The sequence below is a fragment of the Pseudomonas sp. S3_E10 genome (assembly GCF_054667615.1).
Genome location: NZ_CP162743.1, coordinates 576,715 through 633,401, shown reverse-complemented (window position 1 = coordinate 633,401; position 56,687 = coordinate 576,715). Strand labels below are relative to the sequence as shown.

The window sequence follows — 56,687 nt, the reverse complement described above, 5'->3', positions numbered from 1 at the left end:
GCGAATCGCCGTCCGAAACACGCCGGGCACAGTACTGACACGACAAAGCGCGCTTCTACATGTTTGATCGCCATGTATCAGCTGGATCGGTAACTACGATGCGAAGCGAGCCGCTCTTGATCTTGCTTTAGATTTTGATCTCAGGCGCCCCGTCAAACACGCTGGCCGAAGGCAGGCTTGAGTCCGTGGGTAACCCGGCAGGACGCCGGGTTAGCCGCCCCGCGCCATGGATGGTGCGTGGCGGCGACCCACGGATTCAAGCCTGCGTTCGGGCACACCGAGCCTAAGCGAGGTGCCGAGTGTTGGGGCAAGAGCCCTTTTGGTTACTTTTGGGGCTCCTTTCCAAAAGTGACCCGCCGTAAGGGCGGAACCCTAAGCAGCCGTTACCGCAGCAACGGATATTTACTCGATCCAACATCCTGGTCGCCGGTCAGGCCGCCATCGGGGGCAAGCCCCCTCCCACATTTGGCGGCGTTACGGACGGCATGGGGCACCTGTGGAGTGCGTCGAACGGTGATAGATGTCACGGGTGACGTCGAGCAGATAACGCGCTTCGTCAGTCATCAACAACAGGTCGATCTGGACTTCCTCGATAATGATTTCCAGCGTGATCAACAGGCCAATAGCCGGGGCAATGACCAGCCAGTGGTAATACGACAGCGTGACTAATGAAACGCACACGCCGATCAACCACAGCGCCAATACACATTGCGGCGCGTACTGCTGCAGGGGGATCCACACGCGTTGCAACTTTCTCAACTTAAACGCATAGAGCGTCAATGACGTTTCCAGTTGTTTAAGGTCGATAGAGTGCCGAGCTGAATGCTGTGTAGGCATAACAGTTATCCAAGTAACAACGTTAAACATCGGAGCCGGGCCATCGACGATGTGGCTATTGTTGGCCCGGGTGCCCACGGCCTGGCAGCGTTTGGCCGAGCCAGGCGACATTGACTGCGTTGACTTCCACCCATTCACCCCTGGCGGGAATCCCTTGGCAACTCATAAAAGCAATACAACGTCCGTGTGTGTCCAGTAAGGCAAAGTGGCGGTATTTTTTGACTCTTTTGAACAGGCCAATAGAGCAATGCATGCCATCACCTTGGTGCGATTTAGTACGGATAAGTTGTCAGGGTTGAGTCTTAAACAGCGCGGCGCCAGGCCAGCTGAGTTCAAATAACGTGCCGCTGTTGAGCGCGGTTCGACAGGTCACTGCGCCGCCATGGGCGATGGCAATCGCGCGTACTACGGTCAGGCCCAGGCCGCTGCCGCCCTGGGCGCGCGAGCGTGAACGTTCGCCGCGCTGGAACGCCTCGAAAATGTGCTCGGCGAACGCCGCGTCGACCCCCGGGCCCTCATCCGCGACCCTCAGGAAATGGCCGCGCTCGTCACTGCCCAGTTCGATGCTGACGATGCCCGGCGTGGCATGCCGACGAATATTGTCCAGCAGCGCCAGCAAGGCCTGGCGGATGCGATCGGCGTCGCAGTGCACGGGGCCCTTGCGCAGGTTTAATTGCAAGGCAAAACCGGCACCGTTCAGGCTGGGTTCGAACAAGCGAGCTTCAGCCTCCAGTGCGTCGGCCAGTTCCACCTCCTGAAGTGCCAGCTCCAAATGGCCGTTGTCGCTCATGCCCACCACGCGAAGGTCTTCGACCAGTCGGGTCAAGCCCTCGACCTGGCCCAGGAGGCTGTAGAACTGCGCGGTATCCGGCGCGAAAACGCCCTCGGCCAGCCCCTGCAGACGGCCGCGCAGGATAGTCAGCGGGGTGCGCAGTTCGTGGGCAATGGCAGCGTTCCAGAAGGCTTGTTCCTCGGCCATGCGTTTGAGTCGGTTGGCCATGCTGTTGAAGTCATTGACCAACAGGGCGGCTTCACCCAGGGAAAGATCGGGCGCCACGGCGCGGGCATCCAGGTCACCGTCAGCCAGGCTGCGCAGGCTCGCCGCCACCGAATTGAGCGGCGCCAGAATGCGTTTGGACAACTTGACGGCCACCGCCGCGCCGACCCCCAGGCTGACGCAGGTGATCAGGCCCATCCACACCCATTCCACGCCTGTGGGCAGCCATTCGTTCGCTTCCATTTCCAACTCCGTGGGTGGCGCGATTGTCCAGAGCACTGCGTAGAACACATAGGAACCCACCACCGCGAGCGCAATCACGCACAGGACCACGGCCGACATCGACACGATGATCTGCCGGCTCAGACTGTTGGCCACGTTCATGCCTGGCTCCCGAACCGGTAGCCGACGCCACGGATGCTGGCGGGCACGCCCTGCAGGCCGAGGTCTTCGATCTTGCGGCGCAGCTTGCTGATATGGCTGTCGACGGTACGCTCCAGGCTGTCGCTTTCCGGCGAGCAGAGCACCAGCAGTTCGGCACGGCTGAACACTCGGCGCGGCGCCTTGGCCAACTGGGCGAGCAACTTGAACTCGGTGACCGTCAGGTGCAACGGCTGTTTTTGCGTGCCGATGTGGACGTTCACCTCATGGCTGTCGATGTCGATTTCAAAGGCGTCGACGCGCAGTACACGGCGGTCGGCGCCATGGCCCTGTTCGCCGCAGCGGCGCAGCACGGCCTGGGTTCTGGCGATGACTTCCGCCGGGTTGAAAGGTTTGACGACGTAGTCGTCCGCGCCGATGCGCAGGCCCATGAGCTTGTCCATATCCTGGTCGTGCGCGGTCAGCATGATCACCGCCGTGTTGCCGCGATGGCGCAGCTCTGCCAGCACCTTCCAGCCGTCCAGCTTGGGCATCATCACATCGAGCAGCACCAGGTCCGGTTTGAGCTGCTGATGCAGTTCGAGCGCGCGACGCCCATCCGGCGCATGCGCCGTACGAAAACCCGCGCGCTTGAGGTAGGCCGTGAGGATGTCGGCGATTTCCGGTTCGTCTTCGGCGATCAGCACCAGCGCCTGGTGGGCGGGTGATGCAGGGAGTGATTCAGTCATGGTCTGCTCGTTCGGTGCACGGTTTTTCAGCAACGGGTTGGATGATGCACCGCAAGCATGCACGTTCAGCGAAGGTTTTATGGAGAAATGATGGAGAGGCGAATAAATATTCGTCGAGCTGGGAGGAGGGGCCGCTCAGGCGAAACGGATGCGCTCGTTGCAGGCGCTCTGCAGCATTTTGCGTTGGTAGTCGCAGGGGGTCGTGCTGACCAGCTTCTTGAAGTCGCGCAAAAAGTGCGACTGATCGGAAAAACCCAGGTCCAGGGCCAGGTCCGAAAACGATACGTCGTTGCGGGTGTTCAGGGTTTCCAGCGCCGCCTGGCAGCGAATGATCCGGCAGAACGTCTTGGGCGACACGCCGGTGTCCTGGCTGAACTGGCGATGAATCGTGCGGCTGGTGTAGCCACTCAGGTCTTCCAGTTGCTGAATGCGCAGGTCGCCCCGATGGGCCAGCGCTTGTTGAATGACCATGGCCGTGAGTTTTGAGGTCCTGCCCATCAGGCGCGGGGCCAGGTAGTCACTGAATAATTTCATCTGCTCGTGCAGCTGTGGGGCCTGCACGATGCTCTCGAAAATGCGCTGGGCAAAGGCCGACACTTCCAGCAGGTCCCATTCCTGTTCGGTCAGGTCTTCGGCCACCACATTGATGAAGCCTGGAATCACCCCCGGCGCGAAGCGCACGCCGAAGTAGTGGTGATCCTGCAGCAGCTCGACCCGTTGCGCTTGCAGCGGTGTGCCACAGATCCTCACGCTGGGGCGCGTGGCGTCGCAGTCGAACACGATGTCCACGCAGCCGTCCGGCACCGCCAGCAGGTCCGCCGAGTGGGCCACATCGAAGGCGTAGAAATGCGAGATCGCCGGGTGTTGGGAAGGCATGACCGAATAGCGCGATGAGTTGAGCACGAACCAGGGTTGTTCGTACGCGGTGTGGTGCCGCAGCGTTGGCGTACTCGGGTTGATCATGAGCGGACTCGGGTTGGCTAAAAGCGGGAATATTCACGCATTTTTCGCGCCAACTCAGACGAGCGGGCCGGGCCTTGATGTCCGAAATTTACAATACCGGCGCAAAACGCGCCGTGATACTCGACCTCGATAGCGTGGGAGCAGCGCCTACCGCAGCGATATCACCTTCAGCCCGAGAATAACTATGTCCACTACTACAAAAATAGACTTCATCTACCTGTCCGAGCAGGACATGATCCGCGCTGGCGTAACCGATATGCTCGCCTGTGTGAATACCATGGAAGAGATGTTCGGCCTGCTCTATAGCGGCGACTATCGCATGGCCGGGCCGAACAATGATTCCCATGGCGCGATGGTGGTATTCCCCAAGGATTCGCCGTTCCCGAACATGCCCAAGCCCACCGCCGACCGCCGCATGATGGCGATGCCGGCCTACCTGGGCGGCAGCTTCTGCACCGCGGGCGTCAAATGGTACGGCTCCAATATCGCCAACCGCGAAAAAGGCCTGCCCCGCTCGATCCTGATGTTCACCCTCAACGACCCCGACACCGGCGCACCGCTGGCGCATATGTCCGCCAACCTGCTGTCGGCCTACCGCACCGGCGCCATCCCCGGCGTGGGCGCGCGGCACCTGGCGCGCAAGGATTCGAAGGTAGTCGGCCTGCTCGGCCCCGGGGTGATGGGCAAGACCACGCTCGCCGCATTCATCGCCGTTTGCCCGCACATCGACACCTTGAAGATCAAAGGCCGTGGCGAGAAAAGCCTGAACGATTTTATTGCCTGGGTGAAAAACACTTACCCGCAGGTGACCACGATCAAGGTGGTCGACAGTCTCGAAGAGGTGGTGCGTGGTTCCGACCTTGTTACTTATTGTAGCTCCGGCGAGACAGGCGACCCCTCGATCTACCCAATTGTGAAGCGCGAGTGGGTCAAGCCGGGGTGCTTCATGGCGATGCCGGCATCGTGCTCGCTGGATGAAGGCATGGAGCGCGCCGACGTGCGCAAGGTACTCGACAACACCGGCCTCTACGAAGCCTGGTTCGAAGAGCTGCCCAAGCCTGCGCACCACTGCGTGCCGGTGATTGGTGTGCGGTTCATGGACATGATCGCCGAAGGCAAGATGCAGCACGCAGAGCTTGAAGACATCGGCAAGATCGTCGCCGGTGATGCCCAGGGCCGTCGCAACGATGAAGAGATCATCATCATGTCGGTGGGCGGCATGCCGGTGGAAGACGTCGCCTGGGGCACCGTGGTGTACCGCAATGCCGTGGAAAAAGGCATCGGCGTGAAGCTCAACCTGTGGGAAACCCCCGTCCTGCGCTAAGCCAACCTTTACCCCACTGACGAGACCTGTGACATGACTAAAATCATCAAGCTCAAAACCGGTTCCCCCTTTGAAGACCAGGCCAGCTATTCGCGCCTGGTGGTGGTGGATAACTGGATCTATGTGTCCAATACCGCCGGGCGCAACCCGCAGACCAAACTGATCCCTGAAGACATCCTCGAGCAGACGCACCAAGTGTTCGCCAACATCGAAACCGCGCTGGCCGCCGTCGATGCAAGCCTGGCCGATGTGGTGTGCTCGCGGGTATTTATCCAGGACCCCAAGGACGTGCCGGCGGTGATGGGCCTGATCGGCGAGAAATTCCGCGGTGTCGATCCGGCGAGCACCGTGACCTGCCCGCCGTTGGGTTCGACGGTGTACAAGGTGGAGCTGGAAGTGACGGCGTATCGCAACGCCTCCAAGGCCCAGGTCGAAGTGATTCGCCTGGCGCAATAACCCGTCCCGCGGCCGCGCCCTCGCGCGGCCGACCTCAATTGTTTTGCGAGTCCTGATCATGGCCCCGACTATTGCGCCCGTGAATACGTCCACCGAGTTTCCCACCGCCACCGCCGTTGTCATTATCGGCGGCGGCATTATCGGCTTGAGCGCTGCACTGACACTGGCCGAACGCAATATCCCGGTGGTGGTTTTGGAAAAAGGCCGTATCGCCGGCGAGCAGTCCTCGCGCAACCTGGGCTGGGTGCGCAAGACCAGCCGCCACGCGCACGATATTCCACTGGCCCTGGCCGCTGACCGCTTGTGGGCGCAAATGCCCGAGCGGGTCGGTGCGGACGTGGGCTACCGCCAGGAAGGCATCATGTTTGTCGCCCATAACGAGGCGCAAATGGCAATGCATGAAGGCTGGCTTAAATCGGTCGAGCAGTTGTCGCTTGACTCGCGGTTGCTGAGCAAGCGCGAGATCGAAGCGCTGGTGCCGGGCGGCGAGGGGGCCTGGGCCGGCGGGATCTACACGCCGTCCGATGCGCGTGCCGAACCGACCCTGGCCAGCAGCGCGATCGCCAAGGCCGCCATGGCGCTGGGCGTGGTGATCATCGAACAGTGCGCGGTGCGTACGCTGCAGATGTCGGCCGGCAAGGTCAGTGGCGTGGTCACCGAAAAAGGCGAGATTCGTTGCGACCAGGTGTTACTCGCCGGCGGCATGTGGTCGCGGCGCTTCCTGGGTAACCTGGGGGTGTCGTTGCCGACCCTGGCCTTGACCTGTTCGGTGTTGCGCACCCATCCGATGCAGGGCCCCACCGAAATTGCCGTGGGCGCGCCGGACTTTTCCTTTCGCAAGCACAAGGATGGCGGCTTCATCATTACCCAGCGCGGCAAGCTGGACGCGTTCCTGACCCTCGATCACCTGTTGCTGGCCAAGCAATACATGCCGCAATTTCGCGCGCAGCGCAGTGTGTTGAACGTGTCGCTGGGCAAATATTTCTTTAACGACCTGGCACTTGCGCGGCGCTGGTCGGCTGACAGTGTCAGCCCGTTCGAACGCGTGCGCGTACAGGACCCGGCGGCCAACCCCCGGCTCAATAACGATGCGATGAACAACCTCAAGGCCGCCTGGCCGGTGTTCGAGCAAGCGCGGATAGCCGAGGCCTGGGCGGGCACGATCGATGTGACGCCGGACTCCAACCCGGTGATCGGGCCGGTTGCGCAAATCCCCGGCCTGACCGTGGCCACCGGTTTCTCCGGGCACGGCTTCGGCACCTCGCCGGCGGCAGGCCATTTGGCCGCCGATATCGTCAGCGGGCATACCCCGATCATCGACCCGAGCCCCTATCGGTTTGAGCGTTTCTAACGAGGTCCACCCCCCACGCCCCTCGCTTTTACCCGGATTAGCGGAGCCACCCTATGCACCCGGACAGCCGTTTTTTCACCAATCGTTCAGGCCTGAACCTGCATGTGCTGCGCTGGGGCAACCCGAGCGGCGTGCCTTTGGTCTTGCTGCACGGCTTGCGCGCGTACGCCCAGACCTGGGAGTCACTGGTCGATGCACTGGGCGATGGCTATTGCATCTATGCCCTGGACCAGCGCGGTCGCGGGCTGAGTGACTGGGCGCCGGCCGCCAGCTACCACACCCAATCCTATGTGCACGACCTGGAGGACTTCGTCGCCCATGTCGGCTTGCAGCGCTTCGTGTTGTTGGGGCACTCGCTGGGGGGCGCCAACGCGCTGGAGTATGCACGCCAGCATCCGGGGCGCTTGATTGGCCTGATCATCGAAGACATCGGGCCCGGTTCCTCAAGCCAGGGCGACGGTGCGGCGCGCATTCGTCGCGAGATGGCCCAGACCCCGTTGCGTTTCGACACTTGGGACGCCGCCCGCGCCTTCTGGCAGGCGTCGCGGCCCGGCTTGTCGGCAGCGGGCCTGACGTCGCGGCTGGCGCATTCGATGAAGGAAAGCGCGGGCGCGATTACCTGGCGCCACGACCAACAAGGTATCGCCGAGGCGCGCCTGAGCATTGAGCCGACCGACCTGTGGCCGGCGGTACGCGCCCTGGATTGCCCGACCTTGTTCATTCGAGGTATGCGCTCGGACTTTCTGCCGGCGGCGACGCTGCAAGCCCTGCGTGACAGCAATGCGTGGGTGCGCACGGCGCAGGTGGCGGATGCCAGTCACTATGTGCATGACGACCAGGGCGAAATCTTCAACCGGCTGGTCATCGAGTTCCTGGATAGCCTTGCGATTGCGGGTCAATGAAGACGCAAGCACGCCTGATCGCACTATTGTCATCGCTGACGGCCTTCGGGCCCTTTTCGATTGATACTTACCTGCCCAGCTTCCCGCAGATCGCCGAGGACCTGTCGACCAGCACCGCGCAGGTGCAACACACCATCAGCGCCTTTCTCGCCGGGTTGTGCCTGGGCATGTTGTGCTACGGCCCGTTGTCGGACCGTTATGGCCGTCGTCCGCTGTTGCTGGGCAGCCTGGCGTTGTATGTCGTGGCGACCCTGGGTTGCCTGTTTGCCGGCAGCGTCGAGCAGTTGATTGCCTGGCGCTTTGTCCAGGCGTTGGGCGGGGCGGGTGCGTTGGTGCTGGCCCGCACGGTCGCCAGGGACCTGGTGGGCCTGGTGCAGGCGGCCAAAGTGCTGTCGTGGATGCACGTGCTGACCATGATGGCGACACTGGTCGCGCCGATGATCGGCACCTGGCTGGTATTGATCCAGGGCTGGCGCACGATCTTCGCGGCCTTGTTCATCCTGTCCAGCCTGTGCCTGTTGCTGGTTGCGGTGACCTTGAAAGAAAGCCTGCCGCCGCAGGAGCGGGGGGCGTCGGTGCAGGCGGCGTTCGCGGCTTACCTGGCCATTGCCCGGCAACCCAGGGCGGTGGCGCTGATCTTGTGCATGTCATTGGCGTTCGGCGGCATGTTCGCCTTTATCACCGCCTCGCCGTTTGTGTATGTCGTGTACTTCGGGGTGTCGCCACGCATGTTCAGCGCGCTGTTCGCCCTGAATATCCTCGGCATCATCCTGGTGACCTTTATCAACGCACGCTGGGTGGGCCGTTATGGGCCGCAACGCATGCTCGGGGTGGGCGCCATGCTGGCGTGCGGGGCAGGGCTGGCGCTGCTGATCGTGGGGTTTACCGGCTGGGGCGGGCTGGCGAGCATCGTGGGTTGCATGGTGCTCTATATGGGTGTGACCGGCTTGCTCGGCGCCAATTGCACGGCCAGCCTGATGGCGCTGTTCCCGCGCCAGGCCGGTGCAAGCGTGGCCTTGGGGATTTCGGTGCAATTCGCTATTGGAGCGCTGGCCAGCCTGTGGGTCAGCCACTTGGCTGATGGCAGCGCCTGGCCGATGTGCCTGGTGGTGGGATGTTGTGGGCTGGGTTGCCTTGTTGCCTATGCAGTCAGCCTGCGTATGCCTGCCCGCGCGGTCGCGGTGCAGGATGTTGTCGAGCAAACGTGAGCCGCTGTTAAAAAAACCAGGATATTGGAATGAAAACTACAAAAATAAATCCGATCGATAAAACCTCCGTCTATGTGTGTGCAGGGCTGGTCTCGGGCGCAGGTGCGCTGTTGTTGAACGTGCTGCCCTTGCTGTTTGGCGCGTTTGCCGAGCGTTTTGGGCTTGGCGAGCACCAACTGGGCAACCTGGCGATGGCCATGAACCTGGGGTTTGGCGCGTTCGGGCTGGCGTCTTTGCTGTGGATTCACCGGCTCAGTTGGCGGGTCATTTCGGCGTTGTCGTCGGCGCTGGTGGTGGGGGCGATCCTGTTTGTGCTGCGCAACCCGTCCTATCAAGCGCTGCTGGTGATCATGACCCTGGCGGGCGCCGGCACAGGTGCCTTGTATGCCCTGGCGATGACGATTTTCGGTGACAGCTCGCAGCCCGAACGTGCGTTTGGTTTCAAGCTGGGTATCGAGACCGTGCCGGGCGCCTTGCTGCTCATCGTGCTGCCGGTGGCGGTGGCCCCGGTGTGGGGGTTTGAAGGTATGTTGATCACCATCGCGATTGCCATGGTGGTGATGGGGATCCTGCCGCTGCCCTGGGTGCCGCGTCGCAGCGAGCGGCAACGGGATGCGGCCGGTGCCCAGGTGCGGATTGCCAGCGCCGAGAGTCGCACCATCGTGTGGTTGAGCCTGGTGGCCAGCCTGGTGTTCCTGACCGGCATTATGTCGGTATGGGCGTTCCTCGAGCTCATGGGCAAAAAGACCGGCCTGGCTTCCGACACCATCGGCATGGTGCTGGCGCTGGGGTTTTTGATCAATGCGGGCGGTGGCTTCATCGCGTCGGCGATCGGCCTGAACGTGGGGCGCTTCATGCCGGTGGCCGTGGTTATCCTCGCAGAGTTGCTGGGCCTGGTGGCACTGGCGCAGTTCGCTTCCCTGACGAGCTACGTGATAGGCGTGATCTGTTTTCTGTTTTCGATCGGCTTCGTGCTGGCCTATACCTTTGGCGTCATGGCCGAGTTTGACCTCTCGGGCAAGCTCGTCGCGCTGGGCGCGCTCTGCCTGTCCCTCGGCGCGGCGTTCGGGCCGGCCATCGGTGGGTTTCTGATCGAGGCATTCGGCTACTCGGCGGTGTTGGTGTTCTCGGGTGCCTGTTCGGTGGCGGTGCTGGCCATCTATGGTGCGGCGGTGTTGAGAGCCCAACTGGCATTCCAGCGTACCCAGGCTGCGGGCAGCGCCGTTATGTCCGGGGTGTGAGCGAGTAACAAGGGGAATACCCATGCGCGGTCAAGCGTTGTCGGCGTGGAACGAGCGTGTGCACGCGGCCTGTGGCCGTTTCGATACGCGCTATGACCATTGCCAGAGCCTGTTCATCGGCGACATGCAACAGACGCTGGTGGGCACCACGGCGGTCGCCCATATTCGCAGCAATGCCAGTGTGATTGCCAAGGCCGCCGGCTCAAGCGGGCGCGACTCATCGGCGCGGTGTTTTCTGGTGTTGCAGCAGCAGGGCTCGATGAGTATCGAGCTGGGCGACAAGGTGCTTGACCTGCGCGCGGGTGACCTGGCTTTGCTGGACTTTTGCGGCGCGGTGAAAATGACCCCCATGGGGTTGTTCGCCCATGTGTCGATTCCGCTGCCGAGCGAGTTGCTCAAGGGCCTGGACCGCAACCGCTTCGGCAAGCTGTCGACCACCGGGGTGTGCGGCCAACTGCTGGGCACGCTGGTCCGTCAGCTCGCTGCGGGCGAGCTGGCGCAGTGGTCTTGCGCGCAGGATGGCGAGGGTGTGCCAAGGGCGCTGGTGGCCTTGCTGGCCTCGGTGCTGGAGTACCGTGCGAGCGACCACTCGCCGGGATGGCAGTTGCATGAGGTGCAATCGCTCATTCAGCAACGGCTTGAATCACCCCGGCTGTCTCCGGCGTTGCTGGCCGAAGAGCTGGGCATCTCCAGCCGTCAGCTCTACAGGTTGTTTGAGGCCAGTGGCGACAGTGTCTGCCGCTACATCCTGCGGGAGCGGTTGTCGAAGGCCGCGCAAGACCTGCGCGACCCCGTTTGCGCGCATCGTTCGATCACTGATATTGGCAGCTACTGGGGGTTTGCCGATTCGGCGCATTTTTCCAAGGCGTTCAAGAGGCAGACGGGGCTGACACCGAGCAGTTATAGACATCGTGGGTACTGAGGCTGGGTTGCTGGGGGCTTCGGGGTGAACGCTTTTTTTGGGGTTTAGTGTGTGCATATCCGTTGCTGCGGTCACGGCGGCTATGGGTTCCGCCCTTACGGCGGGTCACTTTTGGAAAGAGCCCAAAAGTAACCAAAAGGCTCTTGCCCCACCACTCGGCACCTCGCCTAGGCTCGGTGTGCCCGTAATCCGACAGCGTGGTTAACGGGGCGCTCCAGATCAAAAACAAAGCGAGGCGGCCTTAGAGCCGACCTGACCGTTGAGGCGTACGCGGTGCCGCTTCTACTTCCTCAGCCGCTGACGAAGTCAGCAATCTTTTGATCTGGCTTTTGCTTTTGCTTTTGATCTTAGGCGCCCCGTTAAACACGCTGGCCGAACGCAGGCTTGAATCCGTGGGTAACCCGGCAGGACGCCGGGTTAGCCGCCCCGCGCCATGGATGGCGCGTGGCGGCGGCCCACGTATTCAAGCCGGAGTGAGGGCACACCGAGCCTAAGCGAGGTGCCGAGTGTTGGGGCAAGAGCCCTTTTGGTTACTTTTGGGGCTCTTTTCCAAAAGTGACCCGCCGTAAGGGCGGAACCCATAGCCGCCGTGACCGCGGCAACGGATATGTACTCACACCCAACGAACCTGGTCGGCCCTAAGGCCGCCACGCAAACAAGCACCCCCACCCATCTCAGTAACGAATAATCACCGATTTCAGCTCAGTGTAATCATCGATAAACGCACTGCCGAATTCACGACCAATGCCCGAAGCCTTCACGCCGCCAAACGGCACACTGGGGTCGACAAACGTATGCATGTTGACCCACACCGTGCCCGCTTCGATTTGCGGGATCAGGCGCAGGGCCTTGGACAAGTCGTTGGTCCAGATACTCGCCGTAAGGCCGAACGGGCTGTCGTTCATCAGTTCGACCAGTTCCTCTTCGTCGTCGAACGCAAGCACACACACCACCGGGCCGAAGGTTTCCTCGTGCAGCAGCGGGTCGTCCCTGCCGGTGGCCACGATCAGCGTCGGCTCCACGTAGTAGCCGGCGCGGTCCACGGCACGCGCGCCGTATACCACCTGGTTGCCTTGCAGGGCTCGGTCGAAAAAGCCGAGGATCTTGTCCAGGTGCGCCTTGTTCGACAGCGGGCCGAACTGGGCATGTTCATCCAGGGGCGAACCGATGACCAGCTGCGACAACGTCGCGACCATTTTCTGGGTGACGTGCCCGATGAGAGAGCGGTGCACGAACAAACGCTCGGGCGATGCACACACCTGGCCCTGATGCACATAGGCTGACTGCACGAAGCGCGCCACGGCGTCATCCACATTGGCGTCGGCCAGCAGCGCGGCGGCGTTCTTGCCGCCCAGTTCCAGGGTGACACGGGTCAGGTCGGCGGCCATGGCGGCCTTGCCCACGGCGATACCGGTGGGTACCGAGCCGGTGAACGACACCTTGCGCACGCCAGGGTGTTCGATCAACTGTTGGCCGACCTGGCCACGGCCATTGACCACATTGATCACGCCCGCCGGAATCCCGGCCTCGATTGCCAGTTCCGCCAGGCGCAACAGGGACAGCGGGGTGTACTCGCTGGGTTTGAGCACCACGGTACAGCCGGTGGTCAGCGCGGCGCCGAGTTTCCACACGCCGATCATCAGCGAGAAATTCCACGGCACGATGGCCGCTACCACGCCTACCGGTTCGCGCAGGGTATAGGCGCTGTACTGCTCGCCGTCCAGGCTGGGAAACGAGGGGCTCATGGTCTGGCCGCCGATCTTGGTCGCCCAGCCGGCGAAATAACGCAGGAACACCGCGCTCTGGCCCACTTCGATATGGCGCGACAGGTTGATCGACTTGCCGGAACTCAGGGTTTCCAACTGCGCCAGTTCTTCGCCATGGGCCTCGATCAGGTCGGCCAGGCGGTTGAGCAGGACACCGCGCTGGTAGGGCGTGACCTGCGCCCAGGCGCCCTTGAAGGCTGCGTTCGCATTGTTGACGGCCAGGTTTACGTCTTCGGCCTGGGCGTCGCGCAGATGGGCGATTGTTTCGCCGGTGCCGGGGTCGACCACGCCGATGCGCTGGGTGGACGCGCTGGTGTGCGCGGCGCCGTCGATGAAGTTGGAGTGGTCGCGGCCCAGGAAGGCAACGACTGAAGGCAGTAAGGCAATGTGCATGGCGGCGCTCCAATGAAAGGTTCGTCGCGCCCGAAGCGCGCTCGAAAGACCTTTGCATTAAAAACGGATGCGCGTTTGCCGGCTTGTGCGAGCCCGCCTGGAACTTGGTTATGCCTGACAGGCAGTGCCGCGCCGGCCTAGGGTTCGCCGAGGTTATCGAACACCGTTTCGAGCATGCGGTTCAGGCGCTGGATCTGCGCTTCGGTCATGCCGGTGAAACTGCGCTTGAACACGTCACCGGTGGCCGCCTGGATGCGTTCAATCGCCTCGCGCCCCTGCGCGGTGATGCGCACCTGGGTGACCCGGCCGTCGTCCTCGCACGGCGCGGTATCCACCAGGCCGTCTTCCTTCATGCGGTAAACCGTCTTGGTGATGGTCGACAGCTTGGCGATAGCATGCGTGGAAATTTCCGAAATACTCGACTGGCCGTTCTCCTTGAGGATGAACAGCACCCGCCAGCGCGGGATGTCCAGGCCGATTTTTTTCAGGGCCTTTTCCATGTACTGGCTGTAGCGGCCATGCACCATGGCGAGCCAGTAGAACGGGAAATCTTCCTTGTGAAAGTCTTCACTGCCGGGGTCGTAGCGGCCTGCGTGTTTCTTGGGTGGGCTCATGGTCTGCTCATGTCGAAGGAGGCGAGTAATCATAGACTTTTCTCGTGAATCCGACACGGGTTTTGACCGCCCTACAGACGCCATTGTGCGCGGAAATATAATTGACAATTCACGTAATATTCGGTGAGTGTGAAAAAAGCAAAGGGCGCATCGGGCGCCCTGATTGCGCATTTTGCACTGAAGGTGACGTGACATGACCCTGGTGATTGAACAGCTTTCCCTTGGCGGCGATGGGCCGACCGTCATGGTCAAGGACACCATCGATATCGCCGGCTCGCCGACCCGCGCATCCAGCCAGGCCCTGGCGGATGCCGCACCGGCAGCCGCCCACGCCGATGTGGTACAGGCGCTGCTGGACCAAGGCTGCCGCATAGTGGCGAAGACCAGCCTGCATGAACTGGCGTTCGGCACCACGGGCATCAATCACTGGACCGGCACCGCGCCGAACCCGCGTTTCCCTGGGCGTATTCCGGGTGGTTCCTCCAGTGGTTCGGCGGCGGCCGTGGCGGCCGGGTTGGCGGATTTTTCCCTGGGGACCGACACAGGCGGTTCGGTGCGCATCCCGGCGTGTTGCTGTGGCGTGTTCGGTTTTAAACCAACGTTCGGGCGGGTCAGCCGGCGCGGGGTGATGCCGGCGCACAGCAGCCTCGATTGCGTTGGCCCGTTTGCCCCGAGCCTGCCGATGCTGGTTACCGCCATGCAAGCCATCGACGTCACCTTCAAACCTGTCTCGGCGCCGGCTTCGCCGCGCCTGGGCATCGTGGCCGTGCAGGCGAGTGCAGCCGTACAGCGCGTGATCGACGCGGCCATCGCCGGCAGCCGGTTGCCGGGCCAAACCCTTGCACTGCCCAGCCTCCAGGCGGCTTATGAGGCCGGCATGGTGGTGATCAACCGCGAGACCTTCGATGCCTGCGGGCACTTGCTGGCAACCGGCAAAGTGGGCGCCGATATCGCCGCGCGCCTGGCCGCCGCCGGCCACACCACGGCTGCGGCACTGGCGCAGGCCGAGCAGGTGCGCGTGCAGTTCAGTGCCGAAGTCGACGCCGCCTTGCAGTTGGTCGACGTGCTGGTGCTGCCGACTATGCCGGACTTACCCCTGACCCTGGCCGAGGCGGGCGACACCCAGGCGGTGCTGGGCATGACCGCCTTCGTGCGCCCGTTCAACCTGTCGGGGCACCCGGCGCTGAGCATTCCGCTGGCCAGTGCCGAGGGCCTGCCGGTCGGCTTGCAACTGGTCGGGGCCAAGGGCGCCGATGAACAACTGCTGGCCATCGCCGGGCGCTTGCTTGAACGCCTTTACGCCGGGCAGGAGGATTGACATGAACACAGCCGCCCCACGCGCCGATCTGGAACAACGCCTGCGCCGTTTTGAAACCCAGGACAGCGCCCGCGCCTGCATGAACCGCTACATGGTGTTGTGTGATGCCCTCGACGCCCACACCCCGCTCGATGAGCTGGCCGGCCTGTTCACCCGGGACGCGGTGTGGGAGGGCAAGGGCGCCAGGTACGCCAAGAGTTTTGGTGGCTACCGTGGGCGCGAGGCCATTGCGGCAATGTTCGCCGGCTACATGAAAACGCCGGCACACTTTGCCCTCAACGTGCACTTCCTCACCAGTGAGCTGATCGAGGTGCGCGACGATGCGGTCATCGGCAGTTGGGTGATGTTGCAGACGTCGACCTTCGCCAGCGGTGCCTCCCATCTCAATGCGGCGCGCCTGACGGTGCGCTTCGCCGAGGAAGATGGGCACTGGCGCATGGCGCATTTCCAGACCGAAAACCTGTTCGGCCGCCCGGTGCAGGCATGGAACAGCGACGCCGAGCTACCGGTGCCCTCAAGCGCTGACGCATAACCCCGTACCCCAAAACAACGCAGACCCCCTGTGGGAGCGGGCTTGCTCGCGAAGGCGGTGTATCAGTCGACTCATGTTGACGTGATACACCGCCTTCGGGAGAAAGCCCGCCCCCATATTTTTGTGTAAAAAATAAATAATTTTTCGCGGGTTTCAGGTTTTATACGAGGTGGTTTTGTGTGTTTTTTATTGATTAAAAACAAATAGATATAGTTGTTTGTTCCAGTAATTCCCGCTTTTAATTGCGTGATTAGTGGTGTTGTTTAGCGTGATAAATCAATTGACAATTCACGTATTAAGGACCAGATTCACCGCCAACGGCACCCACAAAAACAAAGGTAATCACTATGCCGATCCATCCCGCTCGTTGCGCGTCTCGCCCCATCTCGACCCTGATTTCCTGCCCAGCCCAATACCGTTCCTGACAACGGAGTAAATGTATGCATTCGCTAAAAAAACCAGCGGTGGGTGCGGTGAGTCCGCTTGCCAGTGGCCCCGCTTTCGAAGCGTTGCTCGTCGATGTGCGTGAACGGGCCCGTACCGGTGAATTCGACCGCCAGCGCCATATCTCGCCGGATGTGATCGAAGCCTTCAAGCAGCACGGTGTCTACCGGGCGCTGGTGCCCAAGCGCTTTGGGGGCCTGGAGTGTTCGCCGGCCGAGTTCTGCCAACTGATCGAGCGTATTGCCCAGGCTGATGGATCTGCTGGCTGGGTCGCCAGTTTCGGCATGAGCCCGGTCTACCTCGCGGCACTGCCGCCCGCCAGCATTGCCCAGGTGTATGCCGACGGCCCTGACGTGGTGTTCGCCGGCGGCATCTTCCCGCCGCAACCGGCTGAAACGGTCGCGGGCGGCTTTGTGGTCAATGGCCGTTGGAAGTACTCCAGCGGCTCCCTGGGCGCGGACATCGTCGGTGTCGGCATCGCCCCGAAAAGTGGCGATACCTTCGGCCTACCGCGCATTGCGGTGATGCCGCGCAGCGCGATTCGCGTCGAGCAGACCTGGGACACCGTCGGCCTGCTCGGCACCGGCAGCCATGATCTGGTCGCCGACAACGTGCGGGTCGACGAGCAATGGACGTTCGTGCGCGGTGGCCTGCCGAATCTGGACGAGGCGTTTTTCCGCTACCCATCGCTGTCATTCGCCACCCAGGTGCTCTCGGTGGTCGGCCTGGGTGTGGCGCGTGCGGCACTCGATGCGCTGGCGGACATGGCCAGCGGTCGCGTGTCGGTCACCGGCGCCCCGGCGATTGCCGATCGGCCACTGGCCCAGGTCGACATTGCCCGCGCCGAAGCCGAACTGCGCGCCGCGCGTGCGTTTTTCTACGAATCCATCGACCGCGCCTGGGACTACGTGCTGGCCGGCGACGCGGTCCCCGTGGCCGCGACCAACCTGTTGCGGCTGTCGTCGACCCATGCCACCCGCGTCGCCGCTGACGTGGCGCGTACCGCGCAAATGCTCTCGGGCATGAGCGGTGTGTACAACGACAGCCCGCTGGCGCGCTGCGTCAACGATGCCCAAGTGGTCACCCAGCACGCCTTCATGGGCGACATCACCTATCAGAACGCCGGAGCCATGTTCTTCGGCAAACAGCCTCTGCCTGGCTACCTCTAACCATCGAGAACAAAAAAATGAGCGATAAAAAGACCTTGCGCGTGCTGTTCTGCATGGGCATCAACCAGAACTTTTTCGACGCCCCGCGCGATGAGCAATTGCAGGTGTGGGCAGCGTTCAGCGCCATGTGGAACGGTATCCACGACCTCGCCGGGGTCAAGGTGCTGGGCAACATGGATGACGACCAGAGCATGGTCGGGCCGTCCGATGGCTTCCCCTGGACCACCTACCTGCTGGCCGACGTGCCGGACATCGAGACCGTGCATGCCGCGTGCAACCTGTTTCGCAGCACGCCGGTGGGCGATGGCCCTTACAAGCTGTGGCGCTACACCAAGGTTGAAGCCCGGGTTGGGCGCGAGCTGATCATCCAGCGTACTTGATGCCGACGAGGACACTTCCATGAGCAAGTTGATTCCCGCTGTAAACCTCGCCGTAGACCCCGCCGACCTGGTGCAGGCCGACCGCGTCCACACCTCGATGTACACCGACGCGCAACTGTTCGACGCCGAGCTTGAGAAGATTTTCTACAGCACCTGGATCTGGGTCGCCCACGACAGCGAGATACCCGACAACGGCAGCTACAAGACCACCTACGTCGGCAAGCAGCCGGTGATTGTGGTGCGTGATCGCAAGAAAGACGTACACGTGCTGCTCAATCGCTGTCGCCACCGTGGCGCCACGGTGTGCGAACACAAGAAGGGCAAGACCAACAGCTTCGTCTGCCCCTACCACGGTTGGGGCTACGCACTGGATGGATCGCTGCGCGGCGTTCCGCACCCGGAAAGCTACGGCGACTGCATCGACAAGGCCGAGCTGCCGCTGGTCAGCCTGCGCACCGAAAGCTATGCCGGCATGATTTTCGCCACGTTCAAGGACGATATCGAGCCGCTGGAAGACTATCTTGGCGCGGCGAAAAAATGGATGGACCTGTTCATGAAACAGGGCGCCGGCTACGGCATCAAGGTGCCGGGCGAACACCGCTTCCGCTTCCCCGGCAACTGGAAGATCCAACTGGAAAACACCACCGACGCCTACCACTTCCCGCTGGTACACAAGAGCTTTTTGTCATCGGTGGACGAACAGACCATGGCGCTGTTCGACTTCGTCAAAGGCCCCGGCTACGTCGAAGACCTGGGCAACGGCCACAGCGTGATGGTGATGATTCCCGACCTGATCGACCTCGAGGCCGACCTGGACAAACCGATCCCCGAGCGTTTCGAAGGGCTGGCGGCCGAGCTGCGCGACGAAGGCATCGACGAGCAACAAGTCCGCCGGATCGTGCGTGCGGTCGGTGGTACTGGCTTCAACCTCAACCTGTTTCCCAACGTCGCCTGTTCGATGGCGTTCTTTCGTGTACTGCAACCGATCTCGGTGACCGAGACCGAAATCCACCACGCGGTGATCACCATGGACGGCGGCCCGGCCGTGGCCAACCGTTACCGCCTGCGCCTGCACGAGCACTTCCAGGGCCCGATGGGCTTCGGCACTCCCGACGACTCCGAAGCCTGGGAACGGGTTCAAAAAGGCGCCGGCGCCGGTGAAGACCTGTGGATCATGCTCAATCGCGGCCTGCCCGGCGAGCAGGCCAGTGAGGACGGGCGAGTGTCCGACGTGAGTGCCGAGACCGGCATGCGCGCCGGGTACCAGCAGTGGAAGAAGATGATGTCGGCCTGACCTGTGGAGAACCTTATGAACCTGCAATTACTGCAAGAAGTCACCGCTTTCATCTGGCAGGAAGGCGACATGCTCGACCACGGTGAATACGACGGCTGGTTGAAGATGTGGACCGAAAAGGGCACCTACATCATTCCGATCAACCCGAAGGAAACCGACTTCGAGAACAGCCTTAACTACGCCTACGACGACCACGCCATGCGTGAGCTGCGGGTGCAGCGCCTGACCGGCGGCGAGTCGATCTCCACCAGCCCGCAACCGCGCACGGTGCGCCTGCAATCGCGGTTCCGCGTGCTGGCCGACGACGGCAACCAGGTCAGCGTGCGCTGTGCGCAGAACGTGCGCGAGTTTCGCAAGGAAAGCCTGAAATTCTACAGCGCCGACCTGACCTACGACCTGATCCGCAGCGACAGCGGTTTCAAGATCCACCGCAAGGTGGTCAGCCTGATTAACAGTGACGATGCCCTCGCCGGTATCGGCTACATCCTCTGAGGCGCGCCGATATGAACCAGATTGCGTTGGTGACGGGCGCGGGGCAGGGCCTGGGGCAGCATTTCTGTGCCAGCCTGCTGCGGGCCGGGTACTCGGTGGTAATCAGCGATCTCAACCTTGAGGCCGCACAAGCCTGCGCCAGGCAGTTGGACCCCGGCGCAGAGCGCACGCTTGCGTTGCAACTGGACGCCGGCAGCAAGGCCGATTTCGAAGCGGCCCTGGACCAGGTGCTGGTGCGCTTCGGCACGCTGCACGTGGTGGTCAATAACGCCGCGGTGACCAAGACCACGCCGTTGCTGCAGATCAGCCCCGAGGAGTTCGACGCCGTGGTGGGCCTGAACCTGCGCAGCGTGTTCCTCGGCTGCCAGGTGTTGGGCGCGTACATGGCCGAGGCCGGCTACGGACGCATCATCAACATGGCGTCCCTGGCCGGGCAGAACGGCGGTACCGCGACCGGCGCGCATTACGCCGCGAGCAAGGGCGGCATCGTCACGTTGACCAAGATCTTCGCCAAGGAATTTGCCGCGCGCGGGGTGACCGTGAACGCGATCGCTCCGGGGCCGATCGAGTCGGCGGCGGTGCGCGCGGCGATCCCGCCCGAACGCCTGCCGGGCCTGCTGGCCAATATTCCGGTGCAGCGTCTTGGCGATGCGGATTTTCTGGGTGACCTGATTGTGCAGTTGGCACGGCCCGAAGCCTATTTCACCACCGGGGCCACCTGGGACGTGAATGGCGGCCTGTTCATGCGCTGACTGATAACGGCCGCCACGGCGGCCTTTGCGAACTCCATGGAATAACGGCCATGACTGAACAACTGTTGGACGTAGTCGTGCGCAAGCGCGAGCTGCAAGGGGACGGCGTTGTCGTCCTGGACCTGACCCGTCGTGACGGCGCGCCGCTGCCGCTGTTCGATGCCGGTGCGCATGTCGACATCCATATCGGCCCGGGGCTGGTGCGCCAGTATTCGCTGTGCAGCGACCCCGCCGACCCGAGCCTGTATCGCCTGGGCGTGCTCAAAGACCCGGCCTCGCGCGGCGGTTCGGTGGGGGTGCACGACACCCTGTTCGAAGGCCGCGAAGTGCAGATCAGCACACCGCGCAACCTGTTCCCGCTGGCGGCGCAGGCGCGGCGTTCGCTGCTGCTGGGCGGCGGCATAGGCATCACGCCGATGATCGCCATGGCCTACGCCCTGCACGCGGCCGGCAAGTCATTCGAACTGCATTACTGCGGGCGTGAGCGCGGCCGCAGTGCCTTTCTCGCAGAGCTGGCCGGCGCGCCGTTTGCTGCGCAGGTGTTCACTCACTTCGATGATGAAGGCGCCGAACAGAAGCTCGACCTGGCCAAGGTGCTGGGCCGTGGCGAGGCCGGCGTGCACCTGTACACCTGCGGCCCCGCCGGTTTCATGGACTGGGTGATCCAGGGCGCGCGCGACCGGGGCTACACCGAGGCGCACATCCACAGGGAGTATTTCCAGGTGGACGTGGACAGCTCGGGCGGCAGTTTCGAAGTGGTGGCCGCCCGCAGTGGCAAGACCGTACAGGTGGCGCAAGGGCAGAGCATTCTCGCCGCGCTGGCGCAGGTCGGCATCAAGATCGAGATTTCCTGCGAGCAGGGCGTGTGCGGTACCTGCCTGTGCGATGTGCTTGAAGGCGAGCCGGACCATCGGGACGTGTACCTCACGGACGAGGAGAAGGCCGGGAATGATCAAATTCTAGTGTGCTGTTCACGCGCCAAATCCAAAAAACTCGTGCTGGATATCTAAGGGGAACGACCATGGTAGACGTAGGCAGCTTTCGCAATGCAATGGCCATGCTGGGCGGTGCCGTGTCGGTGATCACCACCGACGGCGTGGCGGGTCGGTTCGGCTTTACCGCCTCGGCGGTGTGCAGCGTGACCGATTCACCGCCCACGCTGTTGGTGTGCATGAACCGTTCCTCGCATTCCAACGAGCATTTCAAGCGTAACGGTTCGGTGTGCGTGAACACCTTGTGTGGTGATCATCAGCACCTGTCCGGCGCGTTTGCCGACCGCACGCTGACAATGGATGAACGGTTTGCCGTCACCGAGTGGACCACGCTGGAAAGCGGCGCGCCGGTGATGCTCCAAGCGCTGGTGAATTTCGACTGCCGTATCGTGCAGGTACACGAGGTGGGGTCTCACAGTATTTTTTACTGCCAGATCCAGACCATTCGCCAGAGCGGCGCCGACGAGGGGCTGGTGTATTTCAACCGTGCCTACCACCGTCTGGGCCACGCGTCGAAGGCCTGCTGACGGCATTGTTCGAAGGCTGAAAGTTGTGAGTGTCGGTAAAATATTTTATTGACTAAAGAATAATGCCTGGTTAATGATTGCGGCGCATCTGCTCAAACGCAGAGTCATTTCCAGGGTTATGCCATGGGTCAGAAAATCACGCCGTCACTCGCCAGCCTGTATGCCCAGGCTGCGCAATCCTTAGCCGAGCCTCGCTTGGCACCATTACTGATGCAGGGCTTCCCGGCAGAGCCGAATCAGCGGGTAACGTGGGGCAACTGGATGCGCTCGCCCTACAGCCAATGGGGGTTTCGCAACCTGGCGCGCCTGCGCCCCACCATTGATGTGCAGGCCGGCGCGGCGCCTGCCGGTCCACTCAAGGACGCGCCCACGGCACTGGATGCGTTGTACTTCGACAGTGAATGCGGGTTGAGCATCCGTGTCATCGATCATTTGCTGGCCAGCCAGACCGACGCTTTCTTGGTGATGCAGGGCGACACGGTGTTGTTCGAGCGTTACTTCAATGGCCAGCGCGCAGGTGACCGGCACATCATGTTCTCGGTGACCAAGTCGCTGATCGGTACCCTGGGTGAGCAACTGGTCACCCAGGGCGCGCTCAAGCCCCACTTGCCTGCCGCGTACTACGTGCCTGAATTGGCGGGCAGCGCGTTTGGCGATGCCACGGTGCGTCAGCTGTTTGATATGGCGGTGGGCATCGACTACAGCGAGGTGTATGACGATCCCGCTTCAGAGAGCTCGCAATACGGCTATGCCTGCGGCTTCCAACCGGCACCGGCGCAATACACGCGGTACGAGTCCTTGTATCAGTACCTGCCGTCGTTGCAAAAGCGCGGCGCTCATGGGGGCTTTTTCCATTACGTGACCGCGACCACCGAGGCCTTGGCCTGGGTCATGGAGCGCGCTTCGGGCCAGGCGTGCAGCCAGATGCTGGAACAGATCTGGGAGCGCCTGGGTTGCGAGCGCGACGGCTATTTCATGGCCGACCCGTGGGGGCGCAATGTCGCCGGGGCGGGGTTCAGCGCGACCTTGAGAGACATGGCGCGTTTCGGCCGTCTGCTGGCCAATGACGGGCGTCATGAAGGGGTTGAGCTGCTCTCGCCACACACCGTGGCACGTATCGCCGCCGGGGCCGATCCGGCGATCTACGCGCAAAATACCGAGTTCTCCCGCTGGACGCCGGGTGCGTCCTATCGAAGCCAGTGGTACGTATTCAACGACCACAGCCAGGCCTTGATGGCCGGTGGGATCCACGGCCAATACCTGTTCATCGACAAACCGTCCGGCGTGGTGATCGTCAAGCAATCCTCGCTGACCGAGGCGGTCAGCCCGTTCGATGGCGACAGCGTGCGCATGCTGCGCAGCATCGCCGCCCACCTGAGCCACTGATACACGCCAAACAATAAGAGTCTTGCGTTCTATTCACCTGGCTTGGCCAGGTGTTGGCGGCGCGCTGCGTCGCCATTGACTGCCCTGTAACAACAATAATTCCACAGGAGCTTCTTATGGTTTTCACCCAGCGTTTCTCTCGAGCGCTCTTAGCGTTCGGCTTACCCTTGACCACCCATGTCGCGTGGGCGGGCTACACCTTTGAGGACGGTAACCTCAAGGGTGAAGTCAATCTCACGGCGGGCGGCGCGACGTTGTCTACCCGTGGCGTCAACTTCGGCAGTGGCCGTGTCGATGGGCGCAACGGCAAAAATGGCGGCACCCGGATCAACTGGCAAGAGTTCTACGTAAAGCCGGGGGTGAAGCTCGAGTATGCGTTGCAACCCGATTTCAGCCTGCTGGCCGGCGGTTCCCTGGTGGCGGCCACCACCTTCGGCGACGGCGATGCAGGCGGCTTCACCCGCAGCTCCGACGGCAAGGTCGCCGCCGAAGAACTCTATGCAGGCGTGCGCGCCGGCGAATGGACCTTCACCGCCGGGCGCCAGAACTACATGATCGGTACGGGGTTCATCGTCATGGATGGCAACCTCGACCAGTTCAAGGACGCCGCCTACTGGCTGGGCCCGCGCACGGCCTTCGAGGATTCGGCGATCCTGGCCTGGACCCACGGCGCGCTGAAGTCGCAGGTGTTCACCTTGCGCACCGATGATGACCTGGGCGATTTCCGCATGACCGGCGTCAACCTCGATTACAACCTCGCTGACCAGGTTACGCTGGGCGCCATGGCCATGAAGGTCAACGCCCTGGGGCCCAAAGGCAGCACGCTGCCGCGTCGTCGCGACGGGATGCAGGTGTACAACCTGCGGGCGCTCAATGCCAAGGTGCCCGGTGTTCAGGCATTGACGTTGAATGCCGAATACGCCCTTGAGCGCGGCAGCGGCGAGGGTGTCGATTACGCTGCCAACGCCTGGTACGGCCAGGCCGACTATGCCTTCAACACGTTGCCGCTGACGCCGGTGATCGGCTATCGCTACGCGAGTTTTTCCGGTGACGACAACCTGGCCGATAACCGCCAGAAAGCCTGGGACCCGCTGAGCAAAGGCTTCGTCGATTGGAGCACGTGGCTGGTCGGTGACGTGGTCGGCAACTACTTGCTGTTCAACAGCAACGAAAATGTCCAGCAGTTCTCGCTCAAGACCCACCTCAACGAAACCCTGACCCTCGGCGCGATTCACTACCAGTTCTGGCTGGATGAAAAAAACTACATGGGCGCGGCGGTCAGTGACCGGCGCTTTGCCGACGAGAGCGTGATATTCCTCGACTGGACGCCCACGCCGTCGTTCTATACGTCGCTGTCGTATAACTGGGTCAAGCCACTGGCCGCTGCCAGGCAGGTATTCGGCAACGACCAGAAGTTCAGTGCGTTGGAGCTGTATTTCACCTATCGCTATTAAGTGCTGCGAGCCATCGCGGCCGCGCTGGAGTGTTTTCATCATGAATGGTTTTTTGCGTAACACCTTGCTGGGCACGCTTGCTTCGCTGTTGATCAGCGGTTTTTGCCTGGCCGAAGAACGAACCGTGCGCATCTACAACTGGATCGAATACCTGCCGCCTGACGTACTCAAGAGCTTCCAGGAAGAAACCGGTATTCGCCCGATTTATGACGTGTTCGACAGTGCCGAAACCATGGAGTCCAAGCTGCTGACGGGCAACTCGGGATATGACGTGGTGTTCCCTGGCACCGCCAACCTGGGGCACTTGATCAAGGCCGGTGCCGTGCAACCGCTGGACCGCCGGCAGTTGCCGAACTGGCAGCATCTGGACCCGCAGTTCATGCAATCCCTGGAGGTGGTGGGCGACACCGGCAATCGTTATGCCGCGCCCTACCTGTGGGGCACCACGCTGATCGGCTACAACGTCGACAAAGTGCGCAAGGCGTTGGGGCCGGACGTGCAGATGAACAGCTGGGACATCATTTTCAAGGAAGAAAACCTCGCCAAGCTCGCCAGTTGCGGCGTGGGCTTTCTCGATGCCGGTAATGAAATCCTGCCGATTGCCCTGCACTACAAAGGCCTGGACCCCAACAGCCAGAAACGTGAGGACTACCCCCAGGCCCAGGCCTTGATGATGAAGATCCGGCCCTACGTGACCTACTTCAACTCGTCGCGCTACGGCATGGACCTGGCCAATGGCGATATCTGTATCGGCGTGGGCTGGTCCGGCGGTGTGGCCCTGGCCACGCGCTTGGCCGATGCCGCCGGCAAGGGCGTCAAGGTCGCGATGGCGCTGCCCAAGGAAGGCGCGCCGATGTGGTCGGACGTGATGATGATCCCGGCCAATGCGCCCGACACTGCCGAGGCCCACGTGTTCATCAATTACATCCTGCGCCCGGACGTGATTGCGCGCATCAGCAACCAGATCGGCTACCCCAACCCGAACAAGGACGCCACCGCGTTGGTGGATGCCGGCATTCGCAACAATCCCAACATGTACGTGCCGCAAGAGGCCCGCAAGACCCTGTTCGCCCTGGAGCCGGTGCCCTCCGCGGTGGAGCGCATCCGCAACCGTACCTGGACCGCCATCAAGACCAACCGCTGAGCAGCGCGGCTGACGGGGTGGGTCGCGGATTCATCCATGTAGGAGGGGGGCTGTGGTGGTCAGGGACGGCCGAGCAGGTGGCTTATGGCGTACCTGCACCGCTGAGCCCCCAGAAACAGCACAAGTTAAATGTGGGAGGGGGGCTTGCTCCCGATAGCAATGGGTCAGTCAGTACATGGGTCACTGACCTACCGCTACCGGTATCAGGCCTGCATGCCATAAAACAGCAACTCGGTGATGCGCCTGACCTGCAAGGAGTGCGCCTCGATATCCGGCTGTTCCTGGTTGACCAGCCTGAACAGTTGCAGGTGTGAGTAGTCGTTCAACAGGAACGCGGCCAGTTCCACATCCAGTTGCGGGCGCAGTTTGCCGGCTTGCTGCAGTTCCCGGAGCAATTGGCTGATTTCGGCCCTGAGCGCATCGTTCATGGCCCTGTAGCCTGCGGGCAATTCATTGCTGCCACCGAACAGGATCAGCGGCAGCAGTTCGCGCCAGAGGCTGGGGTGCATGACCTCCAAGGCGTAACCGGTCAACAGCCGCTCCAAATGGCACATCGCATCGACCGGGTCCTGGATGTCCTGGATCAGGCTGCGGGTGTCGCTGATGGCGCGCTGGTCGGCGTTGTGCAGGATTTCGAGGATGATTTCCTGCTTGTTGCCGAAGTACTTGAACACCGTGGGCGGCGACACGCCGGCCTGGCTGGCGATCTGTTCGATGGTGGTGTTCTGGAAACCCTGGCGCTCGAACAGTTCGATGGCTGCCTGGCTGATGGCTTGCCGTCGTTCGGCTTTCTGACGTTCACGCAGTCCGCTCACGGGAGGTCCTTGTCACGAGGAAAAAGAGGGCGCTGGTCGCCCGTTACCCCAGCAAAATACTTAAATGGGTAAAGCTTTTAAAGCACTGATTGCCGGGCAGCGCGCTTGCCTGCGCAAACTCAGCGGGTTTGGCGCTGATGTTTCTTCAAACGGTAGGCAAATTGGGCGCGGCTCAGCCCCACCAGCCGGGCGGCGGCGGCCAGGTTGCCGGCGTTGCGTTGCAGGGCTTCGTTGATCAGGCGAGATTCAAGGCCTTCGATGGAAAACCCCTGGTCCAGTTGGCCAAGGGTGTCCAGCAGTGCGGGGCACGCAACCGGGCCGCTGTTCGACAGGCTGCCGTGATCGTCCAGGCTGTACGCAGCGGCGGGCAGGGCTTCGTTGCGAAACAGGTGCACCAAGTCGATGGCTTGGCCCTCATCGCTGGCGATCAAGCCGCGCTCGATCAGGTTTTGCAGTTCGCGCACATTGCCCGCGAAGTCGTAGCGCAGCAGGACTTTCAGGGCGCGCATGGTCAAGCCTGCGGGCGTGCGTGCATATTCCTGGCAGAACCGTGTGAGGAACGCATTAATCAACAGGGGGATGTCATCCCGGCGTTCGCGCAGTGGCGGCAGGGCGATGGGGTAGACATTCAACCGGTAGAACAGGTCTTCGCGAAACGTGCCGTCCGCCACCGCTTTACGCAGATCAATATTGGTGGCGGCCACCACCCGCACGTCTACCTTGATGCCGCGCACGCCGCCGACGCGTTCGATCTCGCGTTCCTGCAAGGCCCGCAGCAGTTTGCTTTGCCCGGCCAGGCTGAGGCTGGTGATTTCATCCAGGAACAACGTACCGCCCTGGGCGCGCTCGAAACGCCCGGGACGCGAATGCGTGGCGCCGGTATACGCGCCGCGCTCCACACCGAAGAGCTCGGCCTCGATCAGGTTGTCGGGGATGGCCGCGCAATTGAGGGCCACGAATGGGTTGTCGCGGCGGGCGCTGAGTTGGTGCAACTGGCGCGCAAACATCTCCTTGCCCACGCCGGACTCACCGCTGATCAGTACCGTCGCCGGGGTCAGCGCGACACGTTGCAGGGCTTGGGTCGCGGCGTTGAAGGCGGCGCTGGCGCCAATCAGCGGTGGGGGCGCATCAAGCCTGCTGCCCTCATTGAGCGGTGGGGTGGGCGTGGTAACGGCGGGGCTGGTGATGGGTTGGGATACATTCAGGTAGCGCAGGTCCTGTTCCACGTCGCCCCATTGTTCGGCCGTCTTGCCGATCACCCGGCAACTGCTGTGGCCCATGCCACGGCATTGCACTTCGCGAAAAATCACCATTTGCCCGAAGAGGCCGCTGACGAAACCGATGGCATAGCCTGTTTCCGTCCAGCACACCGGGTCCTGGCCGATGCCATAGGCGCTGACATGTTCGTCGGCCTCGCACGAGTGGTGCCACAGAAACTCGCCTTCATAGAACCCCGAGTCAGCGTCGAATTTGAAGTGCAGCGGCTCTACCTTGGTCATGCCTTCCAGGGTATGCAGGTGCGTGCCGGCGCGAAACACCGCAGCGGCATCGGCCTGGGGCCAGCGTTCACGGATCAGGCGCGCATCGCGCAAGCCCGAGGCGTAACCGGTGCGTGTGAACAGGCCGCGCGCCTGCTCCAGCCCGAGTCTTTCGATGACCTCCCCGCGCAGGGTGCCGAAGGCGGAACTGTGCAGCAGCAGCATGCGTTGGTCGTTGAGCCAGATGCGTCCGTCTTCGGGCGAAAAAAACAGGCAGTCGGTCAGTTCCGCCGGCGTCGGCGAACTGTTGTCGCTGAGTTGGCGGCTGTCGCCACGCGGATGATAGGGCGCAGTGGCCGTCGGATGTTCAGGCACAGCGCCGTGGGGATTAGTCATTGTTATGCCCCTGCAAAGCGAATGATCGATATGAGTAACCGCTGAGATAGTTATTAAACATAACCTTATCAATTGAACAAGTGGCAAGGCTGCGGTTTTTCTCGGCGCTGGGCGCGGCGTGCCTGGGTAGTGTGCGGCAGGCCCCGGCCTAGAGCCTTCGCCGGCGGATGCTCCGGCCGGCGCGTGCAAACGGCACAGCCTTTGCTCAAGGCTTGAGGCGGCGTTTGCACCCTGTGCGGACGATGACAATTACAAGAACCGGAGTTGCCATGTCAGTGTCTGAAACCACCCACCTGCTACAGCGGGCCATTGAGTCCGAGTGCCTGTTCAACGGCGCTTGGATACCCGCCTCGGGGGCTGCGGTCCCTGTTATCGAGCCGGCCACCGGCGAACCCTTGATGCGTTGCGCCATGGCCAGCCCCGCCGACGTCGCCATTGCCAGCCGCAGCGCGGCCCTGGCCCAACCGGCATGGGCCGCCCTCGGCCCACGGGAGCGCGCCGAAGTGTTTCGCAGGGCGGCCGATCTAGCCCAGCAGTCCTTTGCCGAACTGGCGCTGTATGTCGCGCGGGAAACCGGGGCGGCGCTGTTCAAGGGCGAACACGAAGTGCGCGAGGCGATTGTGCTGCTGCATCAGGCGGCGGGGCTGTTGTCCCAACCCCATGGGCTGGTGCTGCCCAGTGCGGCGGGACGCTTGTCGTATGCGCGGCGCCAACCCCATGGCGTGGTCGGGGTGATTTCCCCGTTCAACTTCCCGTTGGTGCTGTCGATGCGTTCGGTGGCGCCGGCCCTGGCCGCGGGCAATGCAGTGGTGCTCAAGCCGGACCCGCAAACCCCGGTCAGCGGCGGGTTCCTCATCGCCCGGCTGTTCGAGGAGGCTGGCCTGCCCAAGGGCCTGCTGCACGTGTTGCCGGGTGCCGCGCCGGCGGGCGAGGCACTGTGCCGCGACCCCAATGTGCGGATGATCGCGTTCACCGGCTCCACGGCGGCGGGGCGCAAAGTCGCCGAGGTGGCCGGACGACACCTGAAAAAAGTCGCGCTGGAATTGGGCGGCAAGAACCCGTTGATCATCCTCGAAGACGCCGACCTCGACCTGGCCGCGAGCAACGCCGCCTGGGGCGCCTGGCTGCACCAAGGGCAAATCTGCATGGCCACCGGGTTGATCCTGGTGCATGAATCGATTGCCGCCAGCTTCACGCGCAAGCTGGTGGACAAGGCTCGGGCCCTGACCGTGGGCAATGCCGCCCGTGGTGAAGCCGCGCTCGGCCCGTTGATCAACGCGCGCCAATTGCAGCGTGTACACGAGATCGTCAGCGACAGCCTGCAAGCCGGTGCGCGGCTGGAAGCCGGCGGCGAATACGACCAGTTGTTTTACCAGCCCACCGTGCTCAGCGGCGTGCGGCCGGGCATGCGCGCCTTTGAAGATGAAATATTCGGCCCGGTGGCCACGCTGGTCAGTTTTGCCACGGACGAGGAGGCCATCGAGCTGGCCAACCGCACGGAATACGGCCTCTCGGCCGGCATCATCTCGCCGTCGGTGGGGCGTGCCATGGCCATCGGCGAGCGGCTTGACGTCGGCTTGCTGCACATCAACGACCAGACCGTGGCAGACGAATGCATCAACCCCTTCGGTGGGCGCGGTGCGTCCGGCAATGGCGGCAGTGTCGGCGGGCCGGCCGACTGGGACGAGTACACCCAGTGGCAGTGGGTCACCGTGAAAAACACTGCGCCGACTTACCCTTTCTGAGCCCCGGCTCGCGGTTTTGATGCACCCACGCCTATACAAAAACAAGAGGGCTTGACTATGAACCTGCACAACAAAACCCTGGTCGTCACCGGCGTCGCCTCAGGCATTGGCGCCGAGTTGGCACGGCTTGCGCGCTTCCAGGGCGCCACGGTCATTGGTGTCGATCGCCATGAACCGCAGTTGACCCTGGATGGTTTTTTTAAGGCCGACCTGGGCGACCCTGCCAGCATTGATGCCTTGGTGACGCGCCTGCCGGCGCGGGTCGACGCGCTTTGCAACATTGCCGGCGTGCCCGGCACGGCACCGGTGCAAGCGGTGGCCAAGGTCAATTACCTGGGGCTGCGCCATCTCACCCAAGCGTTGTTGCCCCGCCTGCCGGTGGGCGGCAGCATCGTCAATGTCGCCTCGGTCCTCGGCGCGCAGTGGCCGCAACGGCTGGCGCAGCACAAGGCGTTGGCGGCGACTGCAAGCTACCGCGCCGGGCAGCAATGGCTCAACGACCATCCGGTCGAGCAGGCTAGCTGTTACCAGTACTTCAAGGAGGCGCTGATTGTCTGGAGCTTTGCGCAGTCCCAGGCCTGGTTCCGCGATCACGGTGTGCGCATCAACTGCGTCGCGCCGGGGCCGGTGTTCACGCCGATCCTCGGTGACTTCGTCAGCATGCTCGGCCCGGAGCGGGTGGCCCAGGACAGCCGGCGCATGACTCGCCCGGCCATGGCCGACGAGGTGGCGGCGGTGATTGCCTTCCTCTGCTCGGACGCGGCGCGCTGGGTCAACGGCGTCAACCTGCCGGTGGATGGTGGCTTGGCGGCCACCTACGTGTAGGCCTTGCCACCCCGTTAAGTCCCGGTGCGCAGCCACCGCGCCGGGGGTCTTGAACAACAACAAAAATACAGGACATACAAGATGCTCAAGCCTATCTTGCGGACGGTTGCGGCCACCACGTTTGTCGCGCTGTCGTCAACCGCATACGCCTACGACCTGCCAGGACTTAACCTGGGCAGCACCAGTTTCTATGATGGCTCGCCGGCACCCGCCGGGCCCGGTTGGTACCTGGAGGAATACCTGACGTACTCCCGGGCCAGCCGATTCAACGATGCCCACGGTAACAAGCTGGCGCTGCCCCGCCAGGACGTCGAAGTGGTGGCGCCGACCACGCAGATCATTTACGTCGGCCAACCCCTGGCCAACGGCGCGATGCCGGGCCTTACCCTGATCAATACGTCGCTGGCCCATGTGGATGTCGATGACGGTCTGGACAATGCTGCGCTCAGTTCCCGCGCGGGGTTTGGCGATGTGGTGATCGGGCCTTTCCTGCAACTGCCGACCATGAGCCGCGCTGACGGCAGCCCGCTGCTGACCCAGCGTGTCGAGGCCGACATCTCGGTGCCGGTGGGCGCCTATGATCGCAAGCGCTCGATCAACCCCGGCAGTAACTTCTGGTCATTCAACCCGTACTACGCAGCCACCTACTGGTTCAACCCCACGTGGTCGGCCAGTGGGCGCTTCATGTACCTGTGGAATGGCAAGAACGATGAGCCGGCGGCCGGCTTTGGCGATGTCTCCAGCACCCAGGCCGGCCAGGCGTTGCACGCCAACCTGACGTTGCAATACGCCGTGAGCCAACAGCTGAGCGTGGGGTTGAACGGCTACTGGTTGAAGCAGATCACCGACACCAAGGTTGATGGGGACGCGGTGAGCGGGCGTCGCGAAAAGGTCTGGGCCATCGGCCCAGGCCTGGTCTACGCGTTCAACAAGGAAAACGTGCTGTCAGTGAACGCCTACTTTGAGCAGCAGGCGCAAAACCGTACCCAGGGCAACAAACTGGTGCTCAACTGGCTGCATCAGTTCTAGAGGTCGAGGTACCGGGCAGGTTCAGGGGCGCCGTACGCACCATCACGCTGATGATGGTGAGTGCGGCAATGACCACCCCTGGCGAAGTCGCCAGCAGCACGCCGGTGGTACCGGCGCCCGCCGCCAGCAATTGCCCGGCTGCCAGCGGCCCGGCCACCGAGCCCAATCGCCCGATGGCCACGGCCGCCCCGACACCCGTGGCGCGCACGGCAGTGGGGTAGGAGGGCGGGGCGCTGGCGTATAGCACCAGTTGCGCGGCCATCACGAACAAACCGGCGGCGAAGCCCGCGATGGCCATGGGCACGATGCCCACCGACAGGCCGACACCCGCCAGCGCGCCCAGCAAACCGACGTATACGAACGCCACCACCTTGAGCGCATTGCAGCGGTCCAGCAGCACGCCGCCGAGCAGCGAGCCCAGGGCGCCGCCGATATTGAACAGCATCTGCACCATGCCCGCCTGGGGTTTGCTGAAGCCTTGTTCCAGCAACAACGACGGCAGCCAATTGAGCAGCATGTACATCACGGTCAGGGTGAAGAAATAACTGAGCCACAACGCCAGTGTGGTGCGCGCGCGACCTTCGCCGAACAGGGCCTGGCGGGTAGAGGCGCGGGCGCCGGGCGTGGTGGGCGACTGTTGGCGAAAGGCGCTGGATTCAGGCAGCAGCAGGATCATCAATGGCACGGCCAGCAAGGGCGCGAGGCCACCGATGATAAACGTGGTTTGCCAGTGTTCACTGGAAAACATCGCCACCACCGCCGCCAATGCGCCGCCCAGCGGTACGCCGCAGTACATCACGCTGATGGCGGTGCCACGGTTACGCTCGCTCACCGCTTCGGCGCACAGGGCGATCAGGTTGGGCAGCGCAGCACCCAGGCCCAGGCCGGTAAGGAAGCGCACCAGCAACAGGCTGCCGTAGCTGTCGACAAACGCGGTGCTCAGGGAGAACAGCCCGAACAGCAGCACCGCCATCACCAGGATTTTCTTGCGGCCGATACGGTCGGCGATCCAGCCGCCAAAGAACGCGCCCGGCAGCAGGCCGATGATCCCGACGCTGAACACCCAGCCAAGCATTTTCGGGTCGAGGGCAAAGCTGTGGCGCAACCCTGCGGCGGTGGTGCCGGCCGCTTGCAGGTCGAAGCCTTCGATCAGCGCAACGATAAAACACAGAGCGATCGTCAGCGTCGAACGACGCGATGGACTGTTCATGGGCAAACCTCATTGTTGTTTTTGTTGTGGCGAGCCTGGCCGGCCGCTGGCAATTAAGATAACAAATATAACTATAAAAAGAAGGGCGGCGGATCTGCGCACGCCATCATGAAAAGAGCCGTCTACCCCGGCCGTTTGAGATTAGCGCGCGTAGGAAAATGCCAAATAGATACGTTTATTAATGTTCGATTATCGGTCAGTGGCTGTTGACGAGTGCCGCCTGCTGTTTCCATTCTCTATTCGCGAAGCCGCTTGGACCAAGCGCGTGCTGCCCCGAAAACAACAACAAAAAATGGACATCGAACATGCCGAAACTTCCCACCGGCGCCGTTGCGGCCGCCTGCTGTGTGCCTCACAGCGCTCCACGCCTGATCAGCGCGTTGCTGATGTTGAGTGCCCTGCCAGCGCCGTCCTGGGCGGCGGGCTTTATCGACGACAGCCATGGCACCCTCACGCTGCGCAATTACTACCTGGACCGTGACTACAAGGACGACGGCGCCAAGACCGCCGCGCGGGAATGGGCGCAGGCGTTCATCCTCAACCTGGAATCGGGGTATACCCCTGGCCCGCTGGGCTTTGGCCTGGATGTGCGTGGGTTGATGGGGGTCAAGCTGGACTCGTCGCCGGACCGCAGCGGCACCGAATTATTGCCGGTGTCGGCCGGCGACAAGCGTGCCGCCGATGAATATTCGCGCCTGGCGCCGACGGCCAAACTGCGGTTTGCGCAAACCACGGTGAAGGCCGGCGACGTGTCGATCTTCCTGCCGTTCGCGTTTGCCAGCCCGTCGCGCCTGCTGCCGCAAACCTTTCGCGGCACCACCTTGAGCTCCAAGGACATCGACGGCCTGACGCTTAACACCGGTTACATCGACCGCATCAACAAGCGCGACTCCACCGACTACCAGGCCATGACCATTGCCTCGCCCAACCGGCGTTTCAATGCCACGGCCACCACCTCGCACCTGGCGTATGTGGGCGGCGATTACCAGGTCAACAAGGACCTCAGCCTGCGCGCGTACCACGCCGAAGTGGCGGACCTGTACCAGCAGGACACCCTGGCGTTGCTGCACAACCTGCCGGTGGGCGATGGCGTGTTCACCAGCGACCTGCGCAGTTTCTTCAGCCGCGAGGACGGCAGCGCCAAGGCCGGCAAGGTCGACAACCGCAACCTCTCGGCGCTGTTCGGCTACCGCCTGGGCGGCCACCGGGTCAGCCTGGGCTACATGCGTTCCAGTGGGGAGACGGCCACGCCCTATATCTCCGGCACCGAATTGATGGGCATGAGCGAACTGACCATGAGTTCGGACTTTCTCAACGCCAAGGAGCGCACCTGGCAGGCCATCTATGACTATGATTTCGCCGCGTCGGGCGTGCCGGGCCTGAAGACCCGGCTGCGCTATGTGCGGGGTGACAACATTGAGCTGGCAGCCTTCAATGCCGAGGAGCGCAAGGAGCGCGAGTTCCAGATGGAACTGGGCTACGTGATCCAGAGTGGCCCGCTGAAAAACCTCGGGCTGATGGCGCGCAAGTCGATCTACCGTAACGACTTCCCTGGTGGCGCGGCGTTTCGCGATGAAAACCAGACCCGCTTCCTGGTGCTCTACACCGTGGCGCTGTGGTAGGTCATCCGTCCTGGTAGACCTTCTTGAGCAAGCGCAGCAGCTCTGCACGTTCCTCGACGTCCAGGGCTGCGGTGGCGTCCAGGTCGCTTTGCGTGGCGATGTCCTTGAGTTGCTTGAGCAGCGCTTCACCGGGTTTGCTGAGGAAGATCCCGTAGGAGCGCTTGTCCGGTTTGCAACGCACGCGCACGGCGAGGGCGCGGCTTTCCAGTTTGTTCAGCAACGGCACCACCTGGGGCGGCTCGATGGCCAGGGCGCGCGCCAGGTCGGCCTGCATCAGCCCTGGGTTTTGCTCGATGATCGCCAGGGCCGAGAACTGCGCGGGGCGCAGGTCGTGGTCCGCCAGCCGGCTGATCAGGTTCTGGAACAGCTTGAGCTGGGCGCGGCGCATGGCATAACCGATCAGATCGTCCAGGGCTGAATCCAGCGGCGGCCGCCCCTCGTCGTGGTCGGGTAGGGCCTGGCTGGCGGCGATGTTGGAAGGCTTGGCCATGGGCAGTGCAGTCCTCAGAAGGTGGCGGTTAAGAAGGCTATCTAGTTTGCCGGGGTTGGCGAGCAATGGCTATGCCGGCTTTTTACGCCGCCCGAAAAAAACCTGGGTGCCGGCGCGAAAAATAGTGGTTATCTGGATTAATAGTTAATTGACATAACTATATTTGCGGTTTAATTTCGAATCATCTTCACACCAGAACAAGAGCGTACCGCCATGAGCAATTACGAAGGCCGTTGGACCACCGTCAAAGTCGAGATCGAGGAAGGCATTGCCTGGGTCATTCTCAATCGTCCGGAAAAACGCAACGCCATGAGCCCGACCCTCAACCGGGAAATGATCGACGTGCTGGAGACCCTCGAGCAGGACCCGGCCGCCGGTGTTCTGGTGCTGACCGGCGCCGGTGAAGCCTGGACCGCGGGCATGGACCTCAAGGAATACTTTCGCGAAGTGGACGCCGGCCCGGAAATCCTCCAGGAAAAAATCCGCCGCGAAGCCTCGCAATGGCAATGGAAGTTGCTGCGCATGTACGCCAAGCCGACCATCGCCATGGTCAATGGCTGGTGCTTCGGTGGCGGCTTCAGCCCGCTGGTGGCATGCGACCTGGCGATCTGCGCCGACGAAGCCACCTTCGGCCTCTCGGAAATCAACTGGGGCATCCCGCCGGGCAACCTGGTAAGCAAGGCCATGGCCGACACCGTGGGCCATCGCCAGTCGCTGTACTACATCATGACCGGCAAGACCTTCGACGGGCGCAAAGCCGCCGAAATGGGCCTGGTCAACGAGAGCGTACCGCTGGCCCAGCTGCGCGAAGTCACCATTGAGCTGGCGCGTAACCTGCTGGAGAAAAACCCGGTGGTGCTGCGTGCGGCCAAACATGGCTTCAAACGTTGCCGCGAACTGACCTGGGAGCAGAACGAGGATTACCTCTACGCCAAGCTCGATCAGTCGCGCTTGCTCGACACCGAGGGCGGTCGCGAGCAGGGTATGAAGCAGTTCCTCGACGACAAGAGCATCAAGCCTGGCCTGCAGGCGTATAAACGCTGAGACACGCGGCCCTCGGGCCGCGCTGCTGTGACCGAAGCTGAACGTATTCCCGATAAAGATAATAAAGAGGAATCACCATGCTGGACGTGCCCCTACTGATTGGCGGCCAGTCGTGCCCTGCCCGCGACGGTCGAACCTTTGAGCGTCGCAACCCGGTGACCGGTGACGTGGTCTCGCGGGTGGCCGCCGCCACCCTGGACGACGCCGACGCCGCCGTGGCCGCTGCCCAGGCCGCGTTCCCCACATGGGCGGCGCTGGCGCCCAACGAGCGCCGCACGCGTTTGCTCATTGCCGCCGAACACTTGCAGGCGCGCAGCGCCGAATTTATCGCCGCTGCCGGCGAGACCGGCGCCATGGCCAACTGGTATGGCTTTAACGTGCGCCTGGCGGCCAACATCCTGCGCGAAGCCGCGTCGATGACCACCCAGATCACGGGCGACGTGATCCCCTCCGATGTGCCCGGCAGTTTCGCCATGGCCTTGCGTCAGCCGTGCGGCGTGGTGCTGGGCATCGCGCCGTGGAATGCCCCGGTCATCCTCGCCACCCGCGCCATCGCCATGCCGCTGGCCTGCGGCAACACCGTGGTGCTCAAGGCGTCGGAGTTGAGCCCGGCGGTGCACCGTCTGATCGGCCAGGTGTTGCAAGACGCCGGCCTTGGCGATGGCGTGGTCAATGTGATCAGCAATGCCCCGGCGGATGCCGCCGCCATCGTCGAACGGCTGATCGCCAACCCGGCGGTGCGGCGGGTCAACTTCACCGGCTCCACCCATGTCGGACGGATTGTCGGCGAGCTAGCGGCACGTCACCTCAAGCCGGCGTTGCTGGAACTGGGCGGTAAAGCGCCGTTGCTGGTGCTCGACGACGCTGACCTGGATGCGGCGGTAGCGGCGGCGGCCTTTGGCGCCTATTTCAATCAGGGGCAGATCTGCATGTCCACCGAACGCCTGATTGTCGACGCCAAGGTCGCTGATGCGTTTGTCGCCAAGCTGGCGGCCAAGGTCGCGACCCTGCACGCGGGCGATCCCGCTGCGCCGGATTCTGTGCTGGGTTCCCTGGTGGATGCCAGCGCCGGAACGCGCATCAAGGCGCTGATCGACGACGCGCTGAGCAAAGGCGCACGCTTGGTGACGGGTGGGCAACTGGACGGCAGCATTCTGCAACCGACGCTGATCGATGGCGTCACCGAACACATGCGCCTGTACCGCGAAGAGTCCTTCGGCCCGGTGGCGGTGCTGCTGCGTGGTGAGGGTGATGAAGCGCTGCTGCGCCTGGCCAATGACTCCGAATTTGGCCTGTCGGCGGCGATCTTCAGCCGCGACACCGGGCGTGCCCTGGCGCTGGCGCAACGGGTGGAGTCGGGCATTTGCCACATCAACGGCCCGACCGTGCATGACGAAGCGCAGATGCCCTTCGGCGGGGTCAAGTCCAGCGGCTACGGCAGTTTCGGCGGCAAGGCTGCGATTGAACACTTTACGCAACTGCGCTGGGTGACCTTGCAGAACGGGCCACGGCACTATCCGATCTGAGCAGGCATCGCGACCTAACAATAACAAGGCGGCGTTGGCCCGCCTTGACGGAGGACATCCTTGTGAGTTCCGAATTCAGAGCGCAACCCCAGCCCGAGCAGCACCCGCCGCGATACCGCGCGGTGTCCATCGGCCATGCGCCGGTCGAGGTCACTGAAGAACAGGGCGTGCTGCATATGCGTTCCCTGGAACCCCTGGCCGAGTTGCCGCCGCGCTTACTCGACCGGCTGGTGCATTGGGCGCAGGTGCGGCCCGAGCAAACCTTTATCGCCGCACGCCAGGCCGACGGCGCGTGGCGCCGCGTCAGCTACCGGGAAATGCTCGACAGCGTGCGCGCCATTGCCCAGGGTTTACTCGGTTATGGGCTGTCGGCGCACAAGCCGTTGGCGCTGCTGTCGGGCAACGATATCGAGCATCTGCAGCTCGCGCTCGGCGCCATGTATGCCGGTATTCCCTATTGCCCGGTGTCGCCCGCGTACTCATTGTTGTCCCAGGATTTCGCCAAGCTGCGGCATGTGTGCGACCTGCTGCAGCCGGGGCTGGTGTTCGTCAGTGATGCGCTGGCATACCAGCGCGCGATCGACGCCGTGTTGCCGGCCGACACCCCGCTGATCTGCGTGCGCGGCCAAGTGTCGGGGCGCAGCCAGGCAAGCTTTGCGAGCCTGCTGCAAACGCCGGGTGGCGCCGAGGCCGAGGCGGCGTTTGACGCCACCGGGCCGGACAGCATCGCCAAATTTCTCTTCACCTCCGGCTCGACCAAGTTGCCCAAGGCGGTGGTCACCACCCAACGCATGCTCTGTGCCAACCAGCAGATGCTGTTGCAGACGTTTCCGGTGTTTGGCGAGGAACCGCCGGTGCTGGTGGACTGGCTGCCGTGGAATCACACCTTTGGCGGCAGCCACAACGTCGGCATCGTGCTCTACAACGGCGGCACGTTTTACCTGGACAATGGCAAACCCACCGCCCAGGGCATTGCCGAGACCCTGCGCAATCTCAAGGAGATTTCGCCCACCGCCTACCTGACCGTGCCCAAGGGCTGGGAAGAGCTGGTCACGGCCCTGGAACAGGACGCCGAGTTGCGCGAGCGCTTTTTTGCGCGAATGAAGCTGTTCTTTTTTGCGGCCGCCGGTCTCTCGCAACGGGTCTGGGACCGCCTCGACCGAGTGGCCGAGCAGCACTGTGGCGAGCGCATCCGCATGATGGCAGGGCTGGGCATGACCGAAGCCGCGCCGTCCTGCACCTTCACCACCGGGCCATTGTCGATGGCCGGTTACATCGGTTTGCCGGCACCGGGGTGCGAGGTGCGCCTGGTGCCGCTGGACGGTAAGTTCGAAGGGCGCTTTCGCGGGCCGCACATCATGCCGGGCTACTGGCGGGCGCCCGAGCAAACCGCCGAAGTATTCGATGAGCAGGGTTTTTACTGTTCGGGCGATGCGATCAAGCTCGCCGACCCTGAGCGGCCGCAACTGGGGCTGATGTTCGACGGGCGCATGGCCGAGGACTTCAAGCTGTCTTCCGGGGTGTTTGTCAGCGTCGGCCCGTTGCGCAATCGCGCGGTGCTCGAAGGCTCGCCGTACGTGCAGGACCTGGTGATCGCCGCGCCGGACCGTGAATGCCTGGGGGCCCTGGTTTTTCCCAGGCCCTACGAATGCCGTCGCCTGGCGGGCTTGAGCGTTGATGCCAGTGACGCCGAGGTACTGGCCAGCGCGCCGGTGCGCCAGTGGTTCGGCGACTGGTTGCAGCGCCTCAACCGCGAAGCCACCGGCAATGCCAGCCGCCTGGAGTGGATTGCCGTGCTCGACGAACCGGCGTCCATCGACCGTGGCGAAATCACCGACAAAGGCTCGATCAACCAGCGCGCAGTGCTGCAATGGCGCGCGGCCAAGGTCGAGGCGTTGTATCGCGGTGAAGACCCGACGATCCTGCGCGCCGAGCCCAAGGCGTGAGCGGCGCCGGGCAGTACGCGGCGTTTGCCGATGTAGCGATTTTCGACGCGGTGCGCACGCCCTGGGTCGACCTTGGCGGGGCGCTGTCGCAAGTGTCGCCGATCGACCTGGGCATCAAGGTCGGCCGCGAGGTGCTGGCCCGCGCCGGCATCGAAGCGCAGGCGGTGGACAGCGTACTGGCCGGCTCCATGGCCCAGGCCAGTTTCGATGCCTACTTGCTGCCACGGCATATCGGGTTGTACAGCGGTGTGGCGCAAGCGGTCCCGGCGCTGGGGGTGCAGCGCATCTGCGCCACCGGTTTCGAGCTGTTGCGCCAGGCCGCCGGGCAACTGCGCGATGGGACGCAACTGGCGTTGTGCGTGGCGGCTGAGTCGATGTCGCGCAACCCGATTGCCGCCTACACCCACCGGGGCGGGTTTCGCCTGGGGGGCGAGGTGCAATTCAAGGATTTCCTCTGGGAGGCGCTGTACGACCCGGCCCCGGCGGTGGACATGATCGCCACCGCCGACAACCTGGCGCGCCGATACGGCTTGAGCCGCGAGGCGGTGGATCGGTATGCCTGGGACAGTCACCAGCGCGCATTGCAGGCGCAACGTGATGGGGCCTGGGTGGAAGAGATCGTGGCGGTGGAGAGCCAGGTATTCGAACTTGAGGGGTACCAGCCGAGGGGGATCAGCCTGGCGCGCCAAGCCGGTACGGTCAGCGTGGACAGCCACCCACGGCCTACCGACCTGGGCGCCCTGGCGCGTTTGCGCGCGATTCATGCCGACGGTGTGCAAACCGCCGGCAACAGTTGTGCGGTGGTCGACGGCGCGGCGGCGGCGCTGGTAGGGCGAGCCTGCGACAGCACGCGCCCGGCGCTGGCCCGGCTGGTGGCCAGTGCGGTGGTGGGGGTGGCCCCGGAGTTCATGGGCATCGGCCCGGCCCCGGCGATTCGCCTGCTGTTGCAACGCAGCGGGCTGAGCCAGGGCGATATCGGCCGCTTCGAGATCAACGAGGCCCAGGCCGCGCAGGTGCTGGCGGTGGCCCAGGCGCTGGAACTGGACAGCACACGGCTTAACGTCGAGGGCGGCTCCCTTGCGCTCGGGCATCCGTTGGCCGCCACCGGGCTGCGGCTGGTCATGAGCCTGGCTCGGCAACTGCGTCGGCACCATTTGCGTTATGGGATTGCGGCTGCGTGCGTGGGGGGCGGGCAGGGGATGGCGTTGTTGATCGAAAACCCGGCCTGGCACCCGTGACGGCTCGGGAGCCGGCAACTACCTGACTGACATCGCGCGATCTAAATGTGAGAGGGGGCTTGCTCCCGATAGCGGTGCATCAATCACTCAGTGGTCGGCTGACAGACTGCCATCGGGGGCAAGCCCCTGCCACATTTTGATCTCCATACATCAGGTAGACCTCCGTCTGTTCTGGCTCTGGCGTTCGTCTGACGGCACCGCAGGCTTGCGGTACTATGGCGGCCCACGTTTTCTGGAAGTTGCCTGGATGAGTAAGCCCGGTCAATTGGTGCTGGTTGCGCTGCGCAAGATGATTGCCAGCGGCGAGTTGGCGGCAGGCGAGCGCTTGATGGAGATCCCCACGGCGCAACGCTTTGGTGTGTCGCGCATGCCGGTACGCATGGCGTTCCGTACCCTGGAGCAGGAAGGGTTGCTGGTGCCGTTTGGCGGGCGCGGGTATCAGGTGCGTTCGGTCAGCCCCGACGATATTGCCGGGGCGGTCGAAGTGCGCGGTGTGCTTGAAGGCCTGGCGGCGCGCCAGACCGCTGAGCGGGGCTTGTCCGACGAGGCGCGCAGGGTGCTTGAGCGTTGCCTGGTCGAAGGCGATCAACTGTTCGACAAGGGCTACGTCACCGAGGACGACCTGGAGGTCTACCACGACCTGAACATGCGTTTTCACCAGGTCATCGTCGAAGGCAGCCACAACCCGGCGATTGCCGATGCGCTGGCGCGCAACGATCACCTGCCGTTCGCCTCGGTGACGGCGCTGGCGGTGGACCGTGAGGACATGGCCCGCGAATACCGGCGCTTCAACTATGCCCACATGCAACACCATTCGGTGTTCGACGCCCTGGTCAATCGCCAGGGCGCCCGGGCCGAAGCCATCATGCGCGAACACGCCAATGCAACCTTGCGCTACGCCGAGATCTTCAGCAGCGCCACCGCCGATGCACGCATGAAGGTGATCTTGCCCGCGTCGTGACGCGGTTCAGATATCGAGCACCAGCAGCGCGGTTTTTGCGCGTGAGCAGCACGGCGTGAACTGGTCATTCAGGGCTTGTTCCTGCTCGGTGAGAAACAGGTCGCGGTGTTCCGGTATGCCTTCCAGCACGCGGGTCAGGCAGGTGCCGCAGATGCCTTGTTCGCAGGACACGGCAATCTCGATGCCGTGGTGTTCCAACACCTGGACCACGCTCTTGTCGGCCGGTACCTCATAGACTTGGCCGCTGCTGGCGATCCGTACCGAAAAGCTGCCGTCCAGGCTGTTGTCCAACGGCGCCGCCGAGAAGTATTCGCGGTGCAGGCAGTCCTCCTGCCAGCCCTGGGCGCGGGCGCTGTCGAGCACATGCTGCATGAAGCCGCCGGGGCCGCAGACATACAGGTGCACGTCGTCCGCCGGTGCCGCCAGTACCTGGGCGGTATTGAGCGCCGTGTCGGGTTGCTCATCGAAATGCAGGAATACCCGCTCGGCAAACGACGAATCCTTGAGGCGCTGCACAAACGCCGCGCGTTCACTGGCGCGGGCGCAGTAATGCAATTGGAAGTCGGCCCCGCCCTGGGCCAGGCGTTCGGCCATGCACAATATCGGCGTGATGCCGATGCCACCGGCGAACAACAGGCTGCGCCGGGCTTCATGGACCAACGGGAACAGGTTGCGCGGTTCGCTGATGGTCAGGCGGGCGCCTTCATGCACCTGTTCGTGCAGGCTGCGCGAGCCGCCCCGCGAGGCAGGGTCATTGAGCACGCCGATCAGGTAGCGATGGCGTTCCTCAGGGTGATTGCACAGGGAATACTGACGGGTCAGCCCATCGGGCAGGTGCACATCGATATGCGCCCCGGCACTGAACGGCGGCAAGGGTGCGCCATCGACACGGGCCAGTTCATAGCTGCAAATGTCCAGCGCCTCGACGCGCCGCGACGTCACCACCACCTCGATCATGATGGCGCTCCGGCGCGTTCGCGCGCGATCAGGCGCTCCAGGACCTTGCGCGACTGCACGCCACCAGCGTCGATATTCAGCTTGAGCAGGTTGCGCGTCGGGTGAGCGAGCAGGTTCTGTTGCTGGCGTTCGAGCATCTCCAGGTCTTCGCTGAAAATCTTGCCCTGGCCTTCGCGAATGCTGGCGGTGAGTGCTTCATCACGAGGGTTGAAATTGCGCGCCATGCCCCAGAAGTACCAGATCGACGTGTCGGTCTGCGGGGTGATGAAATCCACCACAATGCTCGCCGCCTTGTGTTCGGGCGCGGCGTGGTAACCGCCCTTGCCGGCATGGGCCACGCCGACTTCGATCAGCACATGGCTGGGCGGGGTAAAGCGACAGATCTGCCAGCGATCCACCGGCACGTCATCGGCCAGGTTATTGCCGCGCAGGGCCATTCGCCAGAACGGCGGCGCCATGATGTTTTCCATATGCCGGGCGGTGACCACTTCGTCGCCTTCCACCGTGGTCACGGGCGGCGCCTCGTCGATTTCCTTCTGGCCGATGCTGGAGGCATGCACGTAGGTTTCGTGGGTCAGGTCCATCAGGTTGTCGATCATCAGGCGGTAATCGCACTGGATATCGAACAGCCCGCCGCCATACGCCCACTCGTCACTCACGGCCCATTCCAAGTGATGAATCAGCGCAGGGTCGGCCTGGGCCTGATCACCCGGCCATACCCAGATAAAGCCGTAGCGCTCAACCGCCGCGAAGGTCTTGTTGCAGGGAAAACCGCGTACCCGCTGGCCAGGCATCTCAACCGTCTTGCCATCGCAGCCCATCACCAGGCCGTGATAGCCGCACACCAGGTTGCCGTTCTCGACATAGCCCAACGACAACGGCGCGCCACGATGGGGGCAGAAGTCCTCGACCGCCACCACCGCGCCTTCCAGGCCACGATAAAACACCATTTTTTCACCGCAGATCTGCCTGCCCAGCGGCTTGTGCGCGATTTCATCGGGGGTGCAGGCGACATACCACGTGTTCTTGGGGTACATGGTGACTCTCCAGGCAATGGATTATTTTTATTTGTTGGATCCATTAGATTGGAGGGGTAGGGGGTAGTCAAGCTGTGAAAGGGGGTTTAATGGGCGATTATCGAACAGCCTATTAATTAGTGGATCCATTAGTGAGATCCATGTGGGAGGGGGCTTGCTCCCGATAGCAGTGGGTCAGTGACAGATCCATTGACTGACACACCGCTATCGGGAGCAAGCCCCCTCCTACATTTGGTTCCCGGTATAGCCGGATTATCGTCAGTAACGAATCATCACCGACTTCAACTCGGTGTACTCCTCGATAAACGCGCCGCCAAACTCCCGGCCCACCCCCGAGCACTTGCTGCCCCCAAACGGCACCGCCGGGTCCAGCAACGTATGCATATTCACCCACACCGTACCCGCTTCAATGGCCGGCACCATCCGCAGCGCCTTGCCCAAATCATTAGTCCACAGGCTGGCGCTCAAGCCATAGGGCGTGTTGTTCATCAACGCCAGCAGTTCCTCCTCAGTGTCATACGGCAAAAACGTAGCGATCGGGCCAAAGGTCTCTTCGTTGAGCAAGGTGTCGTTGACCCCATTGGCCAGGATGATCGTCGGTTCGACGTAGCAACCCGGCCGGTCAAGCAGCCTGCCGCCGTGCACGATGCGGTTGTTTTGCGCTCGTGCCTTGTCAAAGAACGCGCCCAGTTTGAGTTGATGCTGACGGTTGGCGACCGGGCCGAACTCGGTGCGCTCATCCAGCGGCGAACCGATGTTCAGCGCGCTCAAGCGCTGCGCCAGTTTGTCCATGACCGCGTCGATCTGCGAGCGATGCACAAAGAAGCGTTCGGCCGCGGCGCAGATTTGCCCGGAGTGCAAAAAGCCCGCCTCGATGATGCCGTTGACCGCCGTTTCCAGGTCCACATCGGGCAGGAACCCCGCCGAGTTTTTCCCGCCCAGTTCCAGGGTGGCGCGGGTCAGCCCGGCGCCCATGGCGCTCTGGCCCACGGCAATGCCGGTGGGCACCGAGCCGGTAAACGACACCTTGTTGGTGCCGGGGTGTTCGACCAGCCCTTTGCCCACCAGGCCAGCACCGGTCAATACGTTGAGCGCACCCGGCGGCAGCCCGGCCTCCATCGCCAGTTCGGCGATGCGCAGGATGGTCAGCGGCGTGAACTCACTGGGCTTGATAATGATGCTGCAACCGGTCACCAGCGCCGAAGCGAGTTTCCACAGCGCGATCATGGTGGAGAAATTCCACGGCACGATCCCCACCACCACCCCGACCGGCTCGCGCAGGGTGAAGGCGGTGTAGCGTTCACCGGCGAACGAGGGCAGTGAGGGAGTGATGGTCTGCCCGGTGATTTTGCTGGCCCAGCCGGCGTAGTAGCGCAAAAAATGCGCGGCCTGGTCGACTTCGAAGGCGCGGGAAATCTGGATGATCTTGCCCGATTGGCAGGTTTCGATCTGCGCCAGTTCTTCGCGGTGCTGCTCTAGCAGGTCGGCCAGTTTGAACAACACCGTGCCGCGTGTCGCCGGGGCGACCTGGGACCATTGTTTGAAACCACGGCGCGCGGAGGCCACGGCTGCGTCGATGTCGGCCGCGTCGGCGTCGGCGACCTGGGCGATGACTTGGCCGGTGGCCGGGTTGATCACCTCCAACGTCTGGCCGCAGTGGCTCTGTACGTAGCCACCGTCGATAAACAGCGCGTGTTGTCGACGCAAAAACGCTTCGACCTGAGGCAGCAGTGGAATATCGCTCATGGGGTTTTCCTGGTCGTGAACAAAGAAAACCCCGAGGTTAAGCCACCGCTTCATGCCAGGCTTGACTGTGCCTGCCGCGTGCTATGTCTGTGGCTGCCAGGCCTATGAAAAGTGCAATCTTGGCTGTGGAACGTGCATTTTATGCCCCAGGGGCGCCCGCCATACTGGCCCTGCATCCGGCGCCCCGCCTCGATTCCTGTGGTTGTCCGGACATCCAATAATAAGCAGGGCCATCCATGAAAAAGCCAAACCCGCTCCTTGAAGACCTCAAGTCCATCCTGCCGACCATCGCGGCCAATGCTGCGCAGGCTGAACAGCACCGCCAGGTGCCCGCCGAGAATATGGCGTTGCTCAAGGGCATCGGCCTGCATCGTGCGTTCCAGCCCAAGGCGTTCGGCGGCATGGAGTTGTCGCTGCCACAGTTTGCCGACTGCATCGCCGCGCTCGCCGGGGCATGTGCCAGTACCGCCTGGGCCATGAGCCTGTTGTGCACCCACAGCCATCAGCTGGCGCTGTTCTCGGCCACCCTGCAACAGGAAGTCTGGGGCACCGACCCGAACGCCACGGCGAGCAGCAGCATCGCGCCCTTTGGGCGTACCGAAGAGGTCGAGGGCGGCGTGCTGTTCAGCGGTGAGATGGGCTGGAGCAGCGGCTGCGACCATGCCGAGTGGGCGATTGTCGGTTTCCGCCGGCCCAATGCCGAAGGCACGCAGGACTATTGCTTCGCCGTGCTGCCGCGCAGTGACTATCAGATCCGCGACGACTGGTTTGCCGCCGGCATGAAAGGTAGCGGCACCAAGACCCTGCTCATCGACAAGGCCTGGGTGCCGGAGCACCGTATCCAGAAGGCCAAGGACATGATGGAGGGCAAGTCCGCGGGCTTTGGCTTGTACCCCGACAGCAAGGTGTTCTACTCGCCGTACCGTCCGTATTTTGCCAGCGGCTTTTCCACCGTGAGCCTGGGCGTCGCCGAGCGCATGCTCGATGTGTTCCGCGAAAAGACCAAGACCCGCGTGCGCGCCTACACCGGGGCGGCGGTCGGCGCGGCCACGCCGGCGTTGATGCGGCTGGCCGAGTCGACGCATCAAGTGGGCGCCGCGCGTGCGTTTCTTGAAAAGACCTGGGCCGATCATGCCGAGCACAGTGAGCAGCAGCGCTACCCCAGCCGCGAAACCCTGGCGTTCTGGCGCACCAACCAGGCGTACGCCACCAAGATGTGCATCCAGGCGGTGGATCGCCTGTTTGAAGCCGCCGGCGGCAATGCCTGGTTCGAACACAACGAGATGCAACGCCTGTTCCGTGACTCGCACATGACCGGCGCCCATGCCTACACCGACTACGACGTGTGCGCGCAGATCCTCGGCCGCGAGCTGATGGGCCTGGAGCCCGACCCGAGCATGATCTGAACCCGTCTTTGATAACAACAATCAGGGCTGCGCCTGACGCAGCCCGGGAGTCTTGCATGTCTGAATCGACCTTCGACCCACGCGCCTTTCGCCGCGCCTTGGGCAACTTTGCCACCGGCGTGACCGTGGTCACCGCCGCCGACGCCAGCGGGCGCAAGGTGGGCGTCACCGCTAACAGCTTCAACTCCGTGTCGCTCGACCCACCGTTGGTGTTATGGAGTATCGACAAACGCTCCAACAGCCATGAAGTGTTCGAGCAGGCCAGTCATTTCGCGGTCAACGTGCTGGCGGCGGACCAGATCGACCTGTCGAACAATTTTGCCCGGCCCAAGGACGATCGCTTCGCCGAGATCGAGTACCAGCCAGGCGAGGGTGGCGCGCCGGTGTTCGCCGATTGTTCGGCGCGGTTTCACTGTGAGAACTACCAGCAGGTGGACGGCGGCGATCACTGGATCATGATCGGCAAGGTGGTGGCGTTCGATGACTTCGGGCGTGCGCCGCTGCTCTATCACCAGGGCGCCTACTCGATGGTCCTACCCCACACGCGCATGACCAAGCGTGACGACAGCCAGCCGCCGAGCAGCCATTTCCAGGGGCGCCTGAGCCACAACCTGTATTACCTGATGACCCAGGCGGTGCGCGCCTACCAATCGGCCTACCAACCCCGGCAACTGTCCACCGGCCTGCGCACCAACGAGGCGCGCATGCTGATGGTGCTGGAGAACGACGCCCGGCTGAGCGCCGGCGACCTGCTACGCGAGGTGGCCATGCCGGTGCGCGAAATCGACGAAGCCGTGGCCAACCTCAAGCGCAAGGGGCTGGTGAGCGACGACGACAGCGGCGTGCGCCTGACCGCTGCGGGCGTGGAGCAAACCGAAGACCTGTGGGCGATTGCGCGCGAACAGCAGGACAAGGTATTCGCTGAGTTCACTGAGGCGCAGATCGAAACGTTCAAGACGGTATTGAAGCAACTGATCCGCCATTGCTGATTGCTGCATGTGGCAAGGGAGCATGCTGCATCAGCACGCACCCCGGCGTGCCGCAGGCGCTGCGCGGGGCAGCGCCTGAAAGGGCTCAGAAGGGTACGGCCACGGTCAGTTGGCTGTAGAGGTTGGTGCCGTTGCCACCGACTTGGTTGCCGCCGGTGTCTGCGCCCTTTTTCGGTTGGTAGAGGCCCACCAGCGGGCTGATGATCAGGTGGCTGTTGACGGCCCATTCGGCGTAGAGGTCCAGCTCGCGAGCGTCCAGGTTCAGCGCATCGTGCTTGCGCAGGGTATTGAAATCGAAGTACAGCGCCGCAATCGTCAGGTTTTCCAATGGCGTGGCTTTGAGGCCGACATGGTGGACCCCGGTGTTGCTGTTGAACGGGCCGGCGTAATTGCCGGCCACTTCACCTTGATCCAGGTGCCGTAGCCGGTGCTGAGTCCGGTGAACAGCGGGTCCCATTTTTGCGAATAACGGGTGTAGCGATAGGTCAGTTTCGGTGCCCAACTGACGTCGGCGAAGGTGTAGCCGGCTTCGCCGTACCAGGCTTTTTCCGGCCCGGCGTCCTTGTCCTGCCAAGCGTATTCGAAGGCGAAACTGGCGTTGTCGATGCCCGCGCTGCCTTCGCCGCGCAGGCTGTAGGTGTTCATGCCGTCGCGCTGTTTCTGGAAGTCGCTGGCCCATGGGTCGGTGACGCCCATGCCGTGAACCCAGGTCAACCCCAGCGTACCGGCCGCCGCCGTGTAGTCGAGGGTGCCCGCCGCCAGCTCGGTTTCGGCCTGGGCGCGGTTGTCGGATTTGAGCCACAGCACCGAACCATGCAGGCCATCCTGCCCGCCCAGGCGCAGGACCGCCGTGCGGTCGAAGGCGTGGCGGGCGCCGAGGTAGAAACCGCCCCCGCGGTTCAACGTACCGTCAGCCGGGCCCTTGCCCAGGTTGGGGCCGTCGTCGTTGATCAAAAAACCACGGCCAACCTTGACCACCTGGCGGCCGATGGAAAAATCCACCCCGTCCTTGCCCAGTGCCGGGAACAGCTCGGCCGAGCGCCACCCGAGGTACGCGTCTTCGATTTTTGTGGTGCGTTCCGAACCCACGGTATTGCCCCCCGCATCGCCGTCGCCCCAGGTGCCGGAGCTGACCCAATTGAGGGCGCCATAACCGGTACCGTACCCGGCCAGGCCCTGATCGCCGCTGACCCCGTACTTGATGAACCCTTCGCGCCAGGTCGAGCCGCCCGGCATGCCATTGTAGTTGTGGCGGCTGTTGAACATCCCGTAGACCGCCAGGAAGTCGGCGTTGAGGTGGGTGTCTTCGTCGGCGTACAGCGCGTAGGCCTGGGCCGACGAATGGGTGATCAAGAGCGCGATGCCCAGGCCGACAGCCTTGGACAACGTGCGGGTTTTGAGTGTGTGCTCCATTTTTATAATCCCCAGCATGGTTAGGTGGAGGGCGCATTAAGTGGCTGGGAGCGGGGGAAGTCTTTCATCTGCGTGCCAGGTAATTGATCCTGCCCGCCAAGCGGTGTGCCGTGGCAGACAGCAACAAAAGTGACGGCACACATGGGCAAGACGCTCGGCGCGTTGGAGGCGCACAGTGATTTTCGCTCGAGGCCGTTTCGATCAGGGACTGGCTGGGGAGGGCTTCAACGCCGGCTCCTTGTACGGCTCGATGCATCCAATCAGAAATCCGCTTTCGAGGATCCGCACCATGTCGATCAATGACCGGCTCACGCAGCATTTGAAACGAGGCAGCGTCGGCTTTCCGACCGCGCTGGCCAGCACCATTGGCCTGATCATGGCCAGCCCGGTGATTCTCACCGCGACCATGGGTTTCGGGATCGGCGGCAGCGCCTTTGCGGTGGCCATGCTGATTGCGGTGGTGATGATGCTGGCGCAGGCGACCACCTTCGCCGAAGCCGCCGCGATCCTGCCGACCACCGGCTCGGTCTACGACTACATCAATTGCGGCATGGGCCGTTTTTTTGCGATCACCGGCACCTTGTCGGCGTACCTGATCGTGCATGTGTTTGCCGGTACCGCTGAAACCATTCTGTCCGGGGTCATGGCGCTGGTGAACTTCGAGCACCTCAACACCCTGGCGGAATCCGCCGGGGGCTCGTGGTTGCTCGGGGTCGGCTTCGTGGTGGTGTTCGGCATCTTGAATGCCTTTGGCGTCAGCGCCTTCGGCAGGGCCGAGATCATCCTGACCTTCGGCATGTGGACCACGTTGATGGTGTTCGGCGTGCTGGGCCTGATCGCGGCGCCGGCGGTGCAACTGGAGGGCTGGTTCGGTGTGTCACTGGTGGGCACCGACGTGGTCACCGTCCTGTCATTGGTAGGCATGGCGATGTTCATGTTTGTCGGTTGCGAGTTCGTCACGCCGTTGGCTCCGGACTTGCGCAATTCGGCCAGGGTGATGCCCAAGGCCATGCTGTTGGGCTTGCTCAGCGTGGCCACCTGTATGTTTATCTACGGCGCGGCGATGAAGCGCCAGGTCGAAAACGTGTTGCTGGATGCCGCCACCGGCGTGCACCTGCTGGACACGCCGATGGCGATTCCGCGCTTTGCCGAGCAGGTCATGGGGCAGGTCGGCCCGCTGTGGCTGGGCATCGGTTTTTTGTTTGCCGGTGCCGCCACCATCAACACGCTGATGGCGGGCGTGCCGCGCATCCTCTATGGCATGGCCGTGGACGGCGCGCTGCCCAAGGTGTTCACCTACCTGCACCCACGCTTCAAGACGCCGTTGCTGTGCATCCTGGTGGCGATGCTGATTCCGTGCCTGCACGCCCTGTGGTTGGGCGGCAACGCTGACAACATCATGCATCTGGTGCTGGCGGCGGTGTGTGCCTGGAGTTTCTCGTACCTGCTGGTGACGCTGTCGGTGGTGATCCTGCGCATTCGCCGTCCTGATCTGCCACGGGCCTATCGCTCGCCGTTCTTCCCGTTGCCACAAATCCTGTCCAGCATCGGCATCTTGCTCGGGATGTGGTTCATCACCCCGCCGGGCATGAACCCCGCCGACATCTACGTGCCGTTCGGCGTGATGCTGGCGATTACCGCTGCCTACGCGCTGTTCTGGACATTGGTGGTGCAAAAGGTCAATCCATTCAAGCCGGCGTCGGTCGAAGACGTGCTGGCCAAGGAGTTTTCCCATGAGCCTGGCAACCTTTACAACGAGCCTTTCGAGCATGCTGCAAAAGCTGTCTGAGCTGTTCAGTGCGCAACGCGCCCCGGCCGGCTATCGGCCCGGGGTCACGCTTGAATACCTGCGGCGCAACCTTGGCCTGGCAAGTTTTACCTCCACCGGGCCGGCCAGTGCGGTGTTCAGCCTGGACGCCAGTGGCCTTGAGGTGACGATTGTCGAGCGCACCGAAGCGCAACTGCTGATGCACCTGGTGATGACCGAGTTCAGGATTCAGTTGCCCGCTTCACAGCAGGGCAGCGCACGCTGGGACCTGCACCACCGCGGGTCGATTCGGCGCACGGGGCTGGCGTGTCGGCAACGGGCGGGCGAAGCGACTTTGCTGGCCCGGCTGGAGGCTGCGTTGGCGGGTGATGCGTCGTTGCACGAAGCCCTGATGGCGCTGGATTTCAAGCACCTGCGCATCGAGTTGCAGGCACAGCAATGGCGCGTCCGGCTGGAGCACATGGGCGGCAGCGAAGTGGTCAACCGCATGCCGGCGTTTCGTCGTTACATCGCCCTGAGCCCAGCCCAGCGCGCCAGTCTGTTCACGGTGCTGGCGGGCTTGCAGCGAGTGCTGAGCGGGTTGTGATGAGTTGGCATCATTAGTGCTTTTACAGTTGGGATGCTGTGCTTGTTGCGCCTATATAGATAACATGTTAACTATTGGCCGACAAAAACAATAAGCCACTGTGGAGTTGCCATGAGCACCTATCAATCTGCGCACCATGGATTGGAAACCTGGACTCGGGATTTGCGCGCGGCCTGCGGCCATTTCGACACGGAACTGGCGTTTAACCGCTCACTGTTTATCGGTGAGGTGTCCAAGCGCGAGCGCGGTGGCCTGTCACTGGCCAACCTGCGCACCAATGCCGGGCTGATCAAGCGCGAACGACCCAACGCCGATCACGATAGGGACCAGCATTGTTTTCTCGTCAGCCAACGCAGTGGCTATTGCCAGATCACCCAGAACGGCCAGGTGGTGCAACTGGCCCCCGGCGACATGCTGCTGATGGACTCCACGGGCTCGATCGAGATCAGCCCGTTTGGCCTGATCGAACACGCCTCGCTGTCACTCTCGCGCAATGAAGTGTGCAAGCAACTGGGTGGCGCCGCGAAAACCTTCGGCAAGATCTCGTCGAGCAAGGCCTGTGGCCGCATGCTCCATGTGCTGATGGACCAACTGTGCCGGGAAGGGTTGGGCGACCAGGACCCGAACGAGGAGGCGCAGGCCCTGCAAGCGGCGTTTGTATCCTTGCTCGGTTCCGCCTTCGAAGCGCATGACGCGCCCGGTGAGGGCATGGCCTGCCTGCAGGGCAACAACCTGCGCAGCTATGTGCAGAAAGTCATCGACGAGTCGCTGACCCAGCCCGGCCTGAGCCCCGTGGGCCTGGCCAGTCGCTTGAATATCTCGGTGCGGCATTTGTACCGTTTGTTCGAAGAACAGGACGACAGTGTCTGCCGCTACATCCAGCGTGCGCGGCTCAAGCGCAGCGCGGATGACTTGACCAACCCGTTCCTCAAGAGCGAGTCGATCACCTCGATTGCCTACAAGTGGGGCTTCACCGACTCGGCGCACTTCAGTCGCTCGTTCAAGAAGCAATTCGAGCTGTCGCCCAAGGATTTTCGTTCGACCCATCTGCAACAGGCGGTGGGCGCGGTTTAGGTGGCCTTGTTTCACCTCAGGCAACATCACGGCTCGGGAGCAGGCAACTACCCAACTGATGCCCCGCGATCCAACTGTGGGTTATGCCTGACAGGCCTTACTTCACTTCGGGCAACGTCGACCCGCCATCCACAATGATGGTCTGCCCGGTGATGTAGCTCGCCAGGTCCGAGGCCAGAAACAGCATGGCCCCGGCAATGTCCTGCGGCGCGCCGAGGCGGCCGAGTGGCACGCGGCTGGCGATGTCGGCGTTGACCTGAGCATCGCCCAGGTTGCCCATGGCCGGCGTGGCGATCATCCCCGGTTCCACGCCGTTGACCCTTACCCGGTTGCCGGCCAGTTCCAGTGCGGCACTGCGGATAAACCCGTTGACCCCGGCCTTTGACGCGGCGTAGTGGCTCAGCCCCGGATAGGCGACCCGTGGCCCGGTGACCGATGAGGTGACCAGCACGCAACCGCCGCCTTGACGCTGAAACATCGGCAAGGCGGCCTGGGTCAGCCAGAACAGCGCCGAGAGGTTGACCGCCAGCGTGCGCTCCAGCACGGCCGGGGTGATCTGCTCGAACGCGGTCAACGGAAAATAGCCAGCGTTGTGCACCAGGATGTCCAGGCGGCCCCAGTCGCGCTCGATGCCTTTGATCCCGTCGAACACCGCCGTCGCCTCGGCCAGATCGAGTTCGATGGCTTGGACCCTGCACCCCCGCGCAGCCAATTCGTCGGCCAACGCCTGGGCTTGCGCCCGACGCAGGTCAACGATCATCACGCGCGCGCCACGCAGCGCAAACGCTTCGACAACGGCCCGGCCGATGCCTTGCGCGCCGCCGGTGACCAGCACGCTTTTGCCGCTGAAATCGAGGTCTTCAGACATAGGGCTGCTCCATATGGGCGTAGGCCAGGGTCGGTACATCGACGATGCTCGAACCACCGTCGGCGACCACGCTGGCACCGGTGATGATCGAGGCGTCGGGGCCGGCCAGGAAGCGGCATACCCTGGCAATTTCTTCGGCGCTGGCGGGACGCCGCAACGGTACGTCGGCGCACACACGGGCGTAGGCCTGCTGCAGCGTATCGCCGTGGAAGTTCATCAAGGGCTGCATCTCCTCGTCGGCCATCGGCGTGGTGACCCAGCCAGGGCACACGGCGTTCACTCGCACGCCACGCGGCCCGTAGTCCCGCGCCAGTGAGCGGTTAAGCCCGAGCAGTGCGTGTTTGGCGGTGGTGTAGCCGCACACCTCGGGCCCGGCGGCCAACGACGCGATGGAGCCCAGCAGCACGATGCACCCGGCGCTCTCGATCAGCAGCGGCAGGCAGGCGCGGGCGCTGTAGAACGCGCTGTCCAGGTTGCTGCGCAGCGCCGCTACCCAGGTGGCCGGGCTGGTTTGGCTGGCGCTGCCCACGCCATGCCCACCGGCACAGGCCAGCAGCACATCGAGTCGGCCATGGTGTGCGCGAATCTGTGCGACGAACCTGTCCCACGTATCCGGGCAGGCCGCGTCGCCGACCAGCACCAGGCCACCGGTTTGTGCGGCGACCTGCTCCAATGGCTCGCGACGCCGGCCGATCAGCACCAGGTTGGCGCCTTCGGCAGCATACAGCCGCGCGCAGGCGGCACCGATGCCCGTGCCGGCACCGGTGATGACCACGGTTCGGGCGTCAGGCATCGGGATACTCCGTATGGTTGAGGACCTGGCAGTAGGAACTGACCGGAAAGTTCGACAGCTCATCGAAGGACGCACCGGCGTAGCCGAAAATCTTGCCGTCGCTGCGGTGCTGTTGCAGATCGATCAACACCAGGCCGAGGGTCGGGATGATCTTTTCGCGCCAGACGAACAGGTACAACTGGTCGGCAATCTTGTAGTAGTGGCAGCGATCGGTATCGCACAGGCCCTGTTCGACACCCTTGATGCACTGCCAGGAGTAGAACTGATCGTTCAGGTAAATGTGCTCGTAGACCTCGCTGGGGCTGTAGCGGTACAGGTTGCGCAAGCCGGTCAGTTCCTGGGTCGGTGCGTGCGGGCACTGGCCAGCCTGCCAGGGTTGATTCAGGCTGCCCTGTAGAAATTCCACGTGCACCGAGGTCAGGGCCTTGCCGGCCAGCGCGCGGCTGTACAGACCTTGTTCGGTTTGCTCGCGGCTCGGCATGCTGCCGATCACGGCGGTGAACGACGACGTGGCGGTATCCAGCACCAGGCTGATCGACCAGGCTTGCCCGGCTTCGTGCTTGATGAAATCGACCAGGTACAGGCCCGGACGCACCGAGGTGGCGCGGTAGGCGGCCGCACCGCTGGAGTGACCATCGGCGGCGTTCCAGTGCAGCGTGTCGGTTTCAAAGCGGTGCTCGATCTGCCAGCCGTTGGCGAAGTACAGCGTGAACGTCTTGCCGTTGAGGTCGGCCAGGTTGGGCAGGATAAAGGCTTCAGGGGCGAAACCGTCGGCAAGGGCGCCTACGGTGATCCAGTCGGATGGGGTGGTCATTGCATGGCTCCACGGGGTTGAGTTGACAACCCGGAGCATGCGGTGGGGAAGGGCGCGCGCCTATCAACCGAATGGTTGACCCCGCTTAAAGAAACAGCGCCGCCACCAGCTCGGTGCGGCTGCTGACGCCTGTTTTGCGAAACAGGTGAATCAGGTGGGTCTTGACGGTGGGCAGGCCGACGTCCAGCGCCTGGGCCAATTGTTTGTTGCTCGCGCCTTGGCGAAGCAACCAGGCGATCTGGCGCTCCTTGGGGGTAAGCCCGGCCAACCCGTCGTCTGTGGGCTGCATGTTAGCCACGGCCATTTGCAGCATCACCTGCAAGGCATTCAACTGGGCCAACTGGTCGAGGGTGAACACCCCTTGTTCAGCCGTGCGCAGCAGCGAGATGGCGGCCTGGGGCTGGTCGGCGCGATGGGCGACGATCTCCACCACATCGACCACCCCGTAGCGCGCCAGAAAGTCGCGGTAGCGGCGGCTGTCACGCAGCGGCTGCCGGGCCATGGCCAGCCCCAGCGGCACCACGGTGAGCCCGGTGGACAGGCAGTTGCGCGGCTGCAACGGATCGAATTGGCGGTAGTTGTCCAGGTAATCGCGGTGCATCTCACCGCTCATGCCCAGCAGCCTGAAATCACGGGCTTGCAGGTGGCGGTCGACGCAATAGAACGCCGCCTGGCTGGCGGGTACGAGTTGGGTGAAAGCCTGCAGGCAGTGGCCGGCGACTTCCTGGGCGGGGATGGCGTGCATGGTCGGTTACCTGCGCCGGAAAAAACGCTGCCGGCACACGCCGGCAGCGGGAGCGATCAGCCTACCGCAAAATAGTGCTTCACGAAGCTCTCGCTGACCACGTCCCACAGCACCGGTGTGCCTTTGGTCACGAACCAGCTGTCGCCGGCCTTGTAGCGGGTGCTCTGGCCGGTGCTTTCGTCGGTCAGTACCACTTCGC

52 protein-coding genes and 1 pseudogene (2 of these 53 only partly in view) are annotated in these 56,687 nt (G+C 63.1%); 34 read left to right on the top strand and 19 right to left on the bottom strand.

The window, feature by feature from the left end; translation table 11 throughout:
* Window positions 1–38 carry the end of a helix-turn-helix domain-containing protein gene (locus AB4N98_RS02570; protein ID WP_065878594.1) on the top strand. 904 nt of this gene lie to the left of the window's left edge, so only the last 38 of its 942 coding nucleotides appear in the window; its start codon lies off the left edge, out of view; it ends in the stop codon at window positions 36–38.
* 436 nt (window positions 39–474) lie between these two features.
* On the opposite strand, the gene AB4N98_RS02565 is transcribed toward AB4N98_RS02570, so the two are convergent.
* From AB4N98_RS02565 to AB4N98_RS02550, 4 genes are all read right to left on the bottom strand, one after another.
* Window positions 475–837, bottom strand: a complete 363-nt coding sequence (locus tag AB4N98_RS02565; RefSeq protein WP_026067202.1) for a hypothetical protein — start codon at window positions 835–837, stop codon at window positions 475–477.
* Window positions 838–1,126: 289 nt separating this feature from the next.
* Entirely contained in the window at window positions 1,127–2,218 is a 1,092-nt protein-coding gene (locus AB4N98_RS02560; protein ID WP_017526985.1) for an ATP-binding protein, read from the bottom strand.
* Window positions 2,215–2,943 (bottom strand): response regulator, encoded by a 729-nt coding sequence (locus tag AB4N98_RS02555; RefSeq protein ID WP_017526986.1) that lies wholly within the window; start codon window positions 2,941–2,943, stop codon window positions 2,215–2,217. The genes AB4N98_RS02560 and AB4N98_RS02555 overlap by 4 nt, the downstream gene beginning before the upstream one ends.
* Window positions 2,944–3,078: 135 nt before the next feature.
* Window positions 3,079–3,906 carry a helix-turn-helix domain-containing protein gene (locus AB4N98_RS02550; protein ID WP_017526988.1) on the bottom strand — a complete coding sequence of 276 codons (828 nt, stop codon included), beginning with the start codon at window positions 3,904–3,906 and terminating at the stop codon, window positions 3,079–3,081.
* Between the two features lie 184 nt (window positions 3,907–4,090).
* On the opposite strand from AB4N98_RS02550, the gene AB4N98_RS02545 reads away from it, so the two are divergent.
* Genes AB4N98_RS02545 through feaR (AB4N98_RS02515) form a run of 7 tightly spaced genes read left to right on the top strand, consistent with a single transcriptional unit; the run spans window position 4,091 to window position 11,310 of the window.
* On the top strand, window positions 4,091–5,230 hold the full coding sequence (locus AB4N98_RS02545; RefSeq protein WP_065878590.1) for a tyramine oxidase subunit B: 1,140 nt from the start codon (window positions 4,091–4,093) through the stop codon (window positions 5,228–5,230).
* Between the two features lie 33 nt (window positions 5,231–5,263).
* On the top strand, window positions 5,264–5,686 hold the full coding sequence (locus AB4N98_RS02540; protein WP_017526990.1) for a RidA family protein: 423 nt from the start codon (window positions 5,264–5,266) through the stop codon (window positions 5,684–5,686).
* 58 nt (window positions 5,687–5,744) lie between these two features.
* Window positions 5,745–7,037 (top strand): NAD(P)/FAD-dependent oxidoreductase, encoded by a 1,293-nt coding sequence (locus AB4N98_RS02535; RefSeq protein ID WP_137220207.1) that lies wholly within the window; start codon window positions 5,745–5,747, stop codon window positions 7,035–7,037.
* Between the two features lie 53 nt (window positions 7,038–7,090).
* The gene (locus AB4N98_RS02530) at window positions 7,091–7,939 is read left to right on the top strand and encodes an alpha/beta fold hydrolase (protein WP_017526992.1); all 849 of its coding nucleotides are present in this window, start codon (window positions 7,091–7,093) and stop codon (window positions 7,937–7,939) included.
* Complete coding sequence (locus AB4N98_RS02525) at window positions 7,936–9,147, top strand: multidrug effflux MFS transporter (RefSeq protein ID WP_068936439.1); 1,212 nt, start codon at window positions 7,936–7,938, stop codon at window positions 9,145–9,147. The genes AB4N98_RS02530 and AB4N98_RS02525 overlap by 4 nt, the downstream gene beginning before the upstream one ends.
* A gap of 29 nt (window positions 9,148–9,176) precedes the next feature.
* Window positions 9,177–10,388 carry an MFS transporter gene (locus tag AB4N98_RS02520; protein ID WP_460149207.1) on the top strand — a complete coding sequence of 404 codons (1,212 nt, stop codon included), beginning with the start codon at window positions 9,177–9,179 and terminating at the stop codon, window positions 10,386–10,388.
* 22 nt (window positions 10,389–10,410) lie between these two features.
* A complete protein-coding gene (feaR, locus tag AB4N98_RS02515; RefSeq protein WP_065878584.1) occupies window positions 10,411–11,310 on the top strand; it encodes a transcriptional regulator FeaR in 900 nt (299 codons plus the stop codon).
* Between the two features lie 674 nt (window positions 11,311–11,984).
* Here the strand turns inward: feaR (AB4N98_RS02515) and AB4N98_RS02510 are convergent.
* On the bottom strand, window positions 11,985–13,469 hold the full coding sequence (locus AB4N98_RS02510) for an aldehyde dehydrogenase family protein (protein ID WP_065878580.1): 1,485 nt from the start codon (window positions 13,467–13,469) through the stop codon (window positions 11,985–11,987).
* 137 nt (window positions 13,470–13,606) lie between these two features.
* On the bottom strand, window positions 13,607–14,083 hold the full coding sequence (locus AB4N98_RS02505; RefSeq protein WP_017528254.1) for a MarR family winged helix-turn-helix transcriptional regulator: 477 nt from the start codon (window positions 14,081–14,083) through the stop codon (window positions 13,607–13,609).
* A 193-nt stretch (window positions 14,084–14,276) separates the two neighbouring features.
* Between AB4N98_RS02505 and AB4N98_RS02500 the strand changes: the two genes are divergently transcribed.
* The 12 genes from AB4N98_RS02500 to AB4N98_RS02445 all read left to right on the top strand — a co-directional run bounded on the left by AB4N98_RS02500 (window position 14,277) and on the right by AB4N98_RS02445 (window position 25,967).
* Entirely contained in the window at window positions 14,277–15,401 is a 1,125-nt protein-coding gene (locus tag AB4N98_RS02500; protein ID WP_065878578.1) for an amidase, read from the top strand.
* 1 nt (window position 15,402) lies between these two features.
* Window positions 15,403–15,933, top strand: a complete 531-nt coding sequence (locus AB4N98_RS02495) for a nuclear transport factor 2 family protein (RefSeq protein WP_017528256.1) — start codon at window positions 15,403–15,405, stop codon at window positions 15,931–15,933.
* 440 nt (window positions 15,934–16,373) lie between these two features.
* Window positions 16,374–17,546 carry an indole-3-acetate monooxygenase gene (iacA, locus tag AB4N98_RS02490; RefSeq protein WP_017528257.1) on the top strand — a complete coding sequence of 391 codons (1,173 nt, stop codon included), beginning with the start codon at window positions 16,374–16,376 and terminating at the stop codon, window positions 17,544–17,546.
* Between the two features lie 17 nt (window positions 17,547–17,563).
* Complete coding sequence (locus AB4N98_RS02485; RefSeq protein ID WP_017528258.1) at window positions 17,564–17,926, top strand: hypothetical protein; 363 nt, start codon at window positions 17,564–17,566, stop codon at window positions 17,924–17,926.
* Between the two features lie 19 nt (window positions 17,927–17,945).
* Entirely contained in the window at window positions 17,946–19,220 is a 1,275-nt protein-coding gene (locus AB4N98_RS02480; protein ID WP_017528259.1) for an aromatic ring-hydroxylating oxygenase subunit alpha, read from the top strand.
* A gap of 15 nt (window positions 19,221–19,235) precedes the next feature.
* On the top strand, window positions 19,236–19,712 hold the full coding sequence (locus tag AB4N98_RS02475; RefSeq protein ID WP_017528260.1) for an aromatic-ring-hydroxylating dioxygenase subunit beta: 477 nt from the start codon (window positions 19,236–19,238) through the stop codon (window positions 19,710–19,712).
* An 11-nt stretch (window positions 19,713–19,723) separates the two neighbouring features.
* Window positions 19,724–20,464 carry an SDR family NAD(P)-dependent oxidoreductase gene (locus AB4N98_RS02470; RefSeq protein WP_017528261.1) on the top strand — a complete coding sequence of 247 codons (741 nt, stop codon included), beginning with the start codon at window positions 19,724–19,726 and terminating at the stop codon, window positions 20,462–20,464.
* A gap of 50 nt (window positions 20,465–20,514) precedes the next feature.
* Window positions 20,515–21,474 carry a PDR/VanB family oxidoreductase gene (locus tag AB4N98_RS02465; protein ID WP_017528262.1) on the top strand — a complete coding sequence of 320 codons (960 nt, stop codon included), beginning with the start codon at window positions 20,515–20,517 and terminating at the stop codon, window positions 21,472–21,474.
* Between the two features lie 11 nt (window positions 21,475–21,485).
* Entirely contained in the window at window positions 21,486–21,983 is a 498-nt protein-coding gene (locus AB4N98_RS02460; RefSeq protein ID WP_017528263.1) for a flavin reductase, read from the top strand.
* A 123-nt stretch (window positions 21,984–22,106) separates the two neighbouring features.
* The gene (locus AB4N98_RS02455; RefSeq protein WP_065878574.1) at window positions 22,107–23,369 is read left to right on the top strand and encodes a serine hydrolase domain-containing protein; all 1,263 of its coding nucleotides are present in this window, start codon (window positions 22,107–22,109) and stop codon (window positions 23,367–23,369) included.
* Window positions 23,370–23,485: 116 nt separating this feature from the next.
* A complete protein-coding gene (locus AB4N98_RS02450; protein ID WP_116079600.1) occupies window positions 23,486–24,823 on the top strand; it encodes an alginate export family protein in 1,338 nt (445 codons plus the stop codon).
* Between the two features lie 40 nt (window positions 24,824–24,863).
* On the top strand, window positions 24,864–25,967 hold the full coding sequence (locus AB4N98_RS02445) for a polyamine ABC transporter substrate-binding protein (protein ID WP_017528266.1): 1,104 nt from the start codon (window positions 24,864–24,866) through the stop codon (window positions 25,965–25,967).
* A gap of 203 nt (window positions 25,968–26,170) precedes the next feature.
* Here the strand turns inward: AB4N98_RS02445 and AB4N98_RS02440 are convergent, their stop codons facing one another.
* Window positions 26,171–26,782: a TetR/AcrR family transcriptional regulator gene (locus AB4N98_RS02440; RefSeq protein ID WP_017528267.1), complete on the bottom strand. Its 612-nt coding sequence runs from the start codon at window positions 26,780–26,782 to the stop codon at window positions 26,171–26,173.
* A 119-nt stretch (window positions 26,783–26,901) separates the two neighbouring features.
* The gene (locus AB4N98_RS02435; protein ID WP_065878570.1) at window positions 26,902–28,656 is read right to left on the bottom strand and encodes a sigma-54-dependent Fis family transcriptional regulator; all 1,755 of its coding nucleotides are present in this window, start codon (window positions 28,654–28,656) and stop codon (window positions 26,902–26,904) included.
* A 269-nt stretch (window positions 28,657–28,925) separates the two neighbouring features.
* Between AB4N98_RS02435 and AB4N98_RS02430 the strand changes: the two genes are divergently transcribed.
* The 3 genes from AB4N98_RS02430 (at window position 28,926) to AB4N98_RS02420 (ending at window position 32,255) form a co-directional block, all read left to right on the top strand.
* Window positions 28,926–30,401 (top strand): benzaldehyde dehydrogenase, encoded by a 1,476-nt coding sequence (locus AB4N98_RS02430; RefSeq protein WP_017528269.1) that lies wholly within the window; start codon window positions 28,926–28,928, stop codon window positions 30,399–30,401.
* Between the two features lie 57 nt (window positions 30,402–30,458).
* Complete coding sequence (locus AB4N98_RS02425) at window positions 30,459–31,226, top strand: coniferyl-alcohol dehydrogenase (protein WP_017528270.1); 768 nt, start codon at window positions 30,459–30,461, stop codon at window positions 31,224–31,226.
* Between the two features lie 81 nt (window positions 31,227–31,307).
* A complete protein-coding gene (locus AB4N98_RS02420; protein WP_065878564.1) occupies window positions 31,308–32,255 on the top strand; it encodes a SphA family protein in 948 nt (315 codons plus the stop codon).
* Here AB4N98_RS02420 and mhpT read toward each other — a convergent pair.
* Window positions 32,233–33,465 (bottom strand): 3-(3-hydroxy-phenyl)propionate transporter MhpT, encoded by a 1,233-nt coding sequence (gene mhpT / locus AB4N98_RS02415; RefSeq protein ID WP_065878562.1) that lies wholly within the window; start codon window positions 33,463–33,465, stop codon window positions 32,233–32,235. The genes AB4N98_RS02420 and mhpT overlap by 23 nt on opposite strands.
* A gap of 305 nt (window positions 33,466–33,770) precedes the next feature.
* On the opposite strand from mhpT, the gene AB4N98_RS02410 reads away from it, so the two are divergent.
* Window positions 33,771–35,087, top strand: coding sequence for an OprD family porin (locus AB4N98_RS02410; protein ID WP_065878560.1), 1,317 nt, complete (start codon window positions 33,771–33,773; stop codon window positions 35,085–35,087).
* A gap of 1 nt (window position 35,088) precedes the next feature.
* Here the strand turns inward: AB4N98_RS02410 and AB4N98_RS02405 are convergent, their stop codons facing one another.
* On the bottom strand, window positions 35,089–35,577 hold the full coding sequence (locus tag AB4N98_RS02405; RefSeq protein ID WP_068932200.1) for a MarR family winged helix-turn-helix transcriptional regulator: 489 nt from the start codon (window positions 35,575–35,577) through the stop codon (window positions 35,089–35,091).
* Between the two features lie 213 nt (window positions 35,578–35,790).
* On the opposite strand from AB4N98_RS02405, the gene AB4N98_RS02400 reads away from it, so the two are divergent.
* From AB4N98_RS02400 to AB4N98_RS02380, 5 genes are all read left to right on the top strand, one after another.
* A complete protein-coding gene (locus tag AB4N98_RS02400; RefSeq protein ID WP_017528275.1) occupies window positions 35,791–36,621 on the top strand; it encodes a p-hydroxycinnamoyl CoA hydratase/lyase in 831 nt (276 codons plus the stop codon).
* 77 nt (window positions 36,622–36,698) lie between these two features.
* Complete coding sequence (locus AB4N98_RS02395) at window positions 36,699–38,147, top strand: aldehyde dehydrogenase (protein ID WP_065878558.1); 1,449 nt, start codon at window positions 36,699–36,701, stop codon at window positions 38,145–38,147.
* Window positions 38,148–38,209: 62 nt separating this feature from the next.
* The gene (locus AB4N98_RS02390) at window positions 38,210–40,093 is read left to right on the top strand and encodes a feruloyl-CoA synthase (RefSeq protein ID WP_065878557.1); all 1,884 of its coding nucleotides are present in this window, start codon (window positions 38,210–38,212) and stop codon (window positions 40,091–40,093) included.
* Window positions 40,090–41,331: a thiolase family protein gene (locus tag AB4N98_RS02385; protein ID WP_460149204.1), complete on the top strand. Its 1,242-nt coding sequence runs from the start codon at window positions 40,090–40,092 to the stop codon at window positions 41,329–41,331. The genes AB4N98_RS02390 and AB4N98_RS02385 overlap by 4 nt, the downstream gene beginning before the upstream one ends.
* Window positions 41,332–41,578: 247 nt before the next feature.
* A complete protein-coding gene (locus tag AB4N98_RS02380; RefSeq protein WP_017528279.1) occupies window positions 41,579–42,292 on the top strand; it encodes a GntR family transcriptional regulator in 714 nt (237 codons plus the stop codon).
* Between the two features lie 6 nt (window positions 42,293–42,298).
* On the opposite strand, the gene AB4N98_RS02375 is transcribed toward AB4N98_RS02380, so the two are convergent.
* From AB4N98_RS02375 to AB4N98_RS02365, 3 genes are all read right to left on the bottom strand, one after another.
* A complete protein-coding gene (locus AB4N98_RS02375) occupies window positions 42,299–43,249 on the bottom strand; it encodes a PDR/VanB family oxidoreductase (RefSeq protein ID WP_460149203.1) in 951 nt (316 codons plus the stop codon).
* Entirely contained in the window at window positions 43,246–44,286 is a 1,041-nt protein-coding gene (locus AB4N98_RS02370; protein ID WP_017528281.1) for an aromatic ring-hydroxylating oxygenase subunit alpha, read from the bottom strand. Before AB4N98_RS02370 ends, AB4N98_RS02375 begins: the two co-directional genes overlap by 4 nt.
* 258 nt (window positions 44,287–44,544) lie before the next feature.
* Entirely contained in the window at window positions 44,545–46,032 is a 1,488-nt protein-coding gene (locus tag AB4N98_RS02365) for an aldehyde dehydrogenase family protein (RefSeq protein WP_065877790.1), read from the bottom strand.
* A gap of 236 nt (window positions 46,033–46,268) precedes the next feature.
* Between AB4N98_RS02365 and AB4N98_RS02360 the strand changes: the two genes are divergently transcribed.
* Window positions 46,269–47,438 (top strand): p-hydroxyphenylacetate 3-hydroxylase oxygenase component, encoded by a 1,170-nt coding sequence (locus AB4N98_RS02360; protein ID WP_065877792.1) that lies wholly within the window; start codon window positions 46,269–46,271, stop codon window positions 47,436–47,438.
* Window positions 47,439–47,494: 56 nt separating this feature from the next.
* Window positions 47,495–48,427, top strand: a complete 933-nt coding sequence (locus AB4N98_RS02355; RefSeq protein WP_017528284.1) for a p-hydroxyphenylacetate 3-hydroxylase reductase component — start codon at window positions 47,495–47,497, stop codon at window positions 48,425–48,427.
* An 85-nt stretch (window positions 48,428–48,512) separates the two neighbouring features.
* On the opposite strand, the pseudogene AB4N98_RS02350 reads toward AB4N98_RS02355, so the two are convergent.
* Window positions 48,513–49,840 (bottom strand): annotated as a pseudogene (locus tag AB4N98_RS02350) (alginate export family protein).
* A gap of 289 nt (window positions 49,841–50,129) precedes the next feature.
* Here AB4N98_RS02350 and AB4N98_RS02345 point away from each other — a divergent pair.
* From AB4N98_RS02345 to feaR (AB4N98_RS02335), 3 genes are all read left to right on the top strand, one after another.
* Window positions 50,130–51,629 carry an APC family permease gene (locus AB4N98_RS02345; RefSeq protein ID WP_065877794.1) on the top strand — a complete coding sequence of 500 codons (1,500 nt, stop codon included), beginning with the start codon at window positions 50,130–50,132 and terminating at the stop codon, window positions 51,627–51,629.
* Window positions 51,610–52,194: a DUF3156 family protein gene (locus AB4N98_RS02340; protein ID WP_017528287.1), complete on the top strand. Its 585-nt coding sequence runs from the start codon at window positions 51,610–51,612 to the stop codon at window positions 52,192–52,194. Before AB4N98_RS02345 ends, AB4N98_RS02340 begins: the two co-directional genes overlap by 20 nt.
* A gap of 111 nt (window positions 52,195–52,305) precedes the next feature.
* Complete coding sequence (feaR, locus tag AB4N98_RS02335) at window positions 52,306–53,268, top strand: transcriptional regulator FeaR (protein WP_017528288.1); 963 nt, start codon at window positions 52,306–52,308, stop codon at window positions 53,266–53,268.
* A gap of 97 nt (window positions 53,269–53,365) precedes the next feature.
* On the opposite strand, the gene AB4N98_RS02330 is transcribed toward feaR (AB4N98_RS02335), so the two are convergent.
* From AB4N98_RS02330 to AB4N98_RS02310, 5 genes are all read right to left on the bottom strand, one after another.
* Window positions 53,366–54,136, bottom strand: coding sequence for an SDR family oxidoreductase (locus AB4N98_RS02330; RefSeq protein WP_017528289.1), 771 nt, complete (start codon window positions 54,134–54,136; stop codon window positions 53,366–53,368).
* Complete coding sequence (locus AB4N98_RS02325; protein ID WP_065877796.1) at window positions 54,129–54,929, bottom strand: SDR family NAD(P)-dependent oxidoreductase; 801 nt, start codon at window positions 54,927–54,929, stop codon at window positions 54,129–54,131. The genes AB4N98_RS02330 and AB4N98_RS02325 overlap by 8 nt, the downstream gene beginning before the upstream one ends.
* Complete coding sequence (locus tag AB4N98_RS02320; protein ID WP_026067288.1) at window positions 54,922–55,743, bottom strand: molybdenum cofactor biosynthesis F family protein; 822 nt, start codon at window positions 55,741–55,743, stop codon at window positions 54,922–54,924. The genes AB4N98_RS02325 and AB4N98_RS02320 overlap by 8 nt, the downstream gene beginning before the upstream one ends.
* 85 nt (window positions 55,744–55,828) lie before the next feature.
* Complete coding sequence (locus AB4N98_RS02315) at window positions 55,829–56,488, bottom strand: response regulator transcription factor (protein WP_137220201.1); 660 nt, start codon at window positions 56,486–56,488, stop codon at window positions 55,829–55,831.
* Window positions 56,489–56,544: 56 nt separating this feature from the next.
* Window positions 56,545–56,687, bottom strand: partial view of a cupin domain-containing protein gene (locus tag AB4N98_RS02310; RefSeq protein WP_017528293.1) — the final stretch only. Its footprint extends 223 nt past the window's final position; 143 of the gene's 366 nt are visible here — the last part of the coding sequence; its start codon lies beyond the right edge, outside the window — the gene reads right to left on this strand; its stop codon occupies window positions 56,545–56,547.

Coding starts and splice junctions, on each gene's coding strand:
- AB4N98_RS02560 (WP_017526985.1), bottom strand. CDS start 2,218: ATGAACGTGGCCAACAGTCTGAGCCGGCAGATCATCGTGTCGATGTCG.
- AB4N98_RS02345 (WP_065877794.1), top strand. CDS start 50,130: ATGTCGATCAATGACCGGCTCACGCAGCATTTGAAACGAGGCAGCGTC.
- AB4N98_RS02420 (WP_065878564.1), top strand. CDS start 31,308: ATGCTCAAGCCTATCTTGCGGACGGTTGCGGCCACCACGTTTGTCGCG.
- AB4N98_RS02330 (WP_017528289.1), bottom strand. CDS start 54,136: ATGTCTGAAGACCTCGATTTCAGCGGCAAAAGCGTGCTGGTCACCGGC.
- AB4N98_RS02480 (WP_017528259.1), top strand. CDS start 17,946: ATGAGCAAGTTGATTCCCGCTGTAAACCTCGCCGTAGACCCCGCCGAC.
- AB4N98_RS02405 (WP_068932200.1), bottom strand. CDS start 35,577: ATGGCCAAGCCTTCCAACATCGCCGCCAGCCAGGCCCTACCCGACCAC.
- iacA (WP_017528257.1), top strand. CDS start 16,374: ATGCATTCGCTAAAAAAACCAGCGGTGGGTGCGGTGAGTCCGCTTGCC.
- AB4N98_RS02505 (WP_017528254.1), bottom strand. CDS start 14,083: ATGAGCCCACCCAAGAAACACGCAGGCCGCTACGACCCCGGCAGTGAA.
- AB4N98_RS02380 (WP_017528279.1), top strand. CDS start 41,579: ATGAGTAAGCCCGGTCAATTGGTGCTGGTTGCGCTGCGCAAGATGATT.
- AB4N98_RS02550 (WP_017526988.1), bottom strand. CDS start 3,906: ATGATCAACCCGAGTACGCCAACGCTGCGGCACCACACCGCGTACGAA.
- AB4N98_RS02565 (WP_026067202.1), bottom strand. CDS start 837: ATGCCTACACAGCATTCAGCTCGGCACTCTATCGACCTTAAACAACTG.
- AB4N98_RS02425 (WP_017528270.1), top strand. CDS start 30,459: ATGAACCTGCACAACAAAACCCTGGTCGTCACCGGCGTCGCCTCAGGC.
- AB4N98_RS02435 (WP_065878570.1), bottom strand. CDS start 28,656: ATGACTAATCCCCACGGCGCTGTGCCTGAACATCCGACGGCCACTGCG.
- AB4N98_RS02460 (WP_017528263.1), top strand. CDS start 21,486: ATGGTAGACGTAGGCAGCTTTCGCAATGCAATGGCCATGCTGGGCGGT.
- AB4N98_RS02410 (WP_065878560.1), top strand. CDS start 33,771: ATGCCGAAACTTCCCACCGGCGCCGTTGCGGCCGCCTGCTGTGTGCCT.
- AB4N98_RS02510 (WP_065878580.1), bottom strand. CDS start 13,469: ATGCACATTGCCTTACTGCCTTCAGTCGTTGCCTTCCTGGGCCGCGAC.
- AB4N98_RS02340 (WP_017528287.1), top strand. CDS start 51,610: ATGCTGCAAAAGCTGTCTGAGCTGTTCAGTGCGCAACGCGCCCCGGCC.
- AB4N98_RS02485 (WP_017528258.1), top strand. CDS start 17,564: ATGAGCGATAAAAAGACCTTGCGCGTGCTGTTCTGCATGGGCATCAAC.
- AB4N98_RS02320 (WP_026067288.1), bottom strand. CDS start 55,743: ATGACCACCCCATCCGACTGGATCACCGTAGGCGCCCTTGCCGACGGT.
- AB4N98_RS02475 (WP_017528260.1), top strand. CDS start 19,236: ATGAACCTGCAATTACTGCAAGAAGTCACCGCTTTCATCTGGCAGGAA.
- AB4N98_RS02325 (WP_065877796.1), bottom strand. CDS start 54,929: ATGCCTGACGCCCGAACCGTGGTCATCACCGGTGCCGGCACGGGCATC.
- AB4N98_RS02355 (WP_017528284.1), top strand. CDS start 47,495: ATGTCTGAATCGACCTTCGACCCACGCGCCTTTCGCCGCGCCTTGGGC.
- AB4N98_RS02520 (WP_460149207.1), top strand. CDS start 9,177: ATGAAAACTACAAAAATAAATCCGATCGATAAAACCTCCGTCTATGTG.
- AB4N98_RS02555 (WP_017526986.1), bottom strand. CDS start 2,943: ATGACTGAATCACTCCCTGCATCACCCGCCCACCAGGCGCTGGTGCTG.
- AB4N98_RS02455 (WP_065878574.1), top strand. CDS start 22,107: ATGGGTCAGAAAATCACGCCGTCACTCGCCAGCCTGTATGCCCAGGCT.
- AB4N98_RS02315 (WP_137220201.1), bottom strand. CDS start 56,488: ATGCACGCCATCCCCGCCCAGGAAGTCGCCGGCCACTGCCTGCAGGCT.
- AB4N98_RS02375 (WP_460149203.1), bottom strand. CDS start 43,249: ATGATCGAGGTGGTGGTGACGTCGCGGCGCGTCGAGGCGCTGGACATT.
- feaR (WP_017528288.1), top strand. CDS start 52,306: ATGAGCACCTATCAATCTGCGCACCATGGATTGGAAACCTGGACTCGG.
- AB4N98_RS02525 (WP_068936439.1), top strand. CDS start 7,936: ATGAAGACGCAAGCACGCCTGATCGCACTATTGTCATCGCTGACGGCC.
- AB4N98_RS02370 (WP_017528281.1), bottom strand. CDS start 44,286: ATGTACCCCAAGAACACGTGGTATGTCGCCTGCACCCCCGATGAAATC.
- AB4N98_RS02495 (WP_017528256.1), top strand. CDS start 15,403: ATGAACACAGCCGCCCCACGCGCCGATCTGGAACAACGCCTGCGCCGT.
- AB4N98_RS02545 (WP_065878590.1), top strand. CDS start 4,091: ATGTCCACTACTACAAAAATAGACTTCATCTACCTGTCCGAGCAGGAC.
- AB4N98_RS02445 (WP_017528266.1), top strand. CDS start 24,864: ATGAATGGTTTTTTGCGTAACACCTTGCTGGGCACGCTTGCTTCGCTG.
- AB4N98_RS02450 (WP_116079600.1), top strand. CDS start 23,486: ATGGTTTTCACCCAGCGTTTCTCTCGAGCGCTCTTAGCGTTCGGCTTA.
- AB4N98_RS02535 (WP_137220207.1), top strand. CDS start 5,745: ATGGCCCCGACTATTGCGCCCGTGAATACGTCCACCGAGTTTCCCACC.
- AB4N98_RS02360 (WP_065877792.1), top strand. CDS start 46,269: ATGAAAAAGCCAAACCCGCTCCTTGAAGACCTCAAGTCCATCCTGCCG.
- AB4N98_RS02540 (WP_017526990.1), top strand. CDS start 5,264: ATGACTAAAATCATCAAGCTCAAAACCGGTTCCCCCTTTGAAGACCAG.
- mhpT (WP_065878562.1), bottom strand. CDS start 33,465: ATGAACAGTCCATCGCGTCGTTCGACGCTGACGATCGCTCTGTGTTTT.
- AB4N98_RS02465 (WP_017528262.1), top strand. CDS start 20,515: ATGACTGAACAACTGTTGGACGTAGTCGTGCGCAAGCGCGAGCTGCAA.
- AB4N98_RS02395 (WP_065878558.1), top strand. CDS start 36,699: ATGCTGGACGTGCCCCTACTGATTGGCGGCCAGTCGTGCCCTGCCCGC.
- AB4N98_RS02365 (WP_065877790.1), bottom strand. CDS start 46,032: ATGAGCGATATTCCACTGCTGCCTCAGGTCGAAGCGTTTTTGCGTCGA.
- AB4N98_RS02400 (WP_017528275.1), top strand. CDS start 35,791: ATGAGCAATTACGAAGGCCGTTGGACCACCGTCAAAGTCGAGATCGAG.
- AB4N98_RS02500 (WP_065878578.1), top strand. CDS start 14,277: ATGACCCTGGTGATTGAACAGCTTTCCCTTGGCGGCGATGGGCCGACC.
- AB4N98_RS02530 (WP_017526992.1), top strand. CDS start 7,091: ATGCACCCGGACAGCCGTTTTTTCACCAATCGTTCAGGCCTGAACCTG.
- AB4N98_RS02470 (WP_017528261.1), top strand. CDS start 19,724: ATGAACCAGATTGCGTTGGTGACGGGCGCGGGGCAGGGCCTGGGGCAG.
- AB4N98_RS02430 (WP_017528269.1), top strand. CDS start 28,926: ATGTCAGTGTCTGAAACCACCCACCTGCTACAGCGGGCCATTGAGTCC.
- feaR (WP_065878584.1), top strand. CDS start 10,411: ATGCGCGGTCAAGCGTTGTCGGCGTGGAACGAGCGTGTGCACGCGGCC.